This window comes from Blattabacterium cuenoti (assembly GCF_014251755.1).
Classification (GTDB): Bacteria; Bacteroidota; Bacteroidia; order Flavobacteriales; family Blattabacteriaceae; genus Blattabacterium; species Blattabacterium cuenoti_AN.
Window position 1 is genome coordinate 327,902 of sequence record NZ_CP059200.1, and the last position, 56,755, is coordinate 384,656.

The 56,755-nt window shown below is 27.4% G+C and carries 43 protein-coding genes, 6 tRNA genes and 3 rRNA genes (1 of these 52 only partly in view); 21 read left to right on the plus strand and 31 right to left on the minus strand.

From position 1 onward, the window contains the following. Window positions 1–807, minus strand: partial view of a methionine--tRNA ligase gene (gene metG / locus H0H57_RS01565; RefSeq protein ID WP_185863566.1) — the start only. The gene continues 879 nt to the left of window position 1, outside the view; only the first 807 of its 1,686 coding nucleotides appear in the window; its start codon is at window positions 805–807; its stop codon lies beyond the left edge, outside the window. Between the two features lie 20 nt (window positions 808–827). Here metG and H0H57_RS01570 point away from each other — a divergent pair, with 20 nt between their 5' ends. Further along, window positions 828–1,730 (plus strand): 5'-3' exonuclease, encoded by a 903-nt coding sequence (locus H0H57_RS01570; protein ID WP_185863567.1) that lies wholly within the window; start codon window positions 828–830, stop codon window positions 1,728–1,730. A 2-nt stretch (window positions 1,731–1,732) separates the two neighbouring features. Here H0H57_RS01570 and H0H57_RS01575 read toward each other — a convergent pair whose 3' ends face one another. From H0H57_RS01575 to H0H57_RS01580, 3 genes are all read right to left on the minus strand, one after another. After that, complete coding sequence (locus tag H0H57_RS01575) at window positions 1,733–2,140, minus strand: nicotinate-nicotinamide nucleotide adenylyltransferase (protein ID WP_317168239.1); 408 nt, start codon at window positions 2,138–2,140, stop codon at window positions 1,733–1,735. A gap of 13 nt (window positions 2,141–2,153) precedes the next feature. Next, window positions 2,154–2,309, minus strand: a complete 156-nt coding sequence (locus H0H57_RS03160) for a nicotinate-nicotinamide nucleotide adenylyltransferase (protein ID WP_317168240.1) — start codon at window positions 2,307–2,309, stop codon at window positions 2,154–2,156. An 81-nt stretch (window positions 2,310–2,390) separates the two neighbouring features. Then, the gene (locus H0H57_RS01580; RefSeq protein WP_185863568.1) at window positions 2,391–3,566 is read right to left on the minus strand and encodes a porin; all 1,176 of its coding nucleotides are present in this window, start codon (window positions 3,564–3,566) and stop codon (window positions 2,391–2,393) included. Between the two features lie 111 nt (window positions 3,567–3,677). Here H0H57_RS01580 and H0H57_RS01585 point away from each other — a divergent pair, with 111 nt between their 5' ends. The 3 genes from H0H57_RS01585 to ribB are packed head-to-tail and all read left to right on the plus strand — an operon-like array spanning window position 3,678 to window position 7,358. Continuing rightward, entirely contained in the window at window positions 3,678–5,543 is a 1,866-nt protein-coding gene (locus H0H57_RS01585; protein ID WP_185863569.1) for a DNA translocase FtsK 4TM domain-containing protein, read from the plus strand. Next, entirely contained in the window at window positions 5,540–6,718 is a 1,179-nt protein-coding gene (locus H0H57_RS01590; RefSeq protein ID WP_185863570.1) for an LptF/LptG family permease, read from the plus strand. The genes H0H57_RS01585 and H0H57_RS01590 overlap by 4 nt, the downstream gene beginning before the upstream one ends. A 10-nt stretch (window positions 6,719–6,728) precedes the next feature. Then, window positions 6,729–7,358, plus strand: a complete 630-nt coding sequence (gene ribB / locus H0H57_RS01595; RefSeq protein WP_394798847.1) for a 3,4-dihydroxy-2-butanone-4-phosphate synthase — start codon at window positions 6,729–6,731, stop codon at window positions 7,356–7,358. 3 nt (window positions 7,359–7,361) lie between these two features. On the opposite strand, the gene H0H57_RS01600 is transcribed toward ribB, so the two are convergent. The 11 genes from H0H57_RS01600 to dnaE all read right to left on the minus strand — a co-directional run bounded on the left by H0H57_RS01600 (window position 7,362) and on the right by dnaE (window position 23,366). Beyond that, window positions 7,362–7,435 (minus strand) — tRNA-Asp (locus H0H57_RS01600). Window positions 7,436–7,440: 5 nt separating this feature from the next. Continuing rightward, entirely contained in the window at window positions 7,441–7,764 is a 324-nt protein-coding gene (trxA, locus tag H0H57_RS01605) for a thioredoxin (RefSeq protein ID WP_185863571.1), read from the minus strand. 61 nt (window positions 7,765–7,825) lie between these two features. Continuing rightward, window positions 7,826–8,905, minus strand: a complete 1,080-nt coding sequence (locus H0H57_RS01610; protein WP_185863572.1) for a M20 family metallo-hydrolase — start codon at window positions 8,903–8,905, stop codon at window positions 7,826–7,828. Further along, on the minus strand, window positions 8,896–9,681 hold the full coding sequence (gene argB, locus H0H57_RS01615; protein ID WP_185863573.1) for an acetylglutamate kinase: 786 nt from the start codon (window positions 9,679–9,681) through the stop codon (window positions 8,896–8,898). Before argB ends, H0H57_RS01610 begins: the two co-directional genes overlap by 10 nt. Then, the gene (locus H0H57_RS01620) at window positions 9,678–10,640 is read right to left on the minus strand and encodes an N-acetylornithine carbamoyltransferase (protein ID WP_185863574.1); all 963 of its coding nucleotides are present in this window, start codon (window positions 10,638–10,640) and stop codon (window positions 9,678–9,680) included. Before H0H57_RS01620 ends, argB begins: the two co-directional genes overlap by 4 nt. A 14-nt stretch (window positions 10,641–10,654) precedes the next feature. After that, entirely contained in the window at window positions 10,655–13,882 is a 3,228-nt protein-coding gene (gene carB / locus H0H57_RS01625) for a carbamoyl-phosphate synthase (glutamine-hydrolyzing) large subunit (protein ID WP_185863575.1), read from the minus strand. An 18-nt stretch (window positions 13,883–13,900) separates the two neighbouring features. Further along, window positions 13,901–15,001 (minus strand): glutamine-hydrolyzing carbamoyl-phosphate synthase small subunit, encoded by a 1,101-nt coding sequence (carA, locus tag H0H57_RS01630; protein ID WP_185863576.1) that lies wholly within the window; start codon window positions 14,999–15,001, stop codon window positions 13,901–13,903. Then, a complete protein-coding gene (locus H0H57_RS01635; protein WP_185863577.1) occupies window positions 14,991–16,133 on the minus strand; it encodes an aspartate aminotransferase family protein in 1,143 nt (380 codons plus the stop codon). Before H0H57_RS01635 ends, carA begins: the two co-directional genes overlap by 11 nt. Window positions 16,134–16,142: 9 nt before the next feature. Further along, on the minus strand, window positions 16,143–17,117 hold the full coding sequence (argC, locus tag H0H57_RS01640; RefSeq protein WP_185863578.1) for an N-acetyl-gamma-glutamyl-phosphate reductase: 975 nt from the start codon (window positions 17,115–17,117) through the stop codon (window positions 16,143–16,145). Then, window positions 17,114–18,880: an argininosuccinate synthase domain-containing protein gene (locus H0H57_RS01645; protein ID WP_185863579.1), complete on the minus strand. Its 1,767-nt coding sequence runs from the start codon at window positions 18,878–18,880 to the stop codon at window positions 17,114–17,116. The genes argC and H0H57_RS01645 overlap by 4 nt, the downstream gene beginning before the upstream one ends. 196 nt (window positions 18,881–19,076) lie before the next feature. Continuing rightward, the gene (gene dnaE, locus H0H57_RS01650; RefSeq protein WP_185863580.1) at window positions 19,077–23,366 is read right to left on the minus strand and encodes a DNA polymerase III subunit alpha; all 4,290 of its coding nucleotides are present in this window, start codon (window positions 23,364–23,366) and stop codon (window positions 19,077–19,079) included. Window positions 23,367–23,546: 180 nt separating this feature from the next. On the opposite strand from dnaE, the gene rpsA reads away from it, so the two are divergent. Together rpsA and H0H57_RS01660 are read left to right on the plus strand one after the other, a co-directional pair. Continuing rightward, window positions 23,547–25,358 (plus strand): 30S ribosomal protein S1, encoded by a 1,812-nt coding sequence (rpsA, locus tag H0H57_RS01655; RefSeq protein WP_185863581.1) that lies wholly within the window; start codon window positions 23,547–23,549, stop codon window positions 25,356–25,358. Between the two features lie 10 nt (window positions 25,359–25,368). Next, entirely contained in the window at window positions 25,369–27,078 is a 1,710-nt protein-coding gene (locus H0H57_RS01660) for a ribonucleoside-diphosphate reductase subunit alpha (RefSeq protein WP_185863582.1), read from the plus strand. A gap of 12 nt (window positions 27,079–27,090) precedes the next feature. On the opposite strand, the gene rrf is transcribed toward H0H57_RS01660, so the two are convergent. From rrf to H0H57_RS01685, 5 genes are all read right to left on the minus strand, one after another. Continuing rightward, a 5S ribosomal RNA gene (rrf, locus tag H0H57_RS01665) occupies window positions 27,091–27,201 on the minus strand. Between the two features lie 44 nt (window positions 27,202–27,245). Then, window positions 27,246–30,142: ribosomal RNA gene (locus H0H57_RS01670) — 23S ribosomal RNA — on the minus strand. Window positions 30,143–30,200: 58 nt separating this feature from the next. Then, a tRNA-Ala gene (locus H0H57_RS01675) sits at window positions 30,201–30,274 on the minus strand. A 13-nt stretch (window positions 30,275–30,287) separates the two neighbouring features. Then, window positions 30,288–30,361, minus strand: a tRNA-Ile gene (locus tag H0H57_RS01680). A 104-nt stretch (window positions 30,362–30,465) separates the two neighbouring features. Beyond that, window positions 30,466–32,004 (minus strand): 16S ribosomal RNA (locus H0H57_RS01685). Together the 16S, 23S and 5S rRNA genes with 2 tRNA genes alongside form the textbook arrangement of a ribosomal RNA operon. A gap of 246 nt (window positions 32,005–32,250) precedes the next feature. Here H0H57_RS01685 and queA point away from each other — a divergent pair. Genes queA through H0H57_RS03175 form a run of 4 tightly spaced genes read left to right on the plus strand, consistent with a single transcriptional unit; the run spans window position 32,251 to window position 36,424 of the window. Continuing rightward, entirely contained in the window at window positions 32,251–33,294 is a 1,044-nt protein-coding gene (queA, locus tag H0H57_RS01690; RefSeq protein WP_185863583.1) for a tRNA preQ1(34) S-adenosylmethionine ribosyltransferase-isomerase QueA, read from the plus strand. A gap of 28 nt (window positions 33,295–33,322) precedes the next feature. Then, window positions 33,323–34,306 carry a polyprenyl synthetase family protein gene (locus H0H57_RS01695; protein WP_185863584.1) on the plus strand — a complete coding sequence of 328 codons (984 nt, stop codon included), beginning with the start codon at window positions 33,323–33,325 and terminating at the stop codon, window positions 34,304–34,306. A gap of 14 nt (window positions 34,307–34,320) precedes the next feature. Further along, window positions 34,321–34,521: a toprim domain-containing protein gene (locus tag H0H57_RS03170; protein WP_394798848.1), complete on the plus strand. Its 201-nt coding sequence runs from the start codon at window positions 34,321–34,323 to the stop codon at window positions 34,519–34,521. A 25-nt stretch (window positions 34,522–34,546) separates the two neighbouring features. After that, complete coding sequence (locus tag H0H57_RS03175) at window positions 34,547–36,424, plus strand: DNA topoisomerase (protein ID WP_394798857.1); 1,878 nt, start codon at window positions 34,547–34,549, stop codon at window positions 36,422–36,424. Between the two features lie 13 nt (window positions 36,425–36,437). On the opposite strand, the gene H0H57_RS01705 is transcribed toward H0H57_RS03175, so the two are convergent. Beyond that, on the minus strand, window positions 36,438–36,875 hold the full coding sequence (locus tag H0H57_RS01705; protein WP_238784300.1) for a hypothetical protein: 438 nt from the start codon (window positions 36,873–36,875) through the stop codon (window positions 36,438–36,440). A 239-nt stretch (window positions 36,876–37,114) separates the two neighbouring features. On the opposite strand from H0H57_RS01705, the gene rsmI reads away from it, so the two are divergent. Beyond that, a complete protein-coding gene (gene rsmI, locus H0H57_RS01710) occupies window positions 37,115–37,789 on the plus strand; it encodes a 16S rRNA (cytidine(1402)-2'-O)-methyltransferase (protein WP_185863585.1) in 675 nt (224 codons plus the stop codon). On the opposite strand, the gene H0H57_RS01715 is transcribed toward rsmI, so the two are convergent. After that, a complete protein-coding gene (locus H0H57_RS01715; protein WP_185863586.1) occupies window positions 37,786–38,775 on the minus strand; it encodes an aspartate-semialdehyde dehydrogenase in 990 nt (329 codons plus the stop codon). The two genes, rsmI and H0H57_RS01715, sit on opposite strands and share 4 nt — an antisense overlap. A gap of 67 nt (window positions 38,776–38,842) precedes the next feature. Between H0H57_RS01715 and gmk the strand changes: the two genes are divergently transcribed. Further along, window positions 38,843–39,424: a guanylate kinase gene (gmk, locus tag H0H57_RS01720; protein ID WP_185864089.1), complete on the plus strand. Its 582-nt coding sequence runs from the start codon at window positions 38,843–38,845 to the stop codon at window positions 39,422–39,424. Window positions 39,425–39,427: 3 nt separating this feature from the next. On the opposite strand, the gene H0H57_RS01725 is transcribed toward gmk, so the two are convergent. The 3 genes from H0H57_RS01725 to H0H57_RS01735 all read right to left on the minus strand — a co-directional run bounded on the left by H0H57_RS01725 (window position 39,428) and on the right by H0H57_RS01735 (window position 40,020). Further along, window positions 39,428–39,502, minus strand: a tRNA-OTHER gene (locus H0H57_RS01725). Between the two features lie 4 nt (window positions 39,503–39,506). Beyond that, window positions 39,507–39,580: transfer RNA gene (locus H0H57_RS01730), tRNA-Asn, on the minus strand. Next, window positions 39,571–40,020, minus strand: a complete 450-nt coding sequence (locus H0H57_RS01735; RefSeq protein WP_185863587.1) for an RpiB/LacA/LacB family sugar-phosphate isomerase — start codon at window positions 40,018–40,020, stop codon at window positions 39,571–39,573. The genes H0H57_RS01730 and H0H57_RS01735 overlap by 10 nt, the downstream gene beginning before the upstream one ends. Before the next feature lie 134 nt (window positions 40,021–40,154). Between H0H57_RS01735 and H0H57_RS01740 the strand changes: the two genes are divergently transcribed. The 5 genes from H0H57_RS01740 to H0H57_RS01760 all read left to right on the plus strand — a co-directional run bounded on the left by H0H57_RS01740 (window position 40,155) and on the right by H0H57_RS01760 (window position 43,299). After that, window positions 40,155–41,363 carry a phosphoglycerate kinase gene (locus H0H57_RS01740; RefSeq protein WP_185863588.1) on the plus strand — a complete coding sequence of 403 codons (1,209 nt, stop codon included), beginning with the start codon at window positions 40,155–40,157 and terminating at the stop codon, window positions 41,361–41,363. A gap of 58 nt (window positions 41,364–41,421) precedes the next feature. Further along, the gene (locus tag H0H57_RS01745) at window positions 41,422–42,036 is read left to right on the plus strand and encodes a superoxide dismutase (protein ID WP_185863589.1); all 615 of its coding nucleotides are present in this window, start codon (window positions 41,422–41,424) and stop codon (window positions 42,034–42,036) included. A gap of 11 nt (window positions 42,037–42,047) precedes the next feature. Further along, complete coding sequence (gene folB, locus H0H57_RS01750) at window positions 42,048–42,401, plus strand: dihydroneopterin aldolase (RefSeq protein ID WP_185863590.1); 354 nt, start codon at window positions 42,048–42,050, stop codon at window positions 42,399–42,401. A gap of 19 nt (window positions 42,402–42,420) precedes the next feature. Beyond that, window positions 42,421–42,491, plus strand: a tRNA-Cys gene (locus H0H57_RS01755). A gap of 70 nt (window positions 42,492–42,561) precedes the next feature. Then, on the plus strand, window positions 42,562–43,299 hold the full coding sequence (locus H0H57_RS01760; protein WP_185863591.1) for a uroporphyrinogen-III synthase: 738 nt from the start codon (window positions 42,562–42,564) through the stop codon (window positions 43,297–43,299). Between the two features lie 70 nt (window positions 43,300–43,369). Here the strand turns inward: H0H57_RS01760 and glmS are convergent, their stop codons facing one another. Continuing rightward, window positions 43,370–45,220, minus strand: coding sequence for a glutamine--fructose-6-phosphate transaminase (isomerizing) (gene glmS / locus H0H57_RS01765; RefSeq protein WP_185863592.1), 1,851 nt, complete (start codon window positions 45,218–45,220; stop codon window positions 43,370–43,372). A 26-nt stretch (window positions 45,221–45,246) separates the two neighbouring features. Further along, window positions 45,247–46,065, minus strand: coding sequence for a glycogen/starch synthase (locus H0H57_RS01770; protein WP_185863593.1), 819 nt, complete (start codon window positions 46,063–46,065; stop codon window positions 45,247–45,249). Between the two features lie 166 nt (window positions 46,066–46,231). On the opposite strand from H0H57_RS01770, the gene rnr reads away from it, so the two are divergent. Continuing rightward, window positions 46,232–48,190: a ribonuclease R gene (gene rnr, locus H0H57_RS01775; RefSeq protein ID WP_185863594.1), complete on the plus strand. Its 1,959-nt coding sequence runs from the start codon at window positions 46,232–46,234 to the stop codon at window positions 48,188–48,190. 22 nt (window positions 48,191–48,212) lie between these two features. Here the strand turns inward: rnr and coaD are convergent, their stop codons facing one another. Beyond that, window positions 48,213–48,683, minus strand: a complete 471-nt coding sequence (coaD, locus tag H0H57_RS01780; protein WP_185863595.1) for a pantetheine-phosphate adenylyltransferase — start codon at window positions 48,681–48,683, stop codon at window positions 48,213–48,215. 87 nt (window positions 48,684–48,770) lie between these two features. Here coaD and H0H57_RS01785 point away from each other — a divergent pair, with 87 nt between their 5' ends. Genes H0H57_RS01785 through H0H57_RS01795 form a run of 3 tightly spaced genes read left to right on the plus strand, consistent with a single transcriptional unit; the run spans window position 48,771 to window position 53,123 of the window. Next, a complete protein-coding gene (locus H0H57_RS01785) occupies window positions 48,771–49,814 on the plus strand; it encodes a PSP1 domain-containing protein (protein ID WP_185863596.1) in 1,044 nt (347 codons plus the stop codon). 35 nt (window positions 49,815–49,849) lie between these two features. Further along, a complete protein-coding gene (locus H0H57_RS01790) occupies window positions 49,850–52,144 on the plus strand; it encodes a transglycosylase domain-containing protein (RefSeq protein WP_185863597.1) in 2,295 nt (764 codons plus the stop codon). Window positions 52,145–52,169: 25 nt separating this feature from the next. Then, complete coding sequence (locus H0H57_RS01795) at window positions 52,170–53,123, plus strand: NAD(P)-dependent oxidoreductase (RefSeq protein ID WP_185863598.1); 954 nt, start codon at window positions 52,170–52,172, stop codon at window positions 53,121–53,123. Between the two features lie 45 nt (window positions 53,124–53,168). Here H0H57_RS01795 and H0H57_RS01800 read toward each other — a convergent pair whose 3' ends face one another. The 3 genes from H0H57_RS01800 to H0H57_RS01810 all read right to left on the minus strand — a co-directional run bounded on the left by H0H57_RS01800 (window position 53,169) and on the right by H0H57_RS01810 (window position 56,728). Beyond that, window positions 53,169–54,845 (minus strand): diflavin oxidoreductase, encoded by a 1,677-nt coding sequence (locus H0H57_RS01800; protein WP_185863599.1) that lies wholly within the window; start codon window positions 54,843–54,845, stop codon window positions 53,169–53,171. Between the two features lie 144 nt (window positions 54,846–54,989). Continuing rightward, window positions 54,990–55,898 (minus strand): cysteine synthase A, encoded by a 909-nt coding sequence (gene cysK / locus H0H57_RS01805; protein WP_185863600.1) that lies wholly within the window; start codon window positions 55,896–55,898, stop codon window positions 54,990–54,992. 5 nt (window positions 55,899–55,903) lie between these two features. Then, entirely contained in the window at window positions 55,904–56,728 is an 825-nt protein-coding gene (locus tag H0H57_RS01810; RefSeq protein WP_185863601.1) for a serine O-acetyltransferase, read from the minus strand. Window positions 56,729–56,755 lie beyond the last annotated feature (27 nt).

Consider the following 56,755-nt stretch of genomic DNA (forward strand, 5'->3'; position numbering starts at 1 on the left):
CTCTATCGTAGAAGAAATATATCCTATAGGAGCTTCAAACCATACATACAGAACTTTTCCTTTATTTTTTGGAATAGGAACACCCCAATTCAAATCTCTTGTGATAGCACGAGATTTTAATCCTTGATTTAACCAAGATTTTGCTTGTCCATATACATTCACTTTCCAATCTTTCTTATGATTCATTAAAATCCATTTTTCCAAAAATTCTTGATATTGATTTAAAGGAAAGTACCAATGTTTAGTTTTTTTCAAAATGGGAAAACTTCCACTTATAGTCGATTTTGGATACATTAAATCTTCAGGGTTTAACGAACTTCCACAATTTTCGCATTGATCTCCATAAGCTTCTTTATTTTTGCAATGGGGACATGTACCAGATATATACCTATCCGCTAAAAATTGTTTAGCTTCTTGATCATAATATTGTTCAGATACTTTTTCAAAAATCTTTTTTTTTTCATGAAGTTTTTTAAAAAAAGAAGTAGAAATTTCGTGATGAATTTTTGCAGAGGTTCTGGAATAGTGATCAAACTGTATTCCAAAATTATTAAAACAATCTTTAATCATGTAATGATACTTATTTACTATTTCTTGAGGAGTTTTTTTTTCTTTTTGAGCTTGCATAGCAATCGGAACTCCATGTTCATCCGATCCACATATAAAAATAACATCTATTTTTTTTCGTCTCAGATAACGAACAAAAACATCTGCAGGGAAATAAACTCCAGCCAAATGTCCTATATGAATTGGTCCATTTGCATAAGGTAAAGCAGCCGTGACTGTATATTTATTTGATTTTTTCATAATAATATAAAAATTGATATATGAATAAAAAATTATTTTTAATTGACGCATATCCACTTATTTATCAGAGTTATTATGCTTATAAACATCATCCACTTTTCACTTCTAAAGGACTCAATACTTCACCTATCATAAATTTCACATATTTTTTAATGAACACATTAAATAATGAAAAACCATCCTATATGGCTACTATTTTTGATACGCATCAAGGTCCTTCTTTTAGGAAAAAAGAATATGACAAATATAAAGCGCATAGAAACAAAACACCGGAAGCTATTTTTGAGGCAATTCCTTATATTATAAAGATTTTAAAAACTTTTCAAATTTCTTTTTTTTATGCTCCCGACGGATATGAGGCAGATGATTTTATCGGAACAATAGCTAAAAAAGCAGAAAATAAAGGATATGTAATTTATATAATTACTTTAGATAAAGATTTTTTTCAACTGATAACAGAAAATATTAAAGTTTATATCCCACCTTTTAAAGGAAAACCAAAAAAAATATTGGGAATAGAAGAAATAAAAAAAAAATTTGGTGTGAATCATCCAAAACAAGTTATAGATTTGTGGAGTATGATGGGGGATCCTTCTGATAACATACCAGGATTACCAGGAGTTGGAAAAATAAATGCCATAAAATTTATTCAAAAATATGGAAGTATTGAAAAATTATTGAATTCAACTCATGATCTTAACGGAAAAATTCAAAAAAATATTGAAAAAAATAAAGATTTAGGTATTTTATCAAAAAAATTAATTACTATTGTTACTAATATTCCCTTTTTTTCTTTTCATGAAAAAAAATTTTTTGTAAAAAAACCAAACTGGGATTCTATAAAAAAAATATTCTTTGAACTTGAGTTTATAAAATTGTTAAAAAAAGCTCATGAATATTATAAATTAAAAATAAAAGAATAATTTTACTTTTTTATATACAAATTATATTTTTCCATATAATACCAAACTTCTGCATGAAGCATAGGTTTCATATTTTTTCCTTCTTGAATAGATTTTCGAATAAAAGAAGAAGATATTTCAATAATTGGAGCTTTCAAAAAAATTATGTTCTTATAATATTTAAAAACAGGATGGGAAAAATATCCAATTCTAGGATAAACCAAAATATTATATTTATTTAAAATGATTTTATAATTTTTCCATTTTCTAAAAAAATAAAATGAATCTTTTCCCAAAAGAATAAAAAATTTATTTCTAGGATATTTTTTTTCTATTTTCGAAAGTGTATGAATGGTATAAGAAGGAAAATCTCCAGATTCAATATCCAAAACACTCATTTTTTCATAATTAGAAACAGCTATTCGAACCATTTCAATTCTATGTTCATAATCTAAAAGATTCTTTTTTTTTTAATGGATTTTGTGGAGAAACCACAAACCAAACAGAATCTATATCTATAAATTCTGTTATATAATTAGCAATAATTGTATGTCCTAAATGAATAGGATTAAATGATCCAAAATAAAGTCCGATTTTCATACTGATCCATAAATCAAATAAAAAATACCGAGTAGACATACATATCGTCTATCGATATTTTTTATGATTTTTTTTTTTTTGTTAAATCATTTTCACACGATAATTCAATCCTAAAATAAGAAAATGATCATTATTCTTTTCTTTTTTAATTTGATCTAAATTGTAATTTATTCTATAATTTTGATATGCAATAAAAAAACTAATATCATCATTTTTTATGATAGGAAGAAATTCTACACCTCCATAATAAGTATATATTTTTTGAAACAATTCATTTGGTCCCAAAATATTATTTATTTTTTTCTTATAGCTCCCTATTTCATATACTCCTTTAGCAATTAAATTCCATTTTGGAAGAAAATTATATTTTAATTTTACTAAATAGGTTCCATATTTTACAGAGACAATATCATAATTATAATAATAATCACGATTCCATGATCGTGAAATGCTCTTATTTGTTTCTATGTCTTCATTGCTCAATATATAGTCTGTTTCTATGGTGACAGGGGTATAATTGAATTGACTACCTAAAGCTAATAATTTCCAATATTTTTGTTTTTCATGTTCTTGAAAAATAGAATAGGACCATCTATTTTTTATGATTTTATCATCATGATCATGATCATGATCATGATCATTATTTGGTGGATTCATACCCCAATTCCAATTTACAGAATATCCCATAGGATAATTGATGTCTTGAATTATCATATTTCCTTCTTCCTGTCGTTTCATATCATTGACAACTTGAAATTGTAACTCATGATCTTTTATGGGATGATAAATAAAACTGAATCCAACATAATTATTATTTTTGTTTCTTTTGTGTACATGTGTATAACGGTATGCGTGTTCATAGGGTCCACTAGCATATTCCATACTTCCAAAAGAAAAAGGTTGTTTTCCAAACAAAAAATCAAGTTTATCGTTCCACTTATATTTTAAATAAGCTACATCTAGCATGTTATAATTTTTGTTTTCTATTTGTTTAACAAACTGTTTTGTAAAACAATAACTGATTTTATCATTTGCCTTTCCTATCACTTCCAAATTGAAATTGTTTTCAGAAAAATGAGTATTTTCAGAAATGTCTTCTTTCATTCCAAAATGAATACTATTCGAATAATCTAAAAATACGTTAAAATTAGGATTTTCATCTATTGTTTTTTTTTGTTGTATGATTTCTGAAAAACTATGAAAAGGATAAAAAAATCCTAAAAAAAGAATCAGGAAAATAATTTTTGTTTTTTTCATTTTTTTAATTTTATTATTCAATCATAATATAACATAATATATAAAAACTTTTTTAAACTATTTGTTTTGGTTTCAAAAAGATTAAATTTTTTTTCCAAAACTATAAAAAAAATGTACAGAAATAAAATAAAAAAAACAGAAAGAAAAAATAAAAAAAAAACTCTTAAAACTATTTTTGGATTTTTTTTATTAGGAAATAGTATTTTTTTGTTTTTAAGTTTTTTTTCTTTTCTATTTCATTGGAAAAATGATCAAAGTCAACTCGAAAAACTTTTCGATAAAGAAATTATAGCAGAAAATTTACTTGGAAAAATGGGAGCGACCGTCTCTCACTATTTTATTCACTGTGGAATAGGAGTTAATGCTTTTTTTATTCCTATATTCTTATTTCTCACAGGATTAAAAATTCTTTTTTCAGAAAAAGAATTTTTCAATAATTTTTATAAATCCACAATATATAAATTCCTATTTTTTATCATATGGCTTCCCATATTTTTTTATGTTATTGTTCCTGATCAAGGAATATTCAGTGGAATTTTTGGATTTGAAATAGGAAACTACTTGATTCATTTATTTGGAAAAGTAGGATTATCTATGCTTCTTTTTACGAGTATCATTTTTTACTGGATCATCATTTTTCGTATCAATGATTCAACCATAAACAATGGAATAAAAAAAAAAATCCAAAATTTTAACAAAAAAATAGATACAACATTACAATTGTGTAATGATTTTGATAATCATACAAAGATGGATTCTTCTTTCCATAAAAAAAAAAATATGCTTTATTCTATTCTTTACAAAAAAAAGGAAGATTTTTCATTCATTGATTTGAAAATAGATTTGGAATCTAATAAAAAAAAAATAATTCAAATCCTGAACCATTATAATATAGAAATATGTGAAATAAAAGCGAATATAGGACCTACTATCACTTTGTATGAAATCTATCCTAAAGTGGGAACACGTATTTCTAAAATCAAGAACTTAAAAAATGAAATCGCCTTAAATTTATCCGCTTTATCCATAAGAATTATAGCTCCCATACCTGGAAAAGGATCTATTGGAATAGAAATCCCAAATTATAAACGTTATCCTGTTTATATGAAAGACATTCTGTTTTCAGAAGAAAGTCACAAAAAAAGTCATAAAATGGAACTGCCCATTTCTTTAGGAAAAACAGTATTTAATGAGATTTTGATTGTAGATTTAGCAAAAATGCCCCATTTACTTATAGCAGGATCAACAGGACAAGGAAAATCCGTAGGATTAAATGTCATGATTGTTTTTCTATTATATCAAAAACATCCAAAAGATATCAAGTTTATTTTGATTGATCCAAAAAAAGTAGAATTATCAATCTATAAAAAAATTTCAAAATCTTATTTTGCTACACTTCCGAATTCTATAGAACCCATCATTACAGATTTACATAAAGTAAAGAATATATTAAATTCTTTATGTAAAGAAATGGATCAAAGATATGCTCTTTTCGAAAAAAATAAGGTTAGAAATATTAAAGAATATAATAATGTCATAAAAAAATACAATAAATATCATTTACCTTATATTATATTAATTATTGATGAATTTGCCGATTTAAATATGAATCATCAAAAAAAACAAATAGAAATATATATCACCCGGTTAGCACAGCTCGCTCGCGCTGTAGGAATTCATTTGATTATAGCAACACAACGTCCATCAGTAGATGTAATTACGGGGTTAATAAAATCCAATTTTACTGCAAGAATAGCATTTAGAGTTAGTTCTAAAATAGATTCTAGAACGATATTAGATTGCACAGGTGCTGAACAATTAATAGGAAAAGGAGATATGCTCTTTTCGAATAGAAATGAATTGATACGATTACAATGTCCATTTATGGAATTATCAGACATTCAAAAAATTGTTGATTTTTATGGAAATAATAAAAAAAATGAGTACTTTTTTTTGCCGAAACCGGATTTATCATGATAATAAAAAAACTTGATTTATACATGATTCGTTTATTTATGGCTCCTTTTTTAATGATTTATTCTACAATATTTATCATTTTTATGATTCAATTTTTTTGGAGTCAAATAGATGAACTAACAGGGAAAAACATTAGCATTTTCATAATATTAAAATTTATATTATATTTTGGCATATCTATTCTTCCATTAGTAACTCCCATTGCCCTATTATTGACTTCTATTATAATATTTGGTGATTTTTCAGAAAATCAAGAACTGATCGCTATCAAATCTTCTGGAATATCTCTTTTCCGTGTTATGATTCCTATTTTAGGAATAACCTTCGTTTTATCCATTGGATTATATTTATTTTCAGATTTTGTTATTCCAAGAGCAAAAATAAAAGTGAAAAAATTAGGATATAAAATATCGTTCACTTATCCATCTTTAAAATTAAAGGAAGGAATTTTCGTAAATCTATTTCCAAATTTTTTCATAAAAATAGATAGAAAATCAATAAATAATAATTATTTACATAATATATTTATTTTTTTCTATGGTAAAAATTCACTTGTCAATACAATTCTTTCTAAAAAAGGAATTTTAATCTCCAATCAAGAGGATGGATCTATTCAATTGAAATTAATGAATGGAGTTTTATATAGTGAAAATTTGAATGTAGGACCCAAAAAAGAACAATCCTCTTATCAAATTGTAGAATTTGATACTTTAATTCAAAATTTTAAAATTCCTTCAGAATCCCAAATAAAAAATTTATATGATGATGACTATGATTTTTATCAAACTCTAAATACGAAAAATCTTATTCAAAAAATAAATTTTTTAAAGAAAAAAAATGATAAAAAAATCAATACAAACGAAAGTAAAATATACTTAGCCAAGCTGCAACTAGAATTACAAAAAAAATTTACATTTCCAGTAACATGCATTATAATGTTTCTTACTGGAGCACCATTAGGTGCTATTATTAGAAAAGGAGGAATAGGTTATCCAACTATGATAGCACTGATTATATTTATCATTTATTATACTTTACTAACCATCACTCAAAATAAAGTAGAAAAAACTGAAATCTGTCCATGGATCGGGGCCTGGATCCCTAATTTAATTTTTTTTCCAGTAAGTATATGGATGACTTATAAAACTGTAATGGATGATTTTTATATTATATAATAATTAAATAATGATGGTTTTTGACTTAAATGAAATTGAAGAGGCCATACAGGATATAAAAAATGGAAAAATTATTATCGTGGTTGATGATAAAAATCGTGAAAATGAAGGAGATTTTATAGTAGCTGCTGAAAAAATAACTCCTGAAATTGTAAATTTTCTCATTACCCATGGGAGAGGATTAGTTTGTGTTTCCTTAACGGAAGAAAAATGTGATCAATTAGAACTTAAAATGATGGTAAAAAATAATACAGATCCTAGGAAAACGGCTTTCACCGTCTCCGTAGATTTACGAGGGTATGGCGTTAGCACTGGAATTTCTGCTTCAGATAGAGCCAAAACTATTCTTGCCCTAGTGAATGAAATCGAACCAAAAGCATTCAACAAACCAGGACATATATTTCCTCTACGCGCAAAAAAAGGAGGAGTCTTAGAAAGACCTGGACATACGGAAGCTGCTATCGATATCACTAAAATAGCCAGATGCATTCCTGGAGGAGTATTGGTAGAAATTCTGAATAAAAATGGATCTATGGCCCGTTTACCACAACTGATTCAGATCGCAAAAAAATTTCATATAAAAATCATATCCATAGAAGATCTTATTAAATATAAAATAAAACATAAAAAAGAATCATGAATGCGGTCTGGACGGGATTTGAACCCGCGACCCCATGCGTGACAGGCATGTATTCTAACCAACTGAACTACCAGACCCAAAATTATGAATTTATTAAAGCATCTAATTTTTTTCTTATTTCTTCTTTAGAAAGAATTCCAATATGAATATCTTTTTTTTCTCCATTTTTAAAAAAAATCATAGTAGGAATACTACGGATACCATATTTAGAAGAAGCTTTTGGGTTATTATCTACATTCAACTTAAAAACTAATATTTTGGTATGATATTCAGAAAAGATTTCTTCTAATAGAATAGATAAAGCTCTACATGGGGAACACCATGGGGCCCAAAAATCTACCAGAATAGGTTTTTCTGATTCAGAAATCAACTGTTCAAAATTTTCATCGTTTATTTCTTTTAACATACTTTTTCCATTTTATTTAAAAAAAAATATAACAAACAAATTTACCTTTTTTGTTTCAAATTCAAAAGTAAAAATCTTTCAATAAAGAGATATAAATATCTATTCCCTCCATGATTTCTGAAATCAAAACGTATTCATTAGGCGTATGAGAACGTACGCTATCTCCTACTCCCATTTTAATAGTAGAAAAAGGCATGATACTTTGATCTGAAAGAGTAGGAGATCCATAAGTATTTTTTCCTATCAATTTAGCTTTTAAAACAATAGGATGCATAGGATTTATGAAAGATGAATTGAAATGTGAAGAACGCGGTTTCATTTTAGAATGAATTTTTTTTCGTATCATATCAATCAATTCCTCGTTTTTATATAATTCATTACTTCTGACATCTATAACAAAAGAACAAGTATCAGGGATGACATTATGTTGTATTCCTCCTTGTATTTGAGTTACATTTAAAGTAGTAAGACCTAATAAATCCGATTTTCTATCGAAATAAAAATTTCTCAAGTTTTCTATATCTTTTGTGGCTACATAAATAGCATTGACTCCCGTATTTCTCGCAGAGTGTCCTGTCTTTCCTTCAGCTATACAATCTAATACAATAAGTCCTTTTTCAGCAATAGCTACTTGCATTTGTGTTGGTTCTCCCACAATTCCTAAGTCTATAGATCCCAATTCAGGTAAAATTGATCGAAAACCCGAAGAACCAGATATTTCTTCTTCTGCAGTAATAGAAAGTACTAATTTATAAGACAACTCTGATAAATTACTTAAATATATAAAAGTAGATATCAATGAAACAACAGAAGCTCCAGCATCATTACTTCCTAATCCGATTAGTTTATTTTCTTGTTGAATAGCAGTAAAAGGATCGGTTATCCAACTTTTTCCTGGCTTTACCGTATCATGATGAGAATTTAATAATATGGTTCGCACATCTTTTTTTTTATAAAAATTATGATTTTCTGTCCATATATTGTTAAATTTTCTTTTTACATGAAATCCATATTTATGAAGATAATCCTCTATCAAAAAAGAGACCTTATTTTCTTGTTCAGATATGGAAGGGGTATTGATGATCTGAATTAGAAGTTGTATGGCTTCTTCCTTTAAAACTTGTAAATCTACTACAGACATAGGATCGTCTTATTACGATCATTTTTTAATAAATGAGTAGGTAGACCTATACTAACCTTATATACTCCATTTTGGAATGCAAAAAAAGCATTTTCCAATTTAGGAATCATCCCATTTGTTATGGTGTGACTTTGTTTCATTTTTTGAAATAAATGAAAATTTATTTTTTTTAAATAAGATTCCGAATCCTGTACATTTCGTAAAACCCCTTTTCTTTCAAAACAAAAATGTAACTCTACTTCACAATCTTTTTCCTTAGCTAAGGACATCGCTATATAGGCAGCTATTGTATCTGCATTTGTGTTGAGTAAATTTCCTATTCCATTATGTGTGATGGAACATAATACAGGAGTGATATTATTTTTTAATAAAAATTTTATTAAATGTGTATTCACACTTTTTACATTGATATCTCCTACATATCCATAATCAATATTTGTCATTTTACGTAAATATGATTGGATGCAATTTCCATCCGCTCCACATAATCCTAAAGCATTACAATGATAAGACTGTAATCTCGCCACAATATTTTTATTAATTATTCCTGCATAAGTCATAACGACTATATCCAAAGTTTCTTTATCTGTTATTCTTCTACCTTGTATCATTTTTGGGTAAAAACCCATTTTGTTTGAAATAAAATCGGCTTTTTTTCCTCCTCCATGAATCAATACTTTATATCCTTGTAGTTCACAAAAAGCTTCCAAAGAATTATGAAGAGACTTACGATCATTAATCAAATGACCTCCAATTTTGACTATATGGATTTTCATGATAAAGATTGTAACATTCTTAAAAAAATTATTTGCGAAGCGTAAATTCTATTTTTGGCTTGTTGCAATACAATAGAATATTTACTACTATCTAAAACCGCATCTTCCACTACCACATTTCTTCTTACAGGCAAACAGTGCATAAATTTAGCTTGATTGGTTAGTTTCATTTTATTTTCAGTAATCATCCAATCGGAATTTTTACAAAGAATTTTTCCATAATCTAAATAACTACTCCAATTTTTGGCATAAATAAAATCTGCATTTATAAATGCTTTATTTTGATTATGTGTGGTATAAGCTCCATTAGAAAATTTTTTATGTAAATTGTATCTTTCTGGACATGTAATCGTAAAATCTATTTGTTTTATTTTTGATACCCATTGAGAAAAAGAATTTGCAACGGAATGAGGCAATGATTTTACATGAGGAGCCCAACTTAATACGACTTTACATCTTTTTCTAAAAAAAGATGTAAATTCTGCAATAGTCATAACATCTGCTAAAGATTGTAAAGGATGCAAAGTCGCACTTTCCATATTTACTACTGGAACTCTGGAATAATTTAATATTTTATTAAAAATAATTTCTCGATCATCATAATCTCTATCTGAAAGATTCGGAAAAGTTCTGACTGCAAGAATATCACAATACATACTCATTACAGAAATCGCTTCTTTAAGATGTTCTTGTGTTGTAAGATTCATGACACTTCCATCATTCATTTCAATTGTCCAAGAATCTCTATGAACATCTAATACCCAAGTATTACATCCTAAGTTAAAAGCAGCTTTTTGACAACTAATTCTTGTCCGTAAACTAGGATTAAAAAAAACCAATCCTATTGTTTTATTTTTTCCAAGATAATGAAAATCATATGGATTTTGTTTCAAAAGGAGAGCATCTTTAATGAGATCATGTACATCGATAACATCTTCTACGCTAAAAAATTTTTTCATAAACTTATTTATATTCAATATTCATTCCAAGCTTTAATTAATAATTGATCTATAGATAAATTACAAAATGCTTGTATAAAAGCTTTTGCTAAACGCGCATTAGTGAGTAGAGGAATATTAAAATCTACGGCATAACGTCTAATAGCGTAATCATTATTCAACTCTGATTTACTTAAATTCTTTGGAATATTAATAATAAGATCCAATTTTCTATTTTTTATTAACTCAATAACATTTGAATATTTTTTTACATTAGGCCAATAAACTTTGACTGAAGGAATTCCATTATGAGATAAAAAACTATTAGTTCCTTCTGTCGCAAACAATATATATCCTTTTTTATACAAAAGTTTTGTTACTTCTAAAAGATCTAATTTAGATTCAATAGGTCCTCCAGATATCAATATATTTTTTTTGGGTACGGTGTACCCAACAGAGAGCATAGATTTTAAAAGCGCTTCATCAAAAGTATCTCCTAAACATCCTACTTCTCCTGTGGAAACCATATCAACACCCAAAATAGGGTCTGCATCTTGCAAACGGGAAAAAGAAAATTGAGAAGCTTTTACACCCAAGTAATGGGTACTTAGAAAAGTAGATTCCAATTTATTTTTTTTCTTTCCAAGGAGAACTTGAGTCGCTAATTCAATCATATTAAAATGAGAGACTTTTGATACAAAAGGAAAGCTTCTGGAAGCTCTCAAATTGCATTCAATTACTTTTATTTCATTATTTTTAGATAAAAATTGAATATTGAAAGGACCAGATATATTAAAATATTTGGATATTTTTTCAGATATACGAATGATTTCTTTCAATGTAGATAAATATAGATTATGAGGAGGATATACCAGTGTTGCATCTCCTGAATGTACTCCTGCAAATTCTACGTGTTCTGATATAGCATAATACAAAATTTCTCCATTTTGAGAAACAGCATCTAATTCAATCTCTTTAGCATTTTTAATAAATTCTGTAATAATTAATGGATATTCAGAAGATATAGATACTTTCTCACGAAGATAATGCTGCAATTCCTCTGGATTAGAAATAACATTCATATCCGCTCCAGAAAGAACGTAAGAAGGTCTAACCAATATAGGAAAATCTACTTCTTTTATAAATTTATAAATGGCATCAAAATCGGATAATTCTTTCCATTTTGGTTGTTTAATTTTTAAATGATCCATCGCATTAGAAAATTTATATCTATTCTCCACTTTGTCTATGGAAACAGGAGATGTTCCTAAAATTTTTACCTTTCTTTCATAAAGTTTTAAAACTAAATTATTAGGAATTTGTCCTCCCATAGATACAATTGTTCCTTTAGGTTTTTCTAATTCAATAATATCTAATACACGTTCTAAAGTTAATTCTTCAAAATATAATCTATCACATAGATCAAAATCAGTACTGACAGTTTCCGGATTATAATTTATCATTATAGATCTGTAAGATTCTTTATGAATCGTATTTAATGCATTGACACAACACCAATCGAATTCGACACTACTTCCAATTCTATAAACACCAGATCCTAATGTTATAACAGATTTTTCATCTTTTTCATAAAGAATATCATGTTGAATGGCGTGATATGTTAAATACAAATAATTTGTATGTGCTGGATATTCAGAAGCTAAAGTATCAATTTGTCTTACATGTGGAACTATGTTTTTCACTTTTCTATGTTCTCTGATTTCTTTTTCTAAATTAGAAATATTGTGATTTCGATTTTTTTTATAAAAAATACTAGCTATTTGTATATCAGAAAAACCTTCTTTTTTGGCTTTTCGTAACAATTGTTCCGGAAGATCCATAAAATTATCAAAACGATCTATCTTTTTTTTTGTTTGAAAAATATTATCAAGTTGGTATAAAAACCATAGGTCTATCTTTGTCAAATGATGTATTTCTTTTATGGAAATACCTTCTTCTAAAGCCTCTTCTAAAAAGAAAATTCTTTGATCTGTAGGTTTTTTTAGATATGCTTTCAGCAATCTAGCAGATTTCAATTTTTTTTTATTCATAATATTAATGAATCCTTGCATTCCTATATCTAACATTCGAATTCCTTTTTGTAAAGCTTCTTCAAAAGAACCTCCAATTGCCATAACTTCTCCTACACTTTTCATACTACTTCCAATCCTATTAGAAACACCATAAAATTTATTTAGATCCCATCTAGGTATTTTACATACTACATAATCCAACGCAGGTTCAAAAAAAGCAGAAGTATTTTTAGTTATAGAATTTTTTAATTCGTGCAATCCGTATCCTAAAGATAATTTAGCGGCAACAAAAGCTAAAGGATAACCTGTCGCTTTAGAAGCAAGAGCACTAGAGCGAGACAGACGTGCATTCACTTCAATAACACGATAATCTTCTGAACTAGGATCTAACGCAAACTGAACATTACATTCTCCTACTATATGAAAATCTCTAGCTATATGTATAGCTAATTTTCTTAAACTATAATATTCAGAATTTGTTAAGGTTTGTGACGGTGCGACAACAATACTTTCTCCTGTATGAATTCCTATGGGATCAAAATTTTCCATATTGCATACAGCAATACAATTATCATATTGATCTCTAACTATTTCATATTCAATTTCTTTCCATCCTTCTAAATATTCTTCTACAACAATTTGAGAAGAGTAAGAAAAAGCCTTACTTACTATTTTTTTTAAATCATGAACATTTTTAGCAAAACCACTCCCTAACCCTCCAAGGGTATAAGCAGATCTAATGATAATAGGAAATCCTATTTTTAAAGAATAGAAAACGGCATCATCCATAGAATGGACCACAAAACTTTTTGCCGTTTTGATGTTAATATGAGTTAACCTATTTTTAAATAAGTTTCTATCTTCACTATGAATAATAGAATCAATAGATGTTCCTAAAACTTGAATCTTGTATTTTTCTATAATTCCTTCTTGAAAAAGCTGAATTCCACAATTCAATGCAGTCTGTCCACCAAAAGACAGTAAAATTCCTTGTGGTCTTTCCTTAGAAATTACACGTTTAATAAAAAATAAAGTTAAAGGAAGAAAATAAACTTTATCAGCAATTTCTTTCGAAGTTTGAACTGTGGCAATATTTGGATTTATCAATATAGTATAATACCCCTCCTCTTTAAGGGCTTTTAATGCTTGTGTTCCAGAATAATCAAATTCACCAGCTTCTCCTATTTTTAATGCACCTGATCCCAGGATCAGTACTTTCTCTATTTTCATATAATTATGAAAGATTCGTTAATTATATTTACTTTTTTTAATTGAATCTATAAAAACATCGAATAAAAATTCGGTATCTTGAGGCCCACTTGAAGCTTCTGGATGAAACTGTACCGAAAAAAAAGGTTTATCATTATGAATGATCCCTTCGCAAGTTTCATCATTTAAATTTTTAAAAAATATTTTCCATTCTCTAGAAAGATTTCTTGTATCCAAAACATATCCATGGTTTTGTGATGTAATAAAACTTTTTCCTGTTTTTAATGAAAAAACTGGTTGATTATGACTTCTATGTGCATATTTTAGTTTATAAGTATCGCCTCCTGCCGCTATCCCTAAAAGTTGATTTCCCAAACATATTCCAAATATAGGTTGTTCTTTCTTCAAAGCTATACGAATATAATGTATCGGTTTTTTATAAATCTTAGGATTTCCAGGTCCATTAGAAAGAACTAATCCATCATATTCTTCTTTTGTAAAATCATAATTCCATGGAACTCTGATAATAGAACAATCTCTTCGTAAAAGACAACGTAAAATATTATTTTTTAACCCAAAATCTACAAGTAGTATTTTGTATTTTCCATTTCCATACATAATTTTTTCATGTATCGATACTTTTTCAGAAAGATTATCCTGATTCGGATCATAAAAAGGAAGATCTTCCTTTTTCATTAAAATTTTACCTAACATAGATCCTCCACTTTTTCTAAGTTTTTTTGCAATGAATCTAGTATCTACTCCATATAATCCAGGAATTCCATTTTCATACAACCAATTCGATAGAGATTGATTCATATTCCAATGATACGGACGATTAGAATAATAAGAAATAATAAGTCCGGATACTTGAATCCTATCCGATTCATAAAACTCAGAAAGATATTCTTCACTAGAAAAAGATGGAATTCCATAATTTCCTATTATGGGATAAGTATAAGTCAATATTTGACCCTTGTAAGAGGGATCTGTTATACTTTCTGGATAACCTGTCATAGCCGTATTAAATACAACTTCTCCAGAAGAAGAGATTGGTGCTCCAAAATGATCAGCTTCATACTGAGTTCCGTCTTCTAATACAAGTATCGCTTTTTTTATTTTTTTGTTACTATTTTCCATATAGATACGCTAAGGCTTTCTTTAACTTTTTCAGGAATAATTTGATATGATTTTCATTAATATTTAATGGAGGAAGTAATCTCAAAACATATGGATTATTAGATGTCCCCACAAAGACTTTTTCTTTATAAACTAAGACATTTTTCAAATCCAGAATGGGAAAACCAAATTCTAAACCGATCATAAGTCCTCTTCCCCTAATTCCTTTAATTTCAGAAATGATCCGTAATTCTTTTAACAATATTTTTCCCATTTTTTTTGCATTTTCAATTAATTTTTCTTTTTCAATAATTTCCAATACAGCAATCCCAGCTGTACAAGCTAAATGATTTCCTCCGAAAGTTGTTCCTAACATTCCATAATATGGTTGAAATTTAGGATGTATGAGTACTCCTCCTATAGGAAATCCATTTCCCATTCCTTTAGCTACAGTAATTAAATCTGGTTTTATAGGATACAATTGATGAGAAAAAAAAGTACCTGTTCTTCCATATCCACTTTGTACCTCATCTAGAATCAATATTGTATTGTATTTTTTGCAAAAACTTTCTACTTGATAAAAAAAATCTAAACCGGGATCTATAATTCCAGATACACCTTGTATTCCTTCAGTAATTACAGCACAAATATCTTTATTTCTTAATTTTTCTTCTAAAGAATCAAAATCTTTATAATTGATGAATATAGTTTCATGTTGAGCATTAAAAGGGGATATCAATTTGTAGTTATCCGTTACCGATAAACTTCCACTTGTTCTTCCATGAAAAGAGCCTTTAAAAGCAATAACTTTTTTTTTACCTGTATAAAAAGAAGCTATTTTCAATGCATTTTCATTAGATTCTGTACCAGAATTACATATAAATAATGAATAATCTTCATATCCTGAAATATTTCCAAGTAGAGAAGCTAATTTATTTTTTTGAGAAATATAAACGCTATTAGAATAATAGGATATTTTATGAATTTGTTCAATCAAAGCTTTCACATAATGTGGATGCGAATGTCCAATGGAAATCACAGCATGTCCTCCATAAAAATCTAAATACATATTTCCTTGTATATCAAAAACATAAGATCCTTCACTCTTACTCAATTCTATATCTAAAATAGGATAAACGTCAAATAATTTCATTTTTATAATTTAGAAACGAACGGATTTTAATTTTAAACCACAAGTTTCATCCAATCCAAACATAAGATTCATATTTTGTATGGCTTGACCAGAAGCTCCTTTGATGAGATTATCTATGATACTGATAACAATCAGTTGATTGTTCTCTTGAAGAAGATATAAAATACATTTATTGGTATTGATCACTTGTTTAAGATCAATGTTAATATCAGAAATCTTTACAAATGGATGATTTTTATAATATTCTTTATAGATTTCTTGATTTTTTTTCAAAGAAAGAATAGAATAAGTATATAAAGTAGTTATAATTCCTCTAGAGAAATTTCCTCTGTAAGGAACAAAATAAATTTTAGAATCAAAATTGTTTTGCACTTGATGAATGGTTTGTTCAATTTCCTGCAAATGTTGATGTTGAAAAATTTTATAAGCAGAAATATTATTAGTTCTCCAACTAAAATGATTTGTGTCACTTAATGTTCTTCCGGATCCTGTAGAACCTGTAATGGCACTAATATGAATATTTTTTTTTAATAATTGATTTTTAGCTAATGGTAAAATAGCTAATAGAATTGCTGTGGAAAAACAGCCAGGATTGGCTATATTATTTGATTTTTTTATTGTTTCTTTTTGTAATTCCGGTAATCCATAAACAAAATTTCTATTGTTAAAAATGGATTGAATTTTGATTCTAAAATCTTGACTCAAATCAATCACTTTTATATTTTCTGATATATGATGCAATTCTTTTCTAGATTGTCCATGTCCAGAACAAAGAAATACAATATCTATTTTTTTGCTTAAATCATGGATAAACCTTTTATTTTGGATTTCTCCTAATAAATCTTGATGAATTAAATGAATCAATTTTCCTGTATGACTTTTACTAACTATATTTTTAATCCTAATTTTTGGATGATGAATTATCAATCGAATCAATTCTCCAGCAGTGTATCCAGCTCCTCCTATAATACCTATTTCAATCATTCTTCTTTTTTTTGATTATTTAAATTATGATACATTTTCATTTGATTGCTAAAAATTTTAGAAAAACCCTTCACATCTTCTGCTGTCCAAGCATAATTCATTTCTCCATATTGAGCTGCCATATTAGAAGATGTCATTAAATCAAATTTAGATTTGATTCCTACTAAATGAAATCTATGAGGATAAAGAATGATATCTACAGTTCCTGTTAATCTTTCTTGTGTACTTTTTAAAAATTTTTCTATATCACGCATGACAGGATCTAAATATTGAGCTTCATGAAGTAACATTCCATACCAATTGGATAATTGTTCTTTCCAATAAAGTTGCCATTTCGTAAGAATATGTTTTTCCAACAAATGATGAGCTTTGATAATAATAATAGCAGCTGAAGCTTCGAATGCTATCCTCCCTTTAATACCCAAAATAGTGTCTCCTATGTGAATTCCTCTTCCTATAGCAAATTCTGAAGCTATTTGTTCAATTTTTATTATATTTTTTGTAGCTTTTCCTTTTTCTTGATTCACACTTACTAATTCTCCTTTTTCAAATTCTAATTTTAGGTTTTCACTTTTTTTTCTTTTTAATTTTGTGGGATAAGCCTCTTCCGGAAAGTCGTGATAAGAAGTAAGAGTTTCCTTTCCTCCTATACTAGTCCCCCAAATTCCTTTGTTGATAGAATATTTCGCTTGATCCCAACAAATAAAAACTCCTTTATTTTTCAAATATTCAATTTCTTCTTTTCTAGACACTTTCATCTCTCTTATAGGAGAAAGAGTTATTTTTTCTGGACAAATAATTTGAAAAGCTATATCAAATCTGATTTGATCGTTTCCTGCTCCTGTGCTTCCATGTGCAATTGCTTTCGCTTGAATATAAGTGGCGTATTGTGCTATTTTGATAGCCTGAAAAATTCTTTCGGAACTTGCTGAAAGTGGATAAGTATTATTCTTAAGAATGTTTCCAAATATAAGATATTTGATACAATTCTGATAATATTCTTCTATAGCGTCAATGGTTTTGTGGGATTTAGATCCAATGCTTAAAGCTCTTTTTTCAATTTGATCTAATTCATCCTTTTTAAAACCTCCCGTATTAATAATCACTGTATGAACTTCATATTTTTCCTGTATTAAATATTTTAAACAATAAGAGGTGTCTAATCCGCCACTATAAGCTAAAATAATTTTATCTCCAATAGATAAATAATTTTTATCTTTTTTTTTATTATTATCCGTATTTGGATTGTATAAAAGTCCTGTACATAAACACATTTTTCTTTGATTTCTGGTTAATATATCAAAATTGACACAATTTTGACATCCTTTCCAAAATCTTTCCGAATGAGTTAATTCACTAAAAGAAACGGGTTTAAAACCCAATTCGGTATTGATTTTAATAACTGGATTACTTGTTGTGATACTAAAAATTTTAGAATTTGGAAATTTTTTTCTGGAAAGTTTAAAAATTTCAATTTTAATAATTTTTGCCAATCCTTGTTTTCTAAATTCAGGAAAAACAATTAAACCGGAATTTACAACAAATTCTTCATTTTGAAAAGTTTCAAGGTAACTAAAACCCGCTAGTTTTTCATCACAAAAAGCAACAACCGCATTTCCATGAATTATTATTAATTTAATATACTCTGGATCTTTTTTTGAAATTCCAGTTCCCCTGATTTTTGCTGATTCTTCAATTTTTTTACAAATTAAGAATGCATATTTTGTATCCTCTTCATGAGATACTCTAACTTTTATTTTCATTTTTGTTCATAAGAAGGATCTAAATAAAATAAAAACTAATAAAAATAAATGCATTGTCCCGACTGTATGTCGTTATAAATAATGCTTTATATATATATATAATACATATATTTTACTTTACTTTTCTGTATCTAAAATACAAATTTTTGAAAGTCTTTTTAATTAATTTTAGTCTTTATTTTATACTTTTTGATTCTTAGTTTAAACAAAAATCTAATCCTTTTATTTTTTCCAATTTTTTTAAAAAACTTGAATTAATGTTAATTTCATATTTGATAGATTCGAAATTTAAAAAAACTTGATCTACTTTATCATAAAGAACTATATTCAATTTTTGATTTCCTATTTGTTGTTGAGAAAAAAGTTTTTCTATACTATTTATAAATACACTATTTAAATTGTTTATATTGATTTTTATGATCAGTTTATGTACCAATTTTTTTAAAACATTTTGTAAGTTTTCTATATGTAAAATGGTGATTTTATATTTTTTATATTTTGATGGATCAATAGAAAAACATAAATACAACGGATTATTCTGAATCAAAAGAGGTTCATATTTCAAATATTGCTGTCCGTAAATTCTGAATTCTTTAGAAGAATTATAATCTTCTAATAAAAAAATTCCATATTTTATTCCATTTTTTATATATATTTTTTTTTCGATTTGGGTTACAATTCCACATACATACATTTTTTTTCCCATAAAAAAAGATTCATTATTCTTTAATTTTTTTAAAGATGTATTCGTACAATATTTCATTTCATAACAAAAATCATCCAATGGATGTGCAGAAGCATAAACACCCAACACTTCTTTTTCTTTGGATAACTTGTATGTATTACTCCATAAATCACATTTCATAATAATAGGCTCCTCTATTTTATTCTTTGTTTTTCGTAATTTGGACCCAAACCTAATAATTTTTTCTAAAGTACTTAATTGATCATCAGATCCAATGTGAAAATATTGTTCTCTATCAATATGAAAACTATCTAAAGATCCTGATAAAATTAAACTTTCTAAAGTTTTTTTATTCACTACACGTAAATCTACTCTTTGAACCAAATTAAAAATAGAAGTATAGGGACCGTTTTTTTTTCTTTCTTGAAAAAGAATTTTTACAGCATTTTTTCCAACTCCTTTGATTCCTGCAAGGCCAAATCTAATACAATTAGAACCAGTAACTTTAAAAAAAGAATTACTTTCATTTATATCTGGAGTAATTACAGATATATTCATCTTTTTACATTCTTCTATCAAAAAAGTAAGCTGTTTCATATTATGCATATTATTACTTAATACAGAAGCCATATATTCACACGGAAAATGTGCTTTTAAATAAGCAGTTTGAAAGGCGATATAGGCATAACATGTGGCATGAGATTTATTAAAAGCATAACAAGAGAAATATTCCCAATCTTTCCATATTTTTTCTAATATATTTTTAGGATAACCTTTTTTCATAGCTCTATTAAGAAAAAAATTTTTCATTGTATTGAGTTTTTCTTTTTGTTTTTTTCCCATAGATATTCTCAATATATCCGCTTCTCCTTTGGTAAAATCTGCGATTTTTTGGGCTATCAACATGACTTGTTCTTGATATATTGTTATTCCATAAGTTTCTTTTAAAAATTCCTCCATTTCCGGTAAATCATAGGTGATAATTTCTTTTCCATGTTTTCTTGATATAAAATTAGGAATATATTGTAAAGGACCTGGTCTATACAATGCTGTCATTGCGATTAAATCATCGAATTTATCAGGTTTTAGTTTACGTAAATATTTTTGCATTCCTGTAGATTCATATTGAAAAACGGCTACAGTTTCTCCTTTTTGAAAAAGATAATAAGTTTTCTCATCTTTTAAAGGAAATGAATGTTCTGTAAAATTTATATTTTTCCCTCTTTTTTCAATAAGATTCATAGCATCTTTAATAATAGTAAGAGTTTTTAAACCCAAAAAATCCATTTTTAATAATCCAGCATGTTCTACCACATGATTATCAAATTGCGTAAGCAATAAATCAGATTCTTTTGATACAGATACTGGAATATATTCCTGAATCTTATATGGACTAATTATGATTCCACAAGCGTGTACTCCTGTACTTCTTATAGTTCCTTCTAAAATTTCTGCTTGTCGCAAAACTTTTCCCTCCAATGTGTTTTGATCTTTTGCTATCTTTCTCAGTTTTTGTACATTACTTATTTCTTCTTTATTTATTATGATCTTTTCTGGTATATTATTATCATATAAAATTGTTTTTAATGAAAACATATTAGGAACCATTTTTGCCATACAATCTGTTTTTTTTAGAGACAAATTCAACACACGTCCAGTATCTCTTATGGAAGATTTAGCTCCCATAGTCGCATATGTTATAATTTGTGCTACTTGATTTTTTCCATATTTTTGAACAACCCATTCAATAATTTTTTCACGTCCTCTGTCATCAAAATCAATATCAATATCTGGCAAAGATATTCTATCCGGATTTAAAAATCGTTCGAAAAGAAGATTATAGATCATGGGATCTATATTGGTTATTTCTATGCAATAAGCGACGATAGATCCTGCAACGGATCCTCTTCCAGGTCCCACTGAAATATTCATTTTTCTAGCTTGAGATATGAAATTATGAACAATGAGGAAATAACCAGGATAGCCTATTTTTTCTATTGTTTTTAATTCAAAAAGAATTCTTTCTTGAATTTTTTTTGTAATATGTTTATAACGTTTTTTGGCTCCATCAAAAGTGATTTTTTTTAAAAAACGATTTTCTCCTCTATTTCCTCCATCTATTTTGTCTGTAGGATCTTCAAAAGATTTCGGAATCTGAAATTTTGGAAGTAATGTTTTGTGAAAAAGATGATAGGATTCAATTTTATTAATCAATTCCTCCAGAAAATCAAAAGATTCTGGAAAATCGAAAAATATTTTTTTCATTTCTTCTGTGCTCTTAAAATAAAATTCATGATTGGGAAAACCAAATCTATAACCTCTTCCTTTTCCTATGGGAGTTAATTGTTTTTCTCCATTTTTTACACAAAGTAAAATATCATGAGCATTTGCTTCTTTTTTGTCTAAATAAAAAGTATTATTTTGTATAATATATTTTACATGATATTTTTTTGAAAATTTCAGTAAAATATTATTGACATAATCTTCTTCTTCTAATCCATGACGAAATAATTCTATGTATAAATCATCACCAAAAAGATCCTTCCACCATAAAAAAACTTTTTCTGCTTTTTTTTCACCATAATTCAGAATAGTATATGGGATTTCTGCATTTAAGTCTCCAGTAAGAGCAATTAAATTTTCCTTGTATTTTTCTATCAACTTTTTTCCAATTCTAGGAATTCCAGCATAAAACCCTTCTGTAAAACCCAATGAACAAAGTTTTGTTAAATTATGATAACCTTTTTTATTTTTGGATAAAAGAACTTGTTGATATCGTTGATCCGGTTCTTCTTTCGTAAATTTTTTTTGTAAATAATTATTTGAAATAAATACTTCACAACCTACGATTCCTTTAATTGATTTTTCTGGATAATATTTTTTATTTATAGAATGAATAGCATTTAAAAAATGAAAAGATCCCATCATATTTCCATAATCTGTTATGCCTACAGCTGGCATATTAAAATGAAAAGCTCTTCTTACTAAGGATTGAATATCTATAGTTGAATGAAGAATAGAAAAATAAGTATGATTATGAATATGAGAATATTTTTTTTGTTTCAATTTTTCATCTAATGTCTCATCATTTTTTAAAATATTTTTTTTTACTTTTTCTAAATAAGGCAAATCCTTTTCTTGAAGGAAAACCATAGAAGAAGAAATTTTTTGGGTATGATTTTTTCTAAAACTCAATAAAATATCTTCTTTAACCCCTATTTCTTGATGTGAGATTACTCCAATTCGTAATAATTCCAAAAAAGAACGTGCTGTAGCTTTTACATCATTTGCTGCATTATGAAAATTGGCAATTTTCTCTCCAAAAAGCTTTTGATATAATTCAGATAATGTAGGCCATTTGAATTTTTTTCCACTTCCTAATAATTTGCAATAAGAAACAGAAATTTCTTTAGTATCTAAATTTTTTTTCTTTTTAAAAGAAATAGAAATTTTTTTTCTAAAAAATTCACATTCAATAACTTTTATATCAAATTTTAAATTGTGTCCAATTAAACATTGAGATTGATCAAGAGATTTTTGAAATTCATGTAGAACAAAATTTAAATCAAATCCATATTTTTCTGCTTTTTCATTAGTTATTCCATGAATTTTAAAAGCATTAAAAGGAATATCATAATTATCTGGCTTTATAATAAAATTTTTAAATTCTATGAAATCTCCTACAACATTATGACTTTGCCATGAGATTTGTACAATTCTTGGCCAATTATCTATATGAGTAATTGGAGAATTATAAGATCTAGGCAATCCTGTTGTTTCAGTATCAACAATAAGGTACATTATTATTTTAATTAGTAGATAGTAGAAAAAGTTACTGAAAAATTATTAGTTTTGTATGACCTGTTTTTTTTTATGAATTAAATAAAATAAATAAACGAGAATACTCGAACTACTTTAGTTTTTCTGTCCATATATGTGTTTTATTATGGATAGAAAATCAGTGAAAAAATAATAAAAATTATGTCTAATCAAACCGGAGAAATAAAAAGAAAATCACCCCCTTCATATGAAATCCAAAATGAAAAACAGAACGATCAGAAAAATATAAAAAACAGTTTTGATTGGACGAAATACGAAACTCATTTCAATAATGAGATAGAAGAAGAAAGAAAAAAATTGGAAGAAATATATACAAAAACTTTACCAAATATTCAAGAATTAGAAATATATCAAGGAATTGTAACACATATGTTGGATACAATGATTATTGTAGATATTGGATTTAAAGCAGAAGGAGCCATTCCTATAAGTGAATTTAGAGAAAACTTGAATATCCAAGTTGGGAGTAAAATAGAAGTTATGGTTGTTAAGATTGATTATAAAGGACAATGCATCCTTTCGTATCAAAAAGCAAAAATGTTAAGAAATTGGCAACGTATTAATCAAGCATATGACAAATCAGAGGTAATATTAGGTTATGTTGCAGCTAGAACAAAAGGAGGATTAATTGTTGAAATATTTGATATAGAATGTTTTTTGCCTGGATCACATATCAATGTGAAACCTGTTCGGGATTATGATACTTATGTAGGAAAAACTATGGAAATAAAAGTAGTTAAAATTAATCAAAAAACAAAAAATGTTGTTGTCTCTCATAAAGTGTTAATAGAAAGAGATATTGAAGAACAAAGAAAAGAAATGATATCAAAATTAGATAAAGGTCAAGTATTAGAAGGAAAAATCAAGAACATTCTTCCTTATGGAGCCTTTGTAGATTTAGGAGGGGTAGATGCTTTGCTTCATATTACCGATATGAGTTGGCCACATATTAACCATCCTACAGAGATAGTTCAATTAGAACAAGAATTAAAATTTGTTGTATTAGGTGTAGATAAAGAAAAAAATCGTGTACAATTGGGTTTAAAACAATTGCAACCTCACCCTTGGAATTCTTTAGATAAAAATTTAAAAATAGGAAGTAAAGTAAAAGGAAAAGTAAGTGTTTTAGCTGATTATGGAGCATTTGTTGAAATTATTCCAGGTGTAGAAGCATTATTGCATATTAGTGAAATGTCTTGGTCTACAGATTTATCATCTACTCAAGATTTTGTACAAATAGGGGATGAATTGGAGACTGTCATATTAACCATAGATCGTAAGGAAAGAAAAATGTCTTTAAGTATAAAACAATTAACACCAGATCCTTGGATTAATATACAAGAAAAATATTCTATAGGATCAGAACATATTGGAATTGTAAAAAAATTTACAAATTTTGGTGTTTTTATAGAATTGGAACAAGGGGTTTCTGGAATTATTTATACTAATGATCTTTCATGGATTAAAAAAATAAAACACCCTTCTGAATTTTGCAGTATTAATGATAAATTGAAAGTTATTGTACTTTCTATAGATCTTCAAACAAGAAGATTCAATTTAGGACATAAACAATTAACAGAAAATCCATGGGAAAAATATGAAAAAATTTATTCTGTTGGAAGTATTCACAATGGAATAATATCAAACTTATTTGAAAAGGGAGCTTCTGTGAAATTTACAGAAGACCAAAAAATAGAGGCTTTTGCTCCATTACGTTTTTTAGAGAAAAAAAATGGATCTACTATAAAAAAAGGAGAAAATGCTGATTTTAAAATAATTGAATTTAATAAAGAGACTAAAAAAATTGTGATTTCTCATACGTCTGTTTATCGTGATAAAGATCAAAAAAAAGAACAACGTGTGAAAAATAGAAAATTTGAGAGATCCACTCTAGGTGATATAGCTGGATTAGTTAAACTAAAAGAACAAATAGAAAAAGAAAAAAATAAATAGTTCTAAAATAATGGAAACACACCCTATTGCAGAAAAAGAAGGATGGAAAGTAGGAAAAGATTTTCCCGTTTGGGCTAATAATGAATTATATTTAACTACAATTAAAGGTGGATATTTGTTAGATAGAGAATCTCCTTTTGATGCATACAAAAGGCTGTCACAAAATGCAGCAAAAATTTTAAAAAAACCAAAAATAGAAGGAGAATTTTTTAATATTTTTTGGAAAGGATGGCTTATTCCTTCTACTCCAGTTATGGTAAATCTTGGAACAAAAAAAGGTCTACCCATTAGTTGTTTTTCTGGAAGAATTGGGGATAGTATGTACGAAATATATAGAAAAAATTTAGAAATGGCTATGTTAAGCAAACATGGTGGAGGAACATCTTATGACTTTAGTTTAATTAGACCCATAGGATATTCCATAAAAAATGGAACGTTAGGGACTTCTGATGGAATTATTCCTTTCATTAAATCATATGATAGTACTATCGTAGCTAGTAAACAAGGTAAGACACGTAGAGGTGCTGTAGCTATTTATTTAAACATAGAACATAAAGAATATCCAGAATTTTTAAAAATAAGAGAACCTAAAGGAGATATTAATCGTCAATGTCATAATGTTCATCAAGGAGTGATAATTTCTAATTCTTTTATGGAAAAAGTATTAGAAAAAAATGGAAAAGAACGAACTTTATGGATTGATACTCTTAAAGAACGTGTTCAAACTGGAGAACCATATCTTTTTTTTCAAGAAAATGCTAATAAAAATATTCCAGAAAATTGGAAAAAGCATGGATTAAAAATACATCACAGTAATCTTTGTTCAGAAATTATGTTGCCAACAAATGAAAATCATACTCTTGTATGTTGTCTATCTTCTCTAAATTTATATAGATATATAGAATGGAAAAATACAAATACTGTTTTTTATGCTATTTTATTTCTTGATGCAGTAATGCAAGAATTTATTGATAAAGGAAAATATATACGGGGAATAGAGGACGCTGTTCGTTTTGCAGAAAAAAGTAGAGCTTTGGGTTTAGGAACTTTAGGGTGGCATTCGTATTTACAATCTAATATGATTCCTTTTATATCTGTTAAATCTAAAATATTAACACATAATATATTTAGGTATATACAAGTAGAAACCAAAAAAGCTACTAAATATTTGGCTAAAGAATATGGAGAATCTGAATGGAATATAGGAACTGGAAGAAGAAATTTAACTTTAATGGCAATGGCTCCTAATAGAAGTTCTGCTAAATTAGCTGGCGGTCTTTCTCAAGGGATAGAACCTTTGGCTGCGAACATATATGTAGATGACGATTCAAAAGGAATGCATATTCGTAAAAATCCTTATTTGGAAAAAATTCTCATAAAAAATGGAAATAATCTTCCGGAAGTTTGGGAACAAATAGCTAATGAAAAAGGATCCTGTCTTGGATTGACCTCTCTTAGTGAAGAACAAAAAAATGTTTTCAGATGTTTCAAAGAAATTAATCAATTAGAATTAATTAAACAAGCTAGCATACGACAAAGATATATTGATCAAGGACAAAGCATTAATCTTTCTTTTCATCAAAATGCTCCAGCAAAATATATAAATAAAGTTCATCTTGAAGCTTGGAAAATAGGATTAAAAAGTCTTTATTATTATAGAAGTGAAAGTATTCTTCGTGCAGATATTAAACGTGATTTATACTTGGAAAGTATGTTATAATCTTATAAAAAAAAAGGGCAGCGACTTACTCTCCCAGAATAAACTAGTACCATCAGCGCTAATGTGTTTCACTTCTCTGTTCGGTATGGGAAGAGGTGGTTCCACATTGCTATAACCACCCAAAAATTATATAATAAGACATAACATAATATACATCATAATTAAAAATTAAAAGCTTACGGGTAATTAGTACTACTCAGCTATGATATTACTATCTTTACACTTGTAGCCTATCAACGTTGTCATCTTCAACGACCCTTAAAAGAAGCCTAATCTTGTGGAGAGTTTCGCACTTATATGCTTTCAGTGCTTATCTCTTCCGAACATAGCTACTCAGCAATGCACCTGGCGATACAACTGATACACCAGAGGTTCGTCCAATTCGGTCCTCTCGTACTAGAATCAGGTCCACTCAAGCTTCTAACGCTCGCAATAGATAGAGACCGAACTGTCTCACGACGTTCTGAACCCAGCTCGCGTGCCACTTTAATGGGCGAACAGCCCAACCCTTGGGACCTTCTTCAGCCCCAGGATGTGACGAGCCGACATCGAGGTGCCGAACCTCCCCGTCGATGTGAGCTCTTGGGGGAGACTAGCCTGTTATCCCCGGAGTACCTTTTATCCTTTGAGCGATGGCCCTTCCATACGGAACCACCGGATCACTATGCCCTACTTTCGTACCTGATCGACTTGTAGGTCTCACAGTCAAGCACCCTTATGCCATTACACTCTACACACGATTACCAAACGTGTTGAGGGTACCTTTGGAAGCCTCCGTTACCTTTTTGGAGGCGACCACCCCAGTCAAACTACCCACCACGCAATGTCCTCAATTTTTTTAGATTGAGTTAGATTTCAACTAAAAAAAGGGTGGTATTTCAAGGACAACTCCACATTATCTAGCGATAACGCTTCAAAGTTTCCCACCTATCCTACACATTTTCTAATCGAAATCAATACGAAGCTATAGTAAAGGTTCACAGGGTCTTTTCGTCCCATTGCGAGTAATCGGCATCTTCACCGATATTACAATTTCACCGAGCTCACGGCTGAGACAGTTTCCAGATCGTTACACCATTCGTGCAGGTCGGAACTTACCCGACAAGGAATTTCGCTACCTTAGGACCGTTATAGTTACGGCCGCCGTTTACTGGGGCTTCAGTCAAAAGCTTTGCCGAAGCTAACCTTTTTCTTTAACCTTCCAGTACTGGGCAGGTGTCAGACCCTATACATCATTTTTCAATTTGGCAGAGTCCTATGTTTTTGATAAACAGTCGCCTGGATCTTTTCGCTGCGACCTTCTTTAAAAGAAGGCTACCTTTCTCCCGAAGTTACAGGTTCATTTTGCCTAGTTCCTTAGCCGTGAATCACTCGAGCACCTTAGGATTCTCTCCTCAACTACCTGTGTCGGTTTTGGTACGGTTTACTTTTATCTGAAGCTTAGAGGCTTTTCTTGGAAGCCCTTACCTGTACTATCCACTTACTCGAAAGTTCGTGGTACTATCGTAGTTCAGCAAAACATACGGATTTTCCAATATATTTTATACCTAACTACTTTAACGTACACATCCGTCCGTACGCGACAGTTTCATTACTTCGTCCCCCCTATCGCAATAAAAGCAAGTACCGGAATATTAACCGGTTTTCCATCGATTACACCTTTCGATTTCATCTTAGGGACCGACTAACCCTCAGCTGATTAACATGGCTGAGGAATCCTTAGTTTTTCGGTGTGCGGATTTTTCATCCGCATTATCGTTACTTATACCTACATTTTCTTTTGTAAAAGCTCCACTATATCTCACGATATAGCTTCTGTGCTATTACAATGCTCCCCTACCGATTGATTAATAAATTTAACCAATCCCATAGTTTCGGCGATATATTTTATGCCCGATTATTATCCATGCTCAGTCACTCGACTAGTGAGCTGTTACGCACTCTTTAAATGAATAGCTGCTTCCAAGCTAACATCCTAGCTGTCTGTGTAACTAAACTTCGTTTTTTCAACTTAATATATACTTAGGGGCCTTAACTGATGGTCTGGGTTGTTTCCCTCTTGGACATGGACCTTAGCACCCATGCCCTCACTACCGTGAAACATAATAACAGCATTCGGAGTTTGTCAGGAATTAGTAGGTGATGAAACCCCTTCATCCAATCAGTAGCTCTACCTCTGTATTACTTAACACGATGCTGCACCTAAATGCATTTCGGGGAGTACGAGCTATCTCCGAGTTTGATTGGCCTTTCACCCCTATCCACAGGTCATCCGAAGACTTTTCAACGTCAACCGGTTCGGTCCTCCACTATGTGTTACCACAGCTTCAACCTGCCCATAGATAGATCACTCGGTTTCGCGTCTAATTCCTCCGACTATACGCCCTATTCAGACTTGCTTTCGCTACGGCTCCGTAGCTGAACTACTTAACCTTGCCGAAAAAATTAACTCGTAGGTTCATTATGCAAAAGGCACGACGTCACTTTATAAAAAAGCTCCGACAGCTTGTAAGCGTATGGTTTCAGGATCTATTTCACCCTTCTATTCGAAGTACTTTTCACCTTTCCCTCACGGTACTAGTTCACTATCGGTCTCTGAGTAGTATTTAGCCTTACCGGATGGTCCCGGCAAATTCAGACAAGATTTCCCGTGTCCCGTCCTATTCAGGTTACCACTTATAAAATTTTTCTATTTCGCATACAGGATTATCACCTTCTATGATTGATTGTTCCAAATCATTCTGCTATAGAAAAACAATTTTTTTATTGTAGTACCTACAACCCCACTATAGCCTAGACCATAATGGTTTGGGCTATTCCGCTTTCGCTCGCCACTACTAACAGAATCACTATTGTTTTCTCTTCCTCTAGATACTTAGATGTTTCAGTTCTCTAGGTTTGCCTTACATAAAAGTAATATCACATTAAATGTGACAGGTTCCCCCATTCGGAAATCTGCGGATCAATTTGTATGTGCCAATTCCCGCAGCTTATCGCAGCTTATCACGTCCTTCTTCGCCTCTCAGAGCCAAGGCATCCACCATACGCTCTTTATTAGCTTTTTTATTTTTTTATTAATTGTATATTATGTATGTCAAAGAACTTTATTTTTTTAAAAAAAATGGAGAATATCGGGTTCGAACCGATGACCTCCTGCGTGCAAAGCAAGCGCTCTAGCCAACTGAGCTAATTCCCCAAAACTCAAAAAATAGTCTCGCGCGGAATTGAACCGCGGGCCTCTACATTATCAGTGTAGCGCTCTAACCATCTGAGCTACGAGACTGATTATAGATTATATTGTTTATAACCAATCTCTTTACTTTATGTTATATTAGAAAACTTCTAGCCTAATATTTTCTACGATTTTCAATAAGAAATAGACTCTAAAAAAGAGATGTTCCAGCCGCACCTTCCGGTACGGCTACCTTGTTACGACTTAGCCCCAGTTATCGATTTTACCTTAAGCAGCTCCTTTTATGGTCACCGATTTCAGGTATCCCCGACTTCCATGGCTTGACGGGCGGTGTGTACAAGGCCCGGGAACGTATTCACCGCATCATGGCTGATATGCGATTACTAGCGATTCCAACTTCATAGAGTCGAGTTGCAGACTCCAATCCGAACTGAGATCGGCTTTTAGAGATTAGCTTCTGATTACCCAGTAGCAACCCTTTGTACCGACCATTGTAGCACGTGTGTAGCCCAAGATATAAGAGCCGTGATGATTTGACGTCATCCCCACCTTCCTCTCGACTTACGTCGGCAGTCTTGTTAGAGTCCCCGACATTACTCGCTGGCAACTAACAATAAGGGTTGCGCTCGTTGAGGGACTTAACCCAACACCTCACGGCACGAGCTGACGACAACCATGCAGCATCTTGTACTCCGTCCGAAGACTAAACTGTTTCCAGCTTATTCGTAGTACATTTAAACCTTGGTAAGGTTCCTCGCGTATCATCGAATTAAACCACATGCTCCACCGCTTGTGCGGGCCCCCGTCAATTCCTTTGAGTTTCAGCCTTGCGACCGTACTCCCCAGGTGGATCACTTATCACTTTCGCTTAGTCACTGAAAAATAAATCCAACAACTAGTGATCATCGTTTACGGCGTGGACTACCAGGGTATCTAATCCTGTTTGCTCCCCACGCTTTCGTGCCTCAGCGTCAGTATAGACTTAGTAACTTGCTTTCGCGATCGGTGTTCTGTGTGATATCTATGCATTTCACCGCTACACCACACATTCCAGTTACTCCAATCTCACTCAAGTCTATTAGTATCAATAGCCATTTTAACAGTTAAGCTGCAATATTTCACTACTGACTTAATAAACCGCCTACGCACCCTTTAAACCCAATAAATCCGGATAACGCTTGTGTCCTCCGTATTACCGCGGCTGCTGGCACGGAGTTTGCCGACACTTATTCGTATAGTACATTCACAATTCTTATCACGTAAGAATTTTTATTCCTAAACAAAAGCAGTTTACAACCCGTAAGGCATTCTTCCTGCACGCGGCGTGGCTGGTTCAGAGTTTCCTCCATTGACCAATATTCCTCACTGCTGCCTCCCGTAGGAGTCTGGTCCGTATCTCAGTACCAGTGTGGGGGATCACCCTCTCAGGCCCCCTACCGATCATCGCCTTGGTAAGCTTTTATCTTACCAACTAACTAATCGGACATACGCCCATCTTTTGCCGTATTTCTACTTTAATAACAAAATCATGCGATTTTATTATACTATAGAATATTAATCTGAGTTTCCTCAGGCTATTTTCTAGCAAAAGGCAGGTTACGTATGTATTACGCACCCGTACGCCGGTCGCCATCAAAATCTATATAAATATAAATTTCATGCTGCCCCTCGACTTGCATGTGTTAAGCCCGCCGCTAGCGTTCATCCTGAGCCAGGATCAAACTCTCCGTTGTAAAAAAAATTAATACCAAATACGTAAAAACTTATTAAAAAATCCTGAAACATCAGGTCTAGAAGTTTCTTTATGCTGCTATGCTATGCAAAGAACGATAAACTTTATTTTTCTCAAAATGTAAGTATACATTTTTTTTAACAAAAAAAAGTTTTAAACAAAAAACAAATGTATATATATTTTTTCGCTTAGAAAAAAAATAATATAATTTTATATATAAAATGTATAAATTTTCTAATTCATTGACATGAAAACTTCAGATTTTGATTTCGAATCTCCTATAAATCTTCTCGCTAAATTTCCTACACAAGAAAGAGATGAATCCAAATTAATGATTATTCATAGAAAAAATCAAAAAATAGAACATAAACTTTTTAAAAATTTACATGAATATTTTGAAGAAGGAGATATTCTAATTCTTAATAATACCAAAGTTTTTCCAGCAAGATTATTTGGAAATAAAGAAAAAACAGAAGCTAAAATAGAAGTTTTTTTACTTAGAGAATTAGATCCAAAAGATAGAACATGGGATGTGTTAGTTGATCCTGCAAGAAAAGTAAGAGTAGGAAATAAATTAAGTTTTGGATCTGAATTAACGGGAGAAGTCATAGATAATACCACTTCCAGAGGAAGAATTTTACAACTTAATTTTAATGGATCCCATGAAGAACTTATAAATAAAATAAAAGAATTAGGAAAAACTCCTTTACCTAAATATATCAATAGACAACCGGAAAAGAATGATGAAAAACGTTATCAAACTGTATACGCAAAAAAAGAAGGATCTGTAGCTGCACCCACAGCAGGATTACATTTTTCAAAACATTTATTAAAAAAATTAGAAATAAAAGGAATCCACCTAGTAGAAGTCACTTTACACTTAGGACTAGGAAGTTTTTTACCAGTATATGTAGAAGATATATCAAAACATAAAATGGATTCTGAAAAATGTTTTATAAATGAAAATACATGTAAAATAGTAAATTTTGCTATACAAAGAAAAAAAAGAATTTGTGCAGTAGGTACTTCCTCCATGAGAGCTATTGAGAGTTCTGTTTCTTCCAAAAAAAAATTAAATCCATTTTATGGATGGACTAATAAATTTATTTTCCCTCCTTATAATTTTAGTATAGCCAATTCTATGATTACAAATTTTCATATGCCAAAATCTACTTTGCTTATGATGACAACAGCTTTTGCTGGTTTTGATATAATAATGAAAGCGTATCAAATTGCAATAGAAAAAAAATATAGATTTTATTCTTATGGAGATGCCATGTTAATATTATAAAAATCATAAACATATCATAAATGATATTATGAATATTATTTTAGAAAAAATAAAAAATACTATAAAAAAAGAAATAGAAGAATTTGAAAAACAATTTCAAAGTATAATTATTCAAAATAATAATATCCCTATCATAAATGATATAACTCATTATATTATTCATAGAAAGGGAAAATTAATCCGTCCTATATTTGTTTTTTTAATAGCTAAAATGTTAGGAACAATACAAAAAAAAACATATCATACCGCTTGTTTAATTGAACTCATACATACAGCGACGCTTGTACATGATGATGTTATTGATAATAGTTTTTTACGTCGTGGATCTTTTTCCATAAATGCTATATGGAAAAACAAAATAGCTGTTTTAATTGGAGATTACTTACTTTCTAAAAGTCTCTTAATTGCAACAAATAATAATTACTATGATTTACTTAAAATTATATGTAAAACTATAAAAAATATGAGTGAAGGAGAATTATTACAAATTGAAAAATCAAAAAAATTAAATGTTACTGAAAAAATTTATAATCAAATTATTTACCATAAAACAGCAAGTTTAATTGCAACCTCTTGTGAAGCAGGAGCTCGTTCAGTCAATACAAATGAAGAAACAGCTCTAAAAATGAGAAAATTTGGAATTTTTACAGGTATAGCCTTTCAAATCAAAGATGATTTATTTGATTATGAAGAAAAAAATGAAAAATATATGGGAAAACCTGTTGGAATAGATTTAAGAGAAAAAAAAATAACACTTCCACTTATTTATACTATTCAAAAAGCTTCTAAAAAAGATCAAAAATGTATATTACATTACATCAAACATTATGATGAAAAAAAAAGACATAAAATTATCAGTTATGTAAAAAAATATGGAGGATTAGAATATGCCAATCGAAAAATGATTAAGTTTCATGACAATGCATTAAAAATTTTAGAGACTTATCCAGAAGGAATAATTAAAAAAACATTAAAAATAATGGTAAATTTTATTATAGAAAGAAATCAATAAATTCAAAAAATTATATGAAAAAAAATTTGGTGATTGTAGAATCACCAACGAAAGCTCATACAATACAAACATTTCTTGGAAAGAATTATTGTGTAGTATCTAGTTATGGACATATTCTGGATTTACCAGAAAAGGAATTAGGAGTTCAAATTAAAAAAAATTTTAAACCCAATTATGTAATATTGCCTAAAAAAAAAAATTGTTCAAAATCTTAGAAAACTAATAAAAAATTACGAAATTATTTGGTTAGCTTCTGATGAAGATCGTGAAGGAGAAGCTATTGCCTATCAAATTTATAAAATATTTAATATTCCTGATGAAAAATATAGAAGAATAGTTTTTCACGAAATTACAAAAAAAGAAATTTTACATGCTATAAAAAATCCAAGATTAATTGATTATAATTTAGTTTATGCTCAACAAACTAGAAGAATTATCGATCGATTAGTAGGATTTCAATTATCTCCTATTTTATGGAAAAAAATCAATACAGGTCTTTCTGCAGGTAGAGTTCAATCTGTTGCTGTAAGATTAATAGTAGAACAAGAAAAAAAAATTCAAGATTTTACTCCTTATCCAGTTTATCAAATAAATGGAATTTTTACTGATCCTGAACAAAAAATAACTCTCAATGCTAAATTGGAAAAAAAAATAGAAGATAAAAAAGAAATGAAAAACATTTTATCATTATGTATCAATAGTACTTTTACAATAAAAAAAATCACTATAAAACAAGAAAAAAAAAGTCCACCAATTCCATTTACTACTTCTTCTTTACAACAAGAAGCTTGTCATAAGCTAAATTATTCTATATCTAAAACAATGTTACTCGCTCAAAAATTATATGAAAAAGGATTTATTACATATATTCGAACAGATAGTACAAGTTTATCAAAAAATATATTATTAGATATTAAAAATTTTATACTTTCTTCATATGGAAAAAAATATTTATCTGTAAAAAAAAATTTTTATGTAAAAAAAATTTTTTCTCAAGAAGCTCACAGAGCAATTCATCCTACTATTATTAATTTTGAAGAAAATTATTTAAATACTTTAGATGTATTTCAAAAACGTCTTTATAAACTGATATGGGAACGAACAATTATAGGACAAATGACAGATGCTATTATTGAAAAAAAAGATATTTATATTCAATCTTCTCATTTAGAAACATGTTTTTTTATTTGTACAAAAAAAACTATTTTATTTGATGGATTTATGAAAATATTCAATCAAGAAAAAAAACATCATTTTGATACAATTAATAAAGGTTCTTTTCTAGAAAGAAAAGAAATCATCGCTAAGCAAATTTTTCAAAATCATTTACATAGATATAATGAAGCTAGTTTAGTAAAAAAATTAGAACAATTAGGTATTGGGAGACCTTCTACTTATGTACCCACAATTTCCACGATTCAAAAAAGAAATTATGTCAGTATACAGAAAATTTATAGAAAAATAGAAATACGTAAAATTTTCATTTTAAAAGGAAATTTAATTACTGAAAAAAATGATCAAATTACTGAAATAGAAAAAAATAAGTTTTTTCCTACAGAAATAGGAATTTTAACTACTAATTTTTTGAAAAAAAATTTTTTTAAAATAATAAATTACAGTTTTACTGCAAATCTAGAAAAAAATTTCGATGATATAGCCAAAGGTAAACAATCTTGGATCAAGATCCTTGAGTATTTTTATAATGAATTTTACAAAAAAATACAATATGTTAAAAATAATGTAAATAAAATTCATAAAAAACGTTTTATTGGTAAGCATCCAAAATCTAATCAAAAAATTTTTGTAAGAATAGCAAAATACGGATCTGTTGTTCAAATGGGAGAATTTAATAATAAAAATAAACCCAAATTTTATCCTTTATTAAATAAACAAAAAATAGAAGAAATTTCTTTAACAGAAGCTTTGAAGATTATTGAATTACCCAAATTATTAGGCATTTTTGAGGAAAAAGAAATTTTATTAAAGATCAATAAATTTAACATTTATATTAAATATAATAATAAATCAATTCCAATTGATGAAAAAATTTTTTTTAATAATTCATTAAATTTAGAAAAAGCTATTAACATTATAAAAAATAATGATCAAATAAACTAAAAAATTAACTAAATTAAGTATCAAAATACCTTTGATTTAAATAAGTTGTTGGATAAGCTTGATCATGTCCTGTACGTTTGACATGATCTAAATATTTAGGAATATATGATAATGCTTTAACTCTATCAGATAAAGACATTCGATTCCATATATTTTCAGCCATTTTTTTTTTTCCTACTTTATATTTATAATCTGTCCAAAAACGATTAAAAGATAAATCAGAAGGAATTTCTTCTATAGAAAAAGCCGCTCTAGATTTTTTCATTTTAATTATAATAGATTCATTATAAGGTAAAAACTTACCTATCCATACATAATGCGATAAAGAAAGTCTTTCAGGAAAAATAACCTCTCTTAAAAAACCATTTAAATCATATTTAAATATGATATCCCCAGATACTAAACGACTTTTAAATATATATTGTTTTCCTATCATTATTATTGATTTCATCAACATCAATTAATGCATAAATTCAAAATTATTATGAAGAAAATTTCAATTTTAAAAAGTATTTAACATAACCTAGTTTAATTATTTTAAATCGAATAATTGTTATAATTTGATAAAAATTTATAATAATTATTACAAACATTTTTCAAAAAATCCATGACAAAAGTTATGGTTTTTTTGAAAAAAAATAGATTTATTATATCTTTTTTTTACATTAAAAATTTTGATATTTCTAACGTATGTTATATATTGTTCCTACTCCTATAGGAAATTTAGAAGACTTCACTTTCAGAAGTTTACGAATATTAAAAGAGGTAGATTTGATTTTAGTAGAAAATTATAAAGTTTCCAAAAAACTATTGGATTTTTATCATATCAAAAACGATATAAATAAATATAATATTTACAATGAACATAAAATAGTTCCTTCTCTTATAAAAAAAATAAAAAAAGGAAAAAAACTAGCGTTAATATCTAATGCAGGAACTCCAAGTATATCTGATCCAGGTTTTTTACTTATTAGATCTTGTATTAAAGATTCTATCTCTATAGAATGTTTACCTGGATCTACAGCTTTTGTTCCAGCATTAGTTTGTTCAGGTATATCTACTAATGAATTTACTTTTATAGGATTTTTACCCAAAAAAAAAAGAAAAATTAAACTAGAAAACTTGTCTAAAGAAAATAGAACTGTTATATTATATGAATCTCCTCATAGATTATTACAAACATTAAATGATATAAAATATTTTTTTGGATCAAAAAGAAATATTGCTATATGCAAAGAAATATCTAAATATTTCCAAAATATTTCAAGAGGAAACATAGAAAAAATGATTTTATATTATGAAAGTATAAAAAAAATATTAGGAGAATATACTATCATTATTGAAAAATTTTTGAAAAAAAATTAAATATATTTATTTTTCATCAAAAATTCTGCAATTTGAATTGCATTAGTCGCTGCTCCTTTATGGAGATTATCTGCCACTATCCAAAGATTTATAGAATTTTTAAACGAAAAGTCTTTTCGAATTCTACCTACAAAAACTTCATCTTTTTCATGAGCATATAATGGCATTGGATAAATATTTTCTTTTGGATTATCCTGAACTATTATTCCTTTTGTTTTTAATAGAATTGTATAGATACAATCTATATTCGGTTTTTTTTTAAATGTAATATTAACACTTTCTGAGTGCCCTCCTATAACAGGAACACGAACGGAAGTTGCTGTTATTCCTATATCATAATCATTCATTATTTTTTTTGTTTCATTTATCAATTTCATCTCTTCTATTGTATATCTATTTTCTGTAAAATGATCACAATGAGGTAAAACATTTTGATAAATAGGATACGGATATACTTTATAAGAAAAATTTCCTTTTTGTTCTTGATATAACTGATTTAAAGCCTGTTTTCCAGTTCCTGTTACTGATTGGTAAGTTGAAACAATAATTCTACTAATTTCATATTTCACGTGTAAAGGAAATAAAACCATAACTAATTGTATTGTAGAACAATTTGGATTTGCAATTATTTTGTCTTTTTTACACAAACAAGAAGCATTAATTTCAGGAACAATTAACTTTTTTTCTGAATCCATTCTCCATGCAGAAGAGTTATCTATAACAATAGATCCTATATCTGAAAATTTTTGAGACCATTTTTTTGATATATCAGATCCTGCTGAAAATAAAACAATATCAGGTTTTTTCAAAAATAAATCATATATACTGATGACTTTATATATTTTTTTTTTAAAAAAAATTTTTTTACCAATAGATTTATTAGAAGCGGACAAATACAATTTTTTTAATGGAAAATTTCTTTTTTCTAAAAGATCAATCATTATACGACCTACCATCCCTGTTACTCCAATTATTCCTAATTTCATTTTATACGAATTTTTTTACAAAAACATAATTTTCCATGTCATGTATGGAACAAAGTTAGATAAAATAATGAAAAAAGGAAAAATGATTATTTTATCAGGTCCTTCTGGATCTGGAAAAACTACTATTTCACATTGTTTACTTTCAAAATTTCCGGAATTAAAATTTTCTGTTTCATGTACTACACGAACCATTCGGAACAATGAAAAACATGGAAAAGATTATTATTTTTTATCTGTAAATTCTTTTATTTCCAAAATAAAAACACATCAATTCGCAGAATGGGAAGAGGTTTATCCTAAATTATTTTATGGAACGTTGAAAAACGAAATGTTCAAAATTTGGAAATTAAATCAACATATTTTGTTCGATATAGATGTAAAAGGAGGATTAAATTTAAAAAAACAATATCCCAATAATTCCTTATCCATATTTATAATGGTAAATTCTATAAAAATTTTAAAAACAAGATTATTTGCAAGATCTTGTTATGAAAAAATCAATAAAACAAACATAAATATCCGTTTAGATAAGGCTATAAAAGAAAACAGTTATGCAAAATTATTTGATTTTGTTTTATTCAATATTGATTTATATCAAACAAAAAAAAAGGTGATCCAGATTGTTTCCAATTTTATTTATGGAAAATAAAAATCGGGGTGACTGGATTTAAACCAGTAAACACACGCCCCCCCAGACGTATATTATAACTAATTGAGCTACACCCCGATGACTCCTCAGGCTGGATTCGAACCAGCGACACCCTGATTAACAGTCAGGTGCTCTAACCAACTGAGCTACTGAGGATTTATAAATTTTATAGGAATTTTTTCGATCCTTATTTTATGCCTTCCACCTTCAAAATTTGTTTTCAAAAATATTTCTACAATTTCTATAATTTCATTCTGATCTATAAAACGTGATGGAAAACTAATAATATTAGCATTATTATGTTTTCTTGCTAAAATAGCAATTTCTTTTTTCCATACTAAAGCGGCACGAATTTTTTTATATTTATTAGCCGTCATAGCTGCTCCATTTCCACTTCCACATATAATGATTCCAAAATTAGCTTTTCCTTGATTTACAAATTCCGCTGTAGGATGAATAAAGTCAGGATAATCAACTTGTTTTCCATATTCTGAAAAACCAAAATCTTTGATTTTGTGGCCTTGTTCCATTAAAAAATTGTTGATTGCATATTTATAATGTACCCCCGTGTGATCAGATCCTATTGCTATTAACATTACATTTTTTCGCAAAAAAAACAAAATAAATATACATCAAAAATTTGAAAAATTTCATTACTTTTAATATATTATCCATTACAGTAGATATCATTATATCATTAAAAATAGAGTACTTAATAATGTCTTTTTAGATGAAAAAAATAAAAACTGTTTATGATTTCAATTTCGAGAATCAAACAGCTCTGATAAGAGTAGATTTTAACGTTCCCATAAACAAATTTAAAAAAATCATAGATGATACACGTATTCAATATAGTATTCCTACTATTCAAAAAATAATTTCCGAAAAAGGAAAAATTGTTCTTATTTCTCATTTTGGAAGGCCAAAAGGAAAACCTTCTAAAACTTATTCTTTAAAATTTTTAGCTGATCATTTATCCAAACAACTAAAAATAAATGTAATTTTTTTCGAAGATTGTATAGGAGAAGCTGTAATAAACAAAGTTCATGAATTAAAACATGGTGAAATTTTGTTATTGGAAAATCTACGTTTTTATAAAGAAGAAGAGAAAGAAGATATAAATTTTGCTTATGAATTATCAAAATTAGGAGATATCTATGTTAACGATGCTTTTGGAGTAGTTCATCGGTTTCATACTTCCATAACTGTTCTTCCAAGATTTTTTGGAAATAAAAAATGTATTGGTCTCCTTATGAAAAAAGAAATTCAATATTTAGATCAATTTTTATATGGAAAAGGAAAAAAACCCATTACTATTTTATTAGGAGGATCAAAAATATCTTCTAAAATAGAAATTATTGAAAATTTTATTGATTTTGCAGATTTTATTCTAATAGGTGGGGGAATGTCTTATCCTTTTATCAAAATCAAGGGAGGAAAAATAGGAAATTCTACGATTGAAGAGGATAAAACAATTGAAAAAACATTAAAAAAATTTTTTCAGAAATACCAGAATAAAATTAATATTATACATCTTCCAAAAGATGTAGTAATAGCTGATTCATTCAAAAATGAAGCCAATACTAAAATTGTTCCTATTCATTCTATTCCAAATGGATGGATGGGTTTAGATATAGGTCCTATTTCTATAAAAAATTTTTGCAACATTATAGAAAAATCCAAAACCATTTTATGGAATGGACCTGTAGGTGTTTTCGAATTTTCAAATTTTTCTTTAGGAACTAGATCCATAGCAAGATCAATTGCAAATGTAACTGAAAAAGGTGCATTTTCTTTAGTAGGAGGAGGAGATTCTATCGCTTCATTAAAAATGGAAAATTGTGATAAAAAAATAAGTTATTTATCTACTGGAGGAGGATCTATGTTAGATTGTTTAAAAAAAAATAAAACACTTCCCGGAATAAATGCAATAATATAAAAATAAATACCAAGGTTTTTGATTATATTTGTTTTCAAACATAATTAAAAAAATAACTATGTCATTTAAACTTCCAAAATTACCTTATTCATATAAAGATTTTGAACCTTATATAGACAAAAAAACGATGGATATTCATTATAATAAACATCATGCTACTTACACAAATAACTTAAATAAAGCTATTTCAAATACAAGTATGATGAATTTATCCATAATAGAAATTTTAAAAAAAGCTCATATGGAATCTCCAATAATACGGAATAATGGAGGAGGTTTTTATAATCATAATCTTTTTTGGAAAATATTAATTCCTCATACAAAATATACTCATCCAAGTAGAGAATTCAATGAAATTATTCAAAAAAACTTTGATTCTTTTGATTCTTTTAAAGACAATTTTTCCAATATTTCAGCTAAGCATTTTGGTTCTGGATGGACTTGGTTATGTGTAAAAGATGACAAATTAACAATTTGTTCTACAAAAAATCAAGATAACCCTCTTATGTATGGAATGGGTTGTGAAGGAATTCCAATATTAGGATTGGATATTTGGGAACACGCTTATTATTTGCAATATCAAAATCGTCGTTCAGATTATATCTATTCTTTTTGGAAAATAGTGAATTGGATAAAAGTGGAAGAAAATTACAAAAAAACAAAAAATAAATAATATTTTTTTTCGTGGGAAAAATTATATTAGAAAATATTAAATTATTTGGATTTCACGGATGTATGCCAGAAGAGAAATATGTTGGATCTCATTATACGATTTATCTGGAAATTGAATTTGATTTTCATCAAGCATCTACTAATGATGATTTATCTAAAACTATTAATTATGTAGATTTGTATTCCATTGTCAAAAAAGAAATGAATATTAATTCTAAATTAATTGAACATTTAGCACAAAGAATAATTCAAAAAATAAAAGAATATAAAAAATCTTTAATAAAAAATACAAAAATAAAAATTTGTAAGGAAAATCCTCCGTTACAAGGAAATGTAGATAGAGTATGCATTATTTTAGATGATTGATTATTGTTTATTTATTTATGGCACTGTGGCCGAATGGAAAGGCATGGGTCTGCAAAACCTTTCATAGCGGTTCGATTCCGCTCTGTGCCTTTTTAAACTTTTCCGTATACATTTAAATTTTTTTAAAAATCAATAAATTAACTTTATTGTATAAAAAAGGATGAAAATAAATAATATTCTGATTTCACAACCTCTTAGTGGAGCTTCTAATGCCCCATATATAAAACTTAGTAAAAATAGAAATATAAATATTGATTTTCGATCTTTTATAGAAGTAAAAGGAGCATCATCCAGTGATGTAAGAAAACAGAAAATAAACTTTTCTGATTTTACCGTAGTTTTTTTTATTAGTAAAAAATCTGTAGATCATTATTTTAGATTGGCAGGATCAATGCGTTTTAAAGTTCCTGTTTCTATGAGATATATTTGTCAAACAAAAAATATAGCTTATTATTTACAAAAATATATTGTTTTTCGAAAAAGAAAAATTCATATTGGAAATAAATCATTCAAAGATATACTCCCTTATATTCAAAAACATTCCCAAGAAAAATTCCTTCTACCTTCTTCGGATATACTAAAACCAGAAATTCCTGATATATTAAATCAACAAAATATTTTTTGGAAAAGAGCTGTTTTATATAAAACAACTTCTAGCGATTTATCTGATTTAAAACATATATATTATGATATTTTAGTTTTTTTTAGTCCAGCAGAAATCAAATCTTTATTTGATAATTTTCCTAATTTTGATCAAAACAATATCAAAATTGCTACATTTGGAAAAAACACATTAGATGCTGCTTATAAAGCAGGATTACAAATTGATATAAAAGTACCAACACCCGAATTTCCTTCTATGGCTATGGCTTTAGAAAAATATATTATAAAAAACTAAAATAAGTTAGAATCTAATTAAAAGTTTTTTACAAATCAATTACATTCAAATTTCAGAATCAGTATTTATTTTATTCTACTGTTACTGATTTTGCCAAATTTCTTGGTTGATCTACATTTTTTCCACGAATATAGGCAATTTGATAAGCAAATAATTGAAGAGGAATAACCGTTATTAACGGACTAAGTATTTCAGAAATATTCGGTATTTTTATCACATGATCTGCTAACATATTAACTTGAATATCATCGTCATTAACAATCGCTATAATTTTTCCTTTTCTAGCTTTTATTTCTTGAATATTTCCTATAATTTTATTGTAACACTCATTTTTTGTCGCAATAACAAATACTGGCATAGTTTCATCAACTAAAGCTATCGGACCATGTTTCATTTCTGCTGCAGGATAGCCTTCCGCATGAAGGTAGGATATCTCTTTTAATTTTAAAGCCCCTTCTAAAGCTACCGGAAAATTAATCCCTCTACCTAAATAAAGAAAATTATTTACACTATGATATACTTGAGATATTTTTTTTATAATATCATCCGTTTTTAATGCATAATCAACTTTTTCTGGAATAGATCCAAGTTCTTCACATAAAAATTTATAACGATTATCATTAATCGTAGATCTATATTTTCCTATAATTAAAGCCAATAAAACAAGAACTGTAATTTGTGCTGTAAAAGCTTTCGTAGAAGCTACACTGATTTCAGGACCTGCATGTGTATAAGCTCCTGCATCTACATTTCGTGCGATGGATGATCCTACTACATTGCAAATACCAAACACAAAAGCTCCTTTTTTTTTTGCTAATTTCAAAGCGGCTAAAGTATCAGCTGTTTCTCCTGATTGAGAAATTACAATGACGATATCTTTTTTTTCTACAATAGGGTTTCTATAGCGAAATTCAGAAGCATACTCTACTTCTACACGAATACGTGCCAATTCTTCTAATAAATATTCTCCTATTAAACTGGCATGCCATGAGGTCCCACATGCTATTATGGTTATACATTTAGCATTTATAAAAATATTTTTGTTAGATTCAATTCCATCAATGCAAATAATTTTTTCTGGAATTAATAATCTACCTCGTAAAGTATCTAAAATTGTTTTAGGTTGTTCATATATTTCTTTCAACATGAAAGATTTATATTTTCCTTTCTCAATTTCTTTTAAGTTGATTTGAAGTTGTTTAATAATTGGATTTAATCTATGGTTATCTATAATCTTTCTAAGATCTAATTCCTCTCCTTTTTTAAGGATTGCCATTTCTCCATCTTTTAAATAAAGAACATTTTTTGTATAATCTATAAAAGAAATGGGATCAGATGAAACAAAAAATTCTTTTTCATTAATTCCCAAAGACAAAGGACTTCCCAATTTTGCAATAATAATTGTTTCGGGATGAGATTTTTCCACTATAGCAATAGAATATGCACCAACAATTTCATTTAATGAAATTCTTACCGCTTCTTTTAAAGATAATTTATTTTCTTCTTTAATATATTCAATCAAATTAACAAGAACCTCTGTATCTGTTTTACTCTTAAAAGTAAATCCATTTTTCAACAGAATAATTTTAATAGCATAATAATTTTCTATAATTCCATTATGAATCATAATCAATTCATTAGAATTAGAAACATGGGGATGAGCGTTAATATTATCTGGGATTCCATGAGTAGCCCATCTTGTATGCCCAATTCCCATTGTTCCTTTTATTTTAATTCTATATGAAGAAATTTTTCGTTCCAATTCATGAACTCTTCCCTTTCTCTTATATAAATTATATCCATTTTCAAAAAAAACAGCAATACCAGAACTATCATATCCTCTATATTCCAATTTTTTTAATCCACTAATAAGAATAGGATAAGCTTCTCTATAACCCAAATAACCAATTATACCACACATTTTAGATAAAAATATCTATTATTTAATTAATTTATTTGTTCTAAAATAGTTTCTTTATAAAATTGTTGATAAACATTTTCTATTTCTTCTACAGGATAATATTTTAATACTAATAGTTTATTCAATTTTATAAAACTTTCTATTTCTTCTGTAAAAAAAAGATCTCCTTTTATAATTGCATCTGAGAAATACATACATAATTTGATTAAATTAAAATAATTTGGATTTTCCAACAATTTTAATTTTCTGGATGTTATACCATCAAATTTTATTTTTTGAATAATATCTTTATTCAAAAAACCCTTAAAAGGTTTATTATAAATAGATACGATAATTTTTACATTTTTATATACAGGATCATTTTTATAAAAATTTTTAATATATAAAGGAATCAAAGAACTTATCCATCCATATATATGAATAATATCAGGTTTCCAATTTAGTCTTTTTACAGTTTCTAAAACTCCTTTTGTAAAAAATAAAGCTCTTTCATCATTGTCTATAAAAAAAACTTCATTTTCATCTTCATCTATTGCTTTTCTTTTGAAATATTCTTCGTTATCTATAAAATAAACTTGTAATCTAGCATCAGGAATAGATGCTACTTTTATTAATAAAGGTTGATCAATATCATTAATCACTAAATTCATGCCTGATAAACGAATAACTTCATGTAATTGATGTCTTCTTTCATTTATGACTCCAAAACGAGGCATAAATATACGTACATCGTTTCCTATTGATTGCATAAACTTAGTGGCTTTTAATACCGATAAGGATATCGGATTCTCTGAAGAAAAAGGAAATAAATCCGAAGAAACATATAATATACGTTTACCTGTCATCTTAAGAGTTATTTTTTATTTTTTTATATATATAGTAAAAAATCGGATCATTGCAAATATAATAAATAATATCCTAAGTTTAATAACAAAAATAAAACAGTGATTTTTTTATTAAAAATTTTTAGATTATAGATTTTAACTTTTTATAGATAGATATGTTTTTGTCATGAAAAAAAAAATAAAAAAGAAATATTACAATAATTTATCTACAGGATTTATTAAAATTACTAATCATGGATATGCATTTGTTCACATAAAGAAATTACAAAAAGATGTTTTTATTCCAAAAAATAAAACCCATAAAGCATTAGAAGGTGATTTAGTAAAAATTAGATTTTATTATAATCGAAAAGGAGTGAAAATGGAAGGAGAAGTATTAAAAATCATAAAAAGAAAAACTAAACAATTTATTGGAATTTTAAAAAAATCAAATATCAAATTTGATGATCAATATGGAATTGTACATAATAATAATATTCATGTAGATATTTTAGTTTCCATGAAAAAATTGGAGAAGTATCATCACAATGATAAGGTTTTAGTTCAAATCATATCATGGCCTAAAAAATTGAAAAATCCTTTGGGAAAAATCATAAAAGTATTCGGATCTTCTGGAGAATACAAGACAGAAATTTATTCTTTATTAGAAGAATATAAAATATCCTATAATTTTTCAAAAAAAATAGAAAATGAAGCTAAAAAAATTTTTTCCGAACAAATTACAGATCTAAGATTTAGAAGAGATATGCGAAACGTAAATACTTTTACTATAGATCCTTTAAATGCAAAAGATTTTGATGATGCTCTTTCTATTAGAAAATTGAATACTGATATTTGGGAAATAGGAGTACATATCTCTGATGTTTCTCATTATATAAAAGAAGGTAGTTTATTAGATCAAGAAGCATATTCACGTGCTACATCAATTTACTTTGTAGGAAAAGTTGTTCCTATGTTTCCAAAAATATTATCTAATGATCTTTGTTCTTTACAACCAAAAAAAGATAAATTAAGTTTTTCTTATATTTTTAATATAAATAGTAAAGGAGAAATATTGAAAAATTGGTTTGGAAAAACCATAATACGATCTGATCGAAAGTTCACATATGAAGAAGTTCAATGTATTATAGATCAAAAAGAAGGAGATTATTATGAAGATATTTACACATTATTTTCATTTTCTAAAATATTAATTCAAAATCGATTAAAAAATGGAGGAATTTATCTGGAAAAAGTGGAAGTAAAGTTTCATCTAGATGAAAAAAACAATCCAATATCTTTACATTTGGAAAAAAACAATGATGCTCATCGTTTAATTGAAGAATTTATGTTATTAACTAATCGAAAAATTTCAGAATTTGTTAGCTTAAATTTGAATGGAATACCTTCTAATAAACTATACATTTACAGGGTACATGATAAACCGGATTTTCAGAAGATTCTATCTCTTAAAAAAATTATAGAACCTTTAGGTTATTTTTTAGATTTAAAAAATTTAAAAACTGCTATAAATCATTTACTGAAACAAATCAAAGGAAAACCAGAACAAAATATGATTGAAAATTTAATTCTTCGTTCCATGAGTAAAGCTAAATATTCTACAAAAAATATAGGACATTATGGTTTATCTTTCATATATTATACGCATTTTACTTCTCCCATAAGAAGATATTCAGATATAATTGCTCATCGTTTATTATATTATTATTTAAATAAAACAAGGAATACAAATGAAAAATACAAACTTAAAACGATGGAATGTTATGAAAAACAAACCTTACATTGTAGTTATAAAGAACGTTTAGCTATAGATATAGAAAGAGAATTTCTAAAATTCATACAAGTAAAATATATAATAAAATTTATAGGAAAAGAATTTTATGGTATTATTACAGGATTTACTGATTGGAGTGTTTATATTGATTTATTATTGTTTCAAACTGAAGGAATGGTAAGATTACGTGATATTAAAGAAGATTCTTATATTTTAAATCCGAATAATTATAGTATAATTGGAAAAACAAAAAGAAAAACTTATTATTTAGGAGATAAAGTAAAAGTAAAACTTATGAATGTCAATCTAGAAAAAAAACAAATAATTCTTGATTGGATTGATTATATATAATAAATACATAAATTCATTACTGTTATATTCTAACAGAAGAAGGAACGAATATTGTATAATCTCCTCCATTTTTTATCACATCTCTCACAAAATAAGAACTTATATGAGATTTATTATAAGAAGAAAAAAGAAAAACTGTTTCAATAATATGTTTTTTGTATAATTCTTTATTTATCAAAAATATATTTTTTTCAAATTCAAAATCCAATTGATTTCGTATTCCTCTTAATAAAAATTTAGCTTTTCTTTTTATGCAAAAAGAAATTGTTAATCCGTTGAATGAATCGATCTCTATTTTCTGTGATAAACTTAAAAAAGTTTTTTGTATCCACTGTTTTCTTTTTTTAAGAGGAAACATATTTTTTTTTTCAAAATTTTTTCCTATAGCTATAACAATTTTGTCAAACAAATTTAAACTCCTAATAATAATATCATAATGTCCTAAAGTAATAGGATCAAAAGATCCAGGAAATACTGCTATTTTTTTATTCATTTTTTAGAAATATATTTATATATAAATTTTTTTTTGGAAAAAATCATTTATTTTTTCTTCTAAATTAGAATATTATTAAAATAAATAATGAACAAATCATGCTATCATTGTTTAAATAAATGTGTAAAAAAAGAAAATTTTTTAAAAAAAAAATGTTATGAACTTAATATATTGGATTGGTTATCTAATATTCAATCTCCTTTTGAAGACAAAAAATATAATATTGTAGAAATACAATTTAAAAATAATAGAAAAGAATTTTTTCTTAATCAAGAAAACATATCTCTTGATCAGGGTGATATTGTAACTGTAGAAACTAAATCCGGTATAGGATATGATGTAGGAGTAGTTTATTTAACTGGAGAATTGGTAAGATTACAAATAAAAAATCAAACTATTAATTCAAATACTTTTAAAAAAATATACAGAAAATCAACATATAAAGAAGTAAATATTTGGAAATATTTAAAAAAAAAAGAAATTACAATTCTTTTTAAAGCTAAAAAAATTGCAAAAAATCTAAATCTTATTATGAAAATTTGTGATGTTGAATATCAAGGAGATGGAGTAAAGGCTATTTTTTATTATACAGCTGAAAATAGAATTGACTTTAGAGAGTTAATTAAAAAATTATCTTTTCATTTTCATACGCGTATAGAAATGCGTCAAATAGGATCTAGACAAGAGGCTGCAAAAATTGGTGGAATCGGTTCTTGTGGTCGTGAACTTTGTTGTTCCACTTGGCTAAAAAAATTTAAAAGTGTAACAACCAATTCAGCAAGATATCAACAACTCTCTATAAATATTCAAAAATTAACCGGACAATGTAGTAAATTAAAATGTTGTTTGAATTATGAATTAGATGCTTACTTAGATGCTATAAAAAATTTTCCAGATTTCAATAGAAAAATTTACACAAAAAAAGGAGTAGCTCAATGTATGAAAATTGATGTTTTTAAACAAAAAATGTGGTTTTCTTATATTAAAAATCCCAATACTTGGTTTAAAATAGAAGTAAAAAAAATTAAAGAAATTTTAGAAAAAAATAAAATAGCACCTTCTTTGGAAAAATTATCAACTATCAATACTATTCAAAAAACAGAATTAACATTTAAAGATCTATCTATATAACAAAAACATTTATTCATAAATAAAATAATTTTTTCGTGTATAAAAAAAGTACAAAAATAAATTCTTTCTTTTATAAACTTATTTTTTATTTTTGGTTTTTATTTATTATAGGAATAAGTATTATTATTATTATTTTTTATGCAGCTTTTAAAGGTTATTTAGGAGACTTACCTAGTACTCAGGATATAGAAAATCCTGCGATGAAAGTAGGATCAGAGGTATATGACTCTAATGGAATTCTATTAGGAAAATTTTTTTCCGAAAATAGAACTTTAGTTACTTATAAACAACTTCCAAAAAATCTCGTCAATGCCCTTCTTGCAAAAGAAGACATTCGTTTTAAATATCATTCTGGAATTGATATTAAATCTTTTCTTAGAGCCATTCTTTCTTTGGGAAAAAAAGGAGGAGGAAGTACTATATCACAACAGTTGGCTAAACTTCTTTTCACAGGACCATCTGCAAAAAATAAAATCCAAAGAATCCATCAAAAACTTTTGGAATGGGTAATGGCTATTGAATTAGAAAAACGTTATACAAAAGAAGAAATTGTTACTATGTATTATAATAAATTTGATTTTTTGTATAATGCAAAAGGAATAGAAACAGCAGCTCATACTTATTTCAATAAAAAAGTTTCTGAACTCAATTTAGGAGAATGTGCTATTTTAGTGGGGATGCTAGAAAATCCTTCTTTGTATAATCCTAGAAATTATCCTGATAGAACAAAAAAACAAAGAAATTTGGTTTTACATCAAATGAAAAAATACAATTTTTTAAATATACATAGATATAAAAAAGAATTGGAAAAACCTGTAAAAATAAATTTTAAAATACAAAAAAAAAATTTCGAATTACTTACTTATTATGGAGAATTTTTAAAAAAAGAAATTCAAGAAGCTTTAGATGAATATGAAGAAAAAACTGGAAAAAAACTTAATCTATATTCTAGTGGATTAAAAATATATACATCAATTGATGCTAAAATGCAAAATTATGCAGAAAAAGCCGTAAAAAGACATCTTAGTCAATTACAAATTTTATTTAATCGTTTTCAAAAAAAAAATAAAAATGCTCCATTTTTAAATATTTCTAAAAAAAAAACAAAACAGATTCTTATATCTGCTATGCATAGAACTTCTCTTTATCAAGATTTAAAACAAAAAGGATTCAAAGAAGAAGAAATTATAGAAATTTTTAAAAAACCACAATTAATCAAATTATTTACTTGGAAAGGATCCAAAAAAGTATTTATGTCTCCATGGAATTTTATTCGTTATCAAAAAAGTATTATACAAGCAGGAATGTTATCAGTAGAGTCATCTACCGGATTTATTAAAGCATGGGTAGGAGGAATAGATTTTAAGTATTTTCAATATGATCATGTAGCACAAACACAACGTCAAGTTGGTTCTGTTTTTAAACCTATTTTATATGCTACAGCTATTAATGAATTACATTATAATCCTTGTACAAAAATTTCAAATGAAAAATTTCATTTAGGAAAATGGAGTCCTAGAAATTCTAATGGAAAATACGGAGGTTTTATCACTTTAAAAGATGGATTAGCTTTTTCTGTGAATACTATTTCAGCTCGTTTAATTTCAAAAATTACTCCAGGTCCAGTAATTAGCTTAGCGAAAAAAATGGGTATTATTTCTATAATTCCTAAACATCCATCTATTGCACTTGGTTCTGCTGATTTGACTTTATATGAAATGACAGGAGCATTTAATACATTTACAAATTATGGAAATTATATAAAACCCTCTATTTTAGTAAAAATAGAGAATGAAAATGGAAATTTAATTAAAGAGCATATAGATATTAGTAGAAGACAAGTTTTTAGCGAAGAAGTAGGATATATTATGTTAAAATTAATGCAAGGAGTAGTTAAATATGGAACAGCAAAAAGATTACAATCTTACAATCTTATAGGAGAAATAGCTGGAAAAACAGGAACAACAAATGAAAACTCAGATGGATGGTTTATAGGAATGATTCCTAATTTAACTACTGGAGTTTGGGTAGGTTGGGAAGATAGATTTTCTCATTTTGATAGCATTAAATTAGGACAAGGAGCAAATATGGCTTTACCTATATGGGCTTATTATATGAAAAGTTTGTATAAAGATATGAATTTGATTTATCATGATAAATTATTGTTTCACAAACCTAAAAATTATCAATCTTATTGGGATCATTGCAATGATGAAATCCATCATCATATTAAAGAAGAAAACGTGATTAATGAAGAAGAAAAAGAAGAGGAAAAAAAATCTTTAAAAGAAATTATAGATTTTGATAAAAAATTGAATTTAGAAAATTGAAAATATTATGATAAATAAGTAATATATGATCAAAAAAATATTAATATTGGATAAAAATCATCCTTTTATTATATATAAATTAAAAAAAAAAGGATTTATTTGCGATGAAAATTACAACGATACAACAGATCAAATTAATTTATCTACATATGATGGTGTCATTTTAAGAAGTAGATTAAAAATAGATAAGAAATTTATTGAAAAAGCTACAAACTTAAAATTTATAGCTCGTATTGGATCTGGAACAGAAAATATAGATAAAGATTATGTTATAAAAAAAGGAATCACTTTAATTTCTTCTCCAGAAGGAAATAAAGATGCAGTAGCAGAACATGCTATAGGAATGCTTTTATGCATGATGAATCATATAATTCATTCACATCAACAAATCATTACAGGAAAATGGAGCAGAGAGACCAATAGAGGAATAGAAATTATGGGAAAAACAATAGGGATTATTGGATATGGAAACACAGGAAAAGCTTTTGCAAAAAAACTATCAAATTTTGAGGCTAAAATATTCTGTTATGACATTTTGCCTGAAGTAGGAGATATTTACGCAAAACAAGTAAACATAAGTACTATTTTTAAAAAATCAGATGTAATAAGTTTACATGTTCCTTATACAAAAAAGACAAAGGGAATGATAAACTATAATTTTATAAAAAAATTTTCTAAACCTTTTTATTTGATAAATACTTCTCGTGGAAGATGTTTAATTACAAGTCATTTAGCAAAAGCATTAAAAAATGGAAAAATATATGGAGCATGTTTAGATGTATTAGAATATGAAAATTTTTCTTATAGTAATATTTTTTTAAATCAAAAATTTCATAAAAGTTTTTTCTATCTTATTCATTCTAATAAAGTCTTATTTACACCACATATTGCAGGATGGACTAAAGAATCAAAATTTAAAATGGATAGACAAATTGTGGAAAAAATTATTTTTTTAAATCAAAAACTTCATAAAACATGATTTTGTAATTATTATAAAAATTAAATTTTTTTGTTTTTTTGACTCTTAATATACATCTTTTAAGTATCTTCCTTCTTGTTTCATTTTTTTCAAAAAAAATGTAGAATTACATTTCCCTACTTCTTCTATAACACGAGATATCATTTTTTCTACATCTACACTCATAGGAGTTTTATTACCACAAATATAAACATAGGCTCCATTTTTGATCCATGAAAAAAATTCTATTCTATTTATCCATATTTTATCTTGCACATAAATTTTTCTTTCCTGATCTCTAGAAAAAGATAAAATAATACGATAAAGAATTCCTTTTTTTTTCCAATTTATAATTTCTTTTTTGTATAAAAAATCTGTATCAAAATGTTGATCTCCAAAAAACAACCAATTCTTACCCGTAGCTTTTATCGCTTCTCTTTCATATAAAAAAGAACGAAAAGGAGCAATTCCAGTTCCAGGTCCAATAAGAATTATATTTTTATCAAAATCAGGTAATTTAAATATTTCATTTTTATAAATGAAAAAATATAATTCATCTCCTATTTTAAGTTTAGATAAAAAATCAGAACAATGACCATATACCGTTTTTCCATTTAATTGAAAACGATGACGAGATACAGTAATATGAATAACATTTTTATGAGCTTTAGGAGATGAAGAAATAGAATATAATCTAGGTTTTATAGGCTCTATAATTTTTATTAAATCTTTTAAAGAAAATTCATTTTTCATAGGAAATTTTATTAAAAGATCAATAAGTTTCCATTTTTTTTTTAAAGAAATATTTTTTTTTTCTGATAAAAAAGAATATTTCTTTAAAAAGTTTTCAGATAAAAAAAGAATATTGAATTTTTTTTTCAAAAGATAAAATATTTTATTTTTTTCTTCATATTTATATTCTTCAAATTCTTTTTTTCTATTTTTTTTTACATATTCTATAATATGATCTCTTTCTCTAGAAGGATTTTCAGGAAATATACCTATAGAGTCTCCAGGAGAATATTCAATTTTATTTGAAACGAAAATTTCAATATGATGAATTTCTTTATTCGAACTTTTTTCTTGATTATTTAAAATTATATTTTTTAAAATTTTTCCACATATTTTTTGATTTTTTTTTTTCGTATAAATTTCATTTTTTTTTTTTTTAAAAAAATTTAAAATTTCGTTTCCCCATTTATTTGATTGATTTTCATAATCTACGTCACATTTGTATAATGGAATAATTCTTATTGCTCCTATATCATACAAACGTTTATCTACATCTTCTCCTGCTTTACAAAAATAAGTATAGGATTTGTCCCCCAATGCTAATACGCTATATTTCAGATTTTTTAAAAACAAATTTTTATTATGATGAATAAAATCAAAAAAAGATTTTGCAGAAGAAGGAGGTTTTCCTTCCCCATGTGTACTCATTACAATAAAAAAATAATCTTCTTTTTCTAAATTTTTTAAACAATATTGATCTAAACTAATTAATTTTATTGGAATTTTTTCTTTTTTAGCTTTTTCATAAATATCAAAAGCTAAGTTTTTAGCATTACCTGTTTCTGTACCATAAACCAACGTAATTTTTTTTTCCTCTTTTTTGATTTCTTTAGAATCTTTTTTTTTATAAAATAATAATCCGGATATATAGCCACACATCCATATCATTTCTTCTTGAGAGGATTCTTCTATTAATTTAAAAAATATTTTATTATTTGATTCAGATAACATTTGAATTTTTTTTTAATACTATAAAATTGTTCATAATATTTTTAGAATAACTTTTTTATTCAAAAAAACCGAAAAAACTACAATTTTACCATTTTTAATCAATAAACTAAAAAAACAGAAAATAAAATGATTCATTTTTTTTTCTTAAAAAAGATTATCAACTGATAAATATCTTTCTCCAGTATCATAATTTACTGTTAAAATTGTGGATTTTTTTGAAAAATTAGATAATTGTTTCTCTATAGCAGACAATGAAGCTCCAGTAGATATTCCAACAAGAATTCCTTCTTTTTTGGCCATTTTTCTAACATAATGAAAGGCATCTTCTTTAGAGACTAAAAAAGAACCATCTAATATTTTGACATTCAAAATAGACGGAATAAAACCTGCACCTAGTCCTTGTAAAGCATGAGAATTTGGTTCTCCTCCAAATATAACTGGTGATTCTATAGGTTCCACAGAGAATATTTTTATATCCGGAAACTTATTTTTCAATACTTCTCCTATTCCGGTAATATGACCTCCAGTTCCCACTCCTGTAATGAAATAATCTATTCCTTTAGGAAAAGCGTTTATTATTTCTTTTGCCGTTGTATTTTTATGTATATTTGGATTCGAAATATTATCAAATTGTTTAGGCATCCAAGAATTTGGAATAGTGTTAATTAATTCTTCTGCTTTTTGAATTGCTCCTCTCATTCCCTGTTCTTTTGAAGTTAAAACAAATTTTGCTCCAAAAATAGAAAATAATTTCCTTCTTTCAATACTCATAGATTCTGGCATAACTAAAATTAAACGATATCCTTTTACAGAACAAACCATAGCTAATCCTATTCCTGTATTTCCAGAAGTTGGTTCTATAATAATATCTCCTTTGTGAATTTTTCCTTTTTTTTCTGCATCTTCTATCATAGATAAAGCTATTCTATCTTTTATGCTTCCTCCAGGATTATTTTTTTCCAATTTTATCCATACCTGATGATTAGGAAATAATCTTTTAATACGTATATGAGGCGTATTTCCGATAGTTTTTAAAATGCTATCAACTTTCATTTCTTTTATATCATAAAATTAATGGGATCAGGAAAAGGACTGTTATTTCTCATTTTTATTTCGTTTTTTTGATATACTATAGAAAAAGGAGGTATACTTTTTGTCAACCAAACATTCCCTCCAAGTACACTATCATGACCTATTATAGTTTTTCCTCCTAAAACAGTGGCCCCAGCATAGATTGTGACTTTATCTTCTATTGTAGGATGACGTTTTGTATTTGCTAATTTTTTATCTACATAAATAGCTCCTAAAGTTACACCTTGATAGATTTTAACTTTATCTCCTATTTTCGTACTAGAACCTATAACAATTCCTGTTCCATGATCAATAGCGAAAGCCTTTCCTATTGTTGCAGATGCATGGATATCCACTCCCGTTTTACTGTGTGCATATTCTGTAATCAATCTGGGAATAATTGGAATTTTTTGAATCCATAATTGATGTGCAATCCTATATAATGCAGTAGCAAAAAAACCGGGATAAGAAAGAAAAATTTCTTCTATAACTGTTGCGGCAGGATCAGATTTTAATATTGCATTAGCATCTATTATCAACGTTTGATAAATATTAGGAATTTCTTGAAAAAAAACTCGAGTAAGAGTATTAGAATTTTTTTTATTTATATTCAATTCAATAAAAATTTCATACAAAAGTATTTGTAATTTTTCGTATTCTTTTTTAAAAAAAACTACATCATTCAAAATATTCTGATTAGGAGTAAATAAAGTATGAAATAATTTTTTCACAAAAATTTCAGATTTATTTTTATTAGGAATAATCTTTTTATTTTTATTATTTTCGAATATAGTTGTTAAAAAATCTAACATTTATTTTTTTTTGATTTTATTGGATTA

What these genes read in the sequence shown, in the direction of transcription:
- H0H57_RS01715 (WP_185863586.1), bottom strand. Translation starts at nt 38,775, where the DNA reads ATGAAATTAGGAATAATTGGAGTAACAGGGATGGTAGGTCGTATAATG.
- H0H57_RS01620 (WP_185863574.1), bottom strand. Translation starts at nt 10,640, where the DNA reads ATGAAAAAATTTTTTAGCGTAGAAGATGTTATCGATGTACATGATCTC.
- H0H57_RS03170 (WP_394798848.1), top strand. Translation starts at nt 34,321, where the DNA reads ATGAAAAAAAATTTGGTGATTGTAGAATCACCAACGAAAGCTCATACA.
- H0H57_RS01705 (WP_238784300.1), bottom strand. Translation starts at nt 36,875, where the DNA reads ATGAAATCAATAATAATGATAGGAAAACAATATATATTTAAAAGTCGT.
- H0H57_RS01635 (WP_185863577.1), bottom strand. Translation starts at nt 16,133, where the DNA reads ATGAAATTATTTGACGTTTATCCTATTTTAGATATAGAATTGAGTAAG.
- H0H57_RS01570 (WP_185863567.1), top strand. Translation starts at nt 828, where the DNA reads ATGAATAAAAAATTATTTTTAATTGACGCATATCCACTTATTTATCAG.
- dnaE (WP_185863580.1), bottom strand. Translation starts at nt 23,366, where the DNA reads ATGTACCTTATTGTTGATACTGAAACAACAGGATTGCCTAGATCTTAT.
- carA (WP_185863576.1), bottom strand. Translation starts at nt 15,001, where the DNA reads ATGGAAAATAGTAACAAAAAAATAAAAAAAGCGATACTTGTATTAGAA.
- H0H57_RS01785 (WP_185863596.1), top strand. Translation starts at nt 48,771, where the DNA reads ATGAACAAATCATGCTATCATTGTTTAAATAAATGTGTAAAAAAAGAA.
- H0H57_RS01610 (WP_185863572.1), bottom strand. Translation starts at nt 8,905, where the DNA reads ATGTCTGTAGTAGATTTACAAGTTTTAAAGGAAGAAGCCATACAACTT.
- H0H57_RS01795 (WP_185863598.1), top strand. Translation starts at nt 52,170, where the DNA reads ATGATCAAAAAAATATTAATATTGGATAAAAATCATCCTTTTATTATA.
- H0H57_RS01575 (WP_317168239.1), bottom strand. Translation starts at nt 2,140, where the DNA reads ATGGTTCGAATAGCTGTTTCTAATTATGAAAAAATGAGTGTTTTGGAT.
- H0H57_RS01810 (WP_185863601.1), bottom strand. Translation starts at nt 56,728, where the DNA reads ATGTTAGATTTTTTAACAACTATATTCGAAAATAATAAAAATAAAAAG.
- ribB (WP_394798847.1), top strand. Translation starts at nt 6,729, where the DNA reads ATGATGGTTTTTGACTTAAATGAAATTGAAGAGGCCATACAGGATATA.
- H0H57_RS01745 (WP_185863589.1), top strand. Translation starts at nt 41,422, where the DNA reads ATGTCATTTAAACTTCCAAAATTACCTTATTCATATAAAGATTTTGAA.
- coaD (WP_185863595.1), bottom strand. Translation starts at nt 48,683, where the DNA reads ATGAATAAAAAAATAGCAGTATTTCCTGGATCTTTTGATCCTATTACT.
- rnr (WP_185863594.1), top strand. Translation starts at nt 46,232, where the DNA reads ATGAAAAAAAAAATAAAAAAGAAATATTACAATAATTTATCTACAGGA.
- argB (WP_185863573.1), bottom strand. Translation starts at nt 9,681, where the DNA reads ATGAAAATCCATATAGTCAAAATTGGAGGTCATTTGATTAATGATCGT.
- glmS (WP_185863592.1), bottom strand. Translation starts at nt 45,220, where the DNA reads ATGTGTGGTATAATTGGTTATTTGGGTTATAGAGAAGCTTATCCTATT.
- carB (WP_185863575.1), bottom strand. Translation starts at nt 13,882, where the DNA reads ATGAAAATAGAGAAAGTACTGATCCTGGGATCAGGTGCATTAAAAATA.
- gmk (WP_185864089.1), top strand. Translation starts at nt 38,843, where the DNA reads ATGAAAAAAGGAAAAATGATTATTTTATCAGGTCCTTCTGGATCTGGA.
- H0H57_RS03160 (WP_317168240.1), bottom strand. Translation starts at nt 2,309, where the DNA reads ATGAAAATCGGACTTTATTTTGGATCATTTAATCCTATTCATTTAGGA.
- H0H57_RS01590 (WP_185863570.1), top strand. Translation starts at nt 5,540, where the DNA reads ATGATAATAAAAAAACTTGATTTATACATGATTCGTTTATTTATGGCT.
- H0H57_RS01580 (WP_185863568.1), bottom strand. Translation starts at nt 3,566, where the DNA reads ATGAAAAAAACAAAAATTATTTTCCTGATTCTTTTTTTAGGATTTTTT.
- argC (WP_185863578.1), bottom strand. Translation starts at nt 17,117, where the DNA reads ATGATTGAAATAGGTATTATAGGAGGAGCTGGATACACTGCTGGAGAA.
- trxA (WP_185863571.1), bottom strand. Translation starts at nt 7,764, where the DNA reads ATGTTAAAAGAAATAAACGATGAAAATTTTGAACAGTTGATTTCTGAA.
- rpsA (WP_185863581.1), top strand. Translation starts at nt 23,547, where the DNA reads ATGTCTAATCAAACCGGAGAAATAAAAAGAAAATCACCCCCTTCATAT.
- H0H57_RS01660 (WP_185863582.1), top strand. Translation starts at nt 25,369, where the DNA reads ATGGAAACACACCCTATTGCAGAAAAAGAAGGATGGAAAGTAGGAAAA.
- queA (WP_185863583.1), top strand. Translation starts at nt 32,251, where the DNA reads ATGAAAACTTCAGATTTTGATTTCGAATCTCCTATAAATCTTCTCGCT.
- H0H57_RS01585 (WP_185863569.1), top strand. Translation starts at nt 3,678, where the DNA reads ATGTACAGAAATAAAATAAAAAAAACAGAAAGAAAAAATAAAAAAAAA.
- H0H57_RS01770 (WP_185863593.1), bottom strand. Translation starts at nt 46,065, where the DNA reads ATGACAGGTAAACGTATATTATATGTTTCTTCGGATTTATTTCCTTTT.
- H0H57_RS01740 (WP_185863588.1), top strand. Translation starts at nt 40,155, where the DNA reads ATGAAAAAAATAAAAACTGTTTATGATTTCAATTTCGAGAATCAAACA.
- H0H57_RS01735 (WP_185863587.1), bottom strand. Translation starts at nt 40,020, where the DNA reads ATGTTAATAGCAATAGGATCTGATCACACGGGGGTACATTATAAATAT.
- H0H57_RS01800 (WP_185863599.1), bottom strand. Translation starts at nt 54,845, where the DNA reads ATGTTATCTGAATCAAATAATAAAATATTTTTTAAATTAATAGAAGAA.
- H0H57_RS01695 (WP_185863584.1), top strand. Translation starts at nt 33,323, where the DNA reads ATGAATATTATTTTAGAAAAAATAAAAAATACTATAAAAAAAGAAATA.
- rsmI (WP_185863585.1), top strand. Translation starts at nt 37,115, where the DNA reads ATGTTATATATTGTTCCTACTCCTATAGGAAATTTAGAAGACTTCACT.
- cysK (WP_185863600.1), bottom strand. Translation starts at nt 55,898, where the DNA reads ATGAAAGTTGATAGCATTTTAAAAACTATCGGAAATACGCCTCATATA.
- H0H57_RS01760 (WP_185863591.1), top strand. Translation starts at nt 42,562, where the DNA reads ATGAAAATAAATAATATTCTGATTTCACAACCTCTTAGTGGAGCTTCT.
- H0H57_RS01645 (WP_185863579.1), bottom strand. Translation starts at nt 18,880, where the DNA reads ATGAAAATAAAAGTTAGAGTATCTCATGAAGAGGATACAAAATATGCA.